This is a genomic window from Micromonospora sp. NPDC049374 (assembly GCF_040677165.1).
Classification (GTDB): domain Bacteria; phylum Actinomycetota; class Actinomycetes; order Mycobacteriales; family Micromonosporaceae; genus Micromonospora.
In genome coordinates this window covers 1-57671 of the sequence record NZ_JBFAQH010000022.1, presented here as the reverse complement: position 1 = coordinate 57671, position 57671 = coordinate 1, and the positions used below count along the sequence as shown (strand labels likewise).

Sequence of the window (57671 nt, the reverse complement as noted above, 5' to 3'; positions counted from 1 at the left end):
CTCGTAGGTGAAACGCCCGCCCGCGCCGATCGGATCCTGGGTGACCCCGGGAACGCCGTCCATGTCGTTGCGCAGCGCGATGCCGTGCCAGTGCACGCTGGTGTCCGCAGGCAGGTCGTTGACCACGTCGACGTGGAGCAGGTCGCCGGCCGTCGCCCTGATCAGCGGGCCGGGCGCGGTCTCGGCGTACCCCCAGGTGTCGACCGTCGCTCCGCCCAGGTCCAGGGTCACCGGGCGGGGGTTGAGGGTGGCGCGGACGGTGGCGGCACCGGGGCGGTGCCGGGCCAGTTCGGCGCGGCGGACGGCCTCGGCGTGAGGGGCGACCAGTTTCGGGGTGTTGCGGTCGGCTACGGCGGCGACGACCCCGGCGGTGCCGGCGAGACCGGCGGCCCCGGCGATCCCGGCGATCAGGTGCCGGCGGGTGAGCGGCGGTGACATGGCGACTCCTTCGGTCTGCGTCTCCAGCGTGATCAACCGCCGGCCCGGCGAGTAGGGACCGGGCCTCTTCTTCAGAGAATCTTCATGGCCCTCGAAGGGGCGTTCCGGCGGCTTCGAGTCATGGTTGGTAGGGACGAGAGGTCACCCTGAACCCGCACCGGGGACTCCTCACCGGGCAGGTCGATCGACGACGAGGAAGTGGACGTAGCCGATGAGCAGGACGTCGCAGCCGACGCGACCGCGCAGCAGGTCCGGATCGGGGCGCAAGACGCAGGGCCGCGGTGCGCCGGCCGCACCGACGCGGAAGGGCGTTATCGCGGCGCTGGCCGCGCTGGCCCTCATCGCCGCCGTGGTGGTGGTGTTCGCCCTGCGCGCTCAGGGATCTTCGGACGACCACACCACGGCTGGTGCCGGGCACGCGGGATTCGGGCACGTCCACGGGATCGCGGTCGACCCCGGCAGCGGCGCCCTGCACGTCGCCACGCACGTCGGGCTGTTCCGCATCGACGACCCGCACACCGCCGTACGCGTCTCGACGGACGACCTGGACCTGATGGGCTTCACCGTGGTCGGCCCCGGGCACTTCCTGGCCTCCGGCCACTCCGCGCACGGCCCGGCCAACGTGGGCCTGATCGAGTCGACCGACGGTGGGGCGACCTGGCGGGAGAAGTCGCTCTCCGGTGCGGCGGACTTCCACGGACTCCAGGTCGCCCACGGCTCGGTCTACGGCCACAATTCGACCGACGGCGCGTTCATGGTCAGCTCCGACCAGCGGACCTGGGAGCAACGTTCCCGGACTGCGATCGGCGGGTTCGCGGTCAGCCCGTCCGACGGCGAGACCGTTCTCGCCGTCGGACGCGACGGCCTGCAGCGCTCCACCGACGGCGGCCGCAGCTGGCAGCCGGTGCCCGGCGCCCCCGCCGTCGGCCTGCTGACCTGGGACCGCACCGGCGTGTGGGCGGTCGCCCCGGACGGCGCGGTCTGGTCGTCGACTGACGGCGGGCAACAGTGGCAGCGGCGCGCGGCGGTACCGGGTGAGCCGCAGAGCATCGCCGTGCAGGACGGCACCCTCTTCGCCGCGCTCGCCGGTGACCGGGTCGTCGCCAGCACCGACGGCGGTGCCACCTGGACCGACCGGTATGTGCCGGAGTGAGGAGCACGTCCGGTAGGAATCAGGACATGAGTGCACGGGTGCTGGTCGTCGATGACGAACGGAGCCTCGCCAAGGTCGTGGCGAGCTACCTCGAGCGCGACGGCTACCAGGTGCGCTGCGTCTTCGACGGCCCGACGGCGCTGGACGCCGCTCGGGAGGACGAGCCCGACGTCGTCGTACTGGACCTGATGCTGCCCGGCCTCGACGGCGTGGAGGTGTGCCGGCGGCTGCGGACGTTCAGCGACTGCTACGTCATCATGTTGACCGCCCGGACCGAGGAGGCCGACAAGCTGACCGGACTCGGAGTCGGGGCGGACGACTACCTCACGAAGCCGTTCAGCCCCCGCGAACTCGTCGCCCGCGTCGCAGCGATGCAGCGTCGCCCGCGGGAGCGGCACACCCGGCCGGAGACCCCGCCGCGCCGGTTCGGTCCGCTGGAAGTCGACGTACCCGCCCGGGAGGCTCGCCTGGACGGTGCGGCGGTGCCACTCACCCGCACCGAGTTCGACCTGCTGGCGGTCCTGTCCGCCCGACCGAACGTCGCGCTGAGCCGCGCCCAGCTGATCACCGCGGTGTGGGGTGACGGGTGGGTGGGCGACGAGCACCTGGTCGACGTGCACATCGGGCATCTGCGCCGCAAACTCGACGACGACCCCGCTCACCCCCGGTTCATCCGCACGGTGAGGGGCATCGGCTACCGAATGGGACCGCAGTCGTGAACCTCCGGCGCGTCAACCTCGCGGTGCGGCTCTTCATCGCGCAGGTGCTCGTGCTCGCCGTGGGCGGGCTGACCCTGGCGCTGGTCGCCGGCGCGGTGGGCCCGCGGATCTTCCACGAGCACCTCGGGCGGGTCGGCGGGGAGGTCAGCGCCGAGGCCCGCTGGCACGTCGAGCAGGCGTACGCCTCGGCGAACGCGCTCGCGCTCGGTGTCGGCCTGCTCGCCGCGCTGGTCGCGGCGCTGGCGGCCAGCGTGTACGCGACGCGCCGGATCGCCAGCCCGGTCACTCACTTCGCGCACGCGTCGGCCAGCCTCGCCGACGGGCACTACGACGTCCGCATGGCCGACCCCGGCCTCGGCAACGAGCTCAAGACCCTCACCGACTCCTTCAACACCCTCGCTGGACGCCTGGAGACCGTCGAGGCGACCCGGCGACGGCTGCTCGCCGACCTCGGCCACGAACTGCGGACGCCGCTCGCCACCATCGAGGCTTACCTGGAGGCCGCTGAGGACGGCGTCGCCGTCGATGACGAGGACCTCCAGTCGGTGCTGCGGACGCAGACCGCGCGGCTGCACCGCCTCGCCGACGACATCGCCGCGGTCTCCCGCGCCGAGACGCACCAGTTCGACCTGCACCCGGTACGGACCGCCCCGACGGACCTGGTCCGGGACGCCCTGGCTGCGGCACGGCCCCGCTACGCCGGCAAGGGTGTGCTGCTGCGCAGCGACGTCCGCCCGGCGGCACACGTCGACGTCGACCCGCAGCGGATGGGGCAGGTGCTCGGCAACCTGCTGGACAACGCGCTACGGCACACGCCCACGGGCGGGACCGTCACGGTACGCGTTACGGGCGGTGCCAATAACGTGGAGCTGGCGGTGGTCGACACCGGTCCCGGCATCCCGGCGGAGCATCTCCCGCACGTCTTCGAACGTTTCTACCGGGTTGACACCGCCCGGGACCGGGACAACGGCGGGTCCGGAATCGGGCTCGCCATTGTGCGCGCCGTGGTCAGCGCCCATGGCGGACGGGTACGGGCGGAGAACGTCCCGGGCGGTGGTGCGATGTTCAGGGTGATGCTGCCACCGGTGGGACAGGCGCAGGTCTGACCGGTCGGGTCAGGCGGAGTAACCGCGCGAAGCGGCCCAGTTCGCCAACGCCTCGACGTCCATCCAGTAGGTACCGTCACCCACCGGCTGCCACGGGTCAGCGATCTTCACCTTCTCGCCGGCACCCTCGTAGGCGACCACGGTCAGGTAGTGACCCGGGAACGACCGCTCGACACCGTCGAGGTCCGTGCCGGCGCCGATGACGTTGACCACCGCGACCCGCCCGTTGTCGACGGCGGCCTTCAGGTCGGCCTTCATCCGCTGCACCTGATCCGGCGTGACCGAATCGGCCGACAGCTCACCGGCCTGGTAGACCTCGGACCCGAGCTCCGCCGTTACGGTCACGTCCCATCTCCAGCCGGAACCCATACAACCCGGACTTCGAGTCACGAACGATCACACCACCATCGACCACGACGACCTCCTCACCGCCTAGCAATCACCTCCAGCACTGGAGGCCCACCCCAGCCATGGGAACCCCGCCGCACGCTGACACGACGGACCAACTGCCCGCCGCAGAACACAAGCTGCCACCCATCCAATACGGGGTCGATCGTGACCGGGCGGAGTGAAGCACCGACGTCACCGGTACGGACATCCGTGTCGGAGGTGTGTCAGGATAATCCACAAGGGACGACGTCGATACCTGAGGCAAGCCCTTCCGGGCCGCGGTGCCCAAGACGCAGGAAGCCTCCGGGCCACATGGCAGAGCACAAGGCCGTTACGCCTGCTCAAGCGGCGTGCACCGTCATCGCGATCTCTACCGAACTCCGCACAACATCGGATGCCGCCGAGCCACGTGCACTCATCGCCCGAACGCAGGCAGGACGGCGATCGCCCCCAGACCGTACGCTCGTACGGGCAAAATCACGTGTCGAAACCCGATCACTACATCCATGGGCGCAAATAAAAAAGGCCAGCTGATCTGGCCTTTTCAAAGTCGGGACGGCCGGATTCGAACCGACGACCCCTTGACCCCCAGGGGGGAGAACCAGCAGGACTGCCGGGGTCTGCCGAACGGTACCGGCTCCTGCCGGACATGCAGGTCAACGGGCAGGTGGCGGTCCGGGACAGGTCGGGCTCTATCGAGCTTTCCCGGAGCATCCGTGAGACGGGCGTGAGATATCACGGCAGTCCAGTAGGGAGTGGCGCTGGCGCAATCGCCAGCGCCACTCCCTCGATCACGACAACGCCGTAGGCCGTCGCCACTTCCGGCCGCCGCGTCCCCTCCGATCGATTCAGCGCGTCCCAGCCACGCTTCTTTCGTCCGGCAATATCCCGGCATCGGGAGCCTCGAGCTCGGCGAGCATCTGTCTCCTGGCACTGGGCAGCACGGTGGAGGCGCTCGCCGCCGACCAGCGCCGGGCAGCCATCGCGGCGCTGATCGAGGAGAATCCGTACCTGCTAGCGACGGTGCGCGCCGGCTAACTCGGGAGATCCTCGGTTAGCGCCCAACCCAGGCAGCCCGTCTCCCCTTGCCCGACGACCGGGGCGATAGAACCGCCAGGCCGAACCGAGCGCGTGCAGTAGCCGCGGACGAAGTTCTGCATCTGCGCCGGCAGCCGGCGCAGATGGTCGATGAGCCGGCACGTCGACTCTGCGTCGGCCTTCCGTCTTCAAAACCAGTGCCCAGCCGGCGGCTTTACCCGGGGGCGAGGTATCTGCCCATGACGCCCGCCTCCGCCGGAGGTAAGCGGTCATCACGCGCCGGTCAGAGCGCCGCGTGACCTCCCGGCGGGACGTCAAGGCATGTGTCATCAATCCTTCTGACTGCTTGACGCTCGGATTTTGGGTCTGCGATTCTGACCGGCTCTGCGCCATTGCGAGGTTCGTCAATGTTGGGCGCAGGGACGTCGTTTGACGACTGGTAGAGGAGTGAACTTCGTGGTGGAACCCGCGATGGTACAGCCGGACACGCTGGCGTCCCGGTCCCGCAGGGCGCCCCGGCCGATGCCGGTGATCGTGTTGGCGGACGTCAGCGGCAGCATGGAGGGTGACAAGATCATCCAGCTCAACCGGAGCATCGCGGGGATGTTCGACGCCTTCGGCGCGGAGGACTCCGTCCGTGGTGAGATCCACGTGGCTGTGGTCGCCTTCGGCGGCGATGAGGCCGTGCTGCACCAGGCGATGGTCCCTGCGTCGCGAGCTGTCTGGGTCGACCTGACCCCTCGCGGTCGCACGCCAATGGGCAGCGCGTTCACCCGCGTTCGCGAGCTGCTCGACGACGCCGAGGCGGTACCGGAGCGGGCGTTCCCGCCGGCCCTCGTGCTGGTCTCGGACGGCATGCCGACCGACGACTGGGAAGCGCCGTTGGACGACCTGTTGTCCTCGCGCTGGGGGAGCCGCGCGCTGCGGGTGGCCGTCGGCATCGGCACCGACCGGACGGCCGAGGCTGACGAGGTATTGCGCACGTTCAGCACGCCCGGCGTGGGCGTCCTGCGGACCGACCAGATTCACGACATCAACGGACTGTTCCGGTGGGTGACGGCCACCGTCACGACCACTCTGCACGAGCGCACGGGTCAACAGGCGGTGCGGCTGGAGGAGTTCGACTGATGGCCGGTCAGCCGGCGGCAGACTGGCCATCGAGCGTGCGGACGGCGCGCAGCGGTCGACATCTTGAACTGGTCCTCGATCCACCGCTCGGCCAAGGCGGCGAGGGCGTTGTGTTCCGCACCCACCACGGCGGGCTGGCGGTGAAGATCTGCACCGGCGGCTCGGCGATGCGCCTGGAGGACCGCCTGGGTCGGCTGCGCTGGCTGCCACTTCACGGTGTCCCGATCTGCCGCCCGTTGGAGCCACTGGCCGCACCCCACGTCGGTTACGTGATGGAGCTTCTGCAGGACATGGTCGCGCTCAGCGCGGTCTGCGGGCCTACAAGCGACGACGTCGCGGGCTGGTACGCGCAGGGTGGCGGGCTGCGCCGTCGGCTGCGGCTGCTCGCCCGGTGTGCCGCGATCCTCGGGACGCTGCATGACCGGGGCATTGTCTACGGCGACGTCTCACCCGGCAACGTGCTCGTCTCCGCCCAACCGGAGCACGACGAGGTGTGGCTCGTCGATGCGGACAACCTTCAGACGGAGAGCGCTCCTGGCCCACACCGCCTCATCACCGCCTACTACGCAGCGCCGGAGGTGCTGCGGGGCACATCCGGCAACACCGTGTTCAGCGACGTTTACTCGTTCGCGGTCCTGGCTTACGAGACCCTCACCACGAATCACCCGCTCATCGGGGACTACGTCGACCAGGGACCGGCGGAGCTGGAGGATGACGCCCAGCGCGGCCTCCTGCCTTGGATCGAGCACAGCACAGACGACCGGAACCGGACCCCGTACGGCTACCCGGCTGAGCGGGTCCTGACCCGGCAGCTGCTGGCTCTGTTTCGGCGGACCTTCGAAGATGGCATGCACGACCCTCGCGCCCGGCCGGGCGCTGGCGAATGGGCCGCCGCCCTCGACGGCGCGGCAGACCGGTGTGTGCAGTGTTCGAAGTGTCCGCACAGCTTTGTCGTCGCAAAGGACCGTTGCCCGTGGTGCGGCACGATCCGACCGGCGGTCGTCCCGGTGCTGGTACGAGAGCAGTTCCCGTGGCTCGGTGACCGGCGTCCGCTGACGCTGGAGGAGAAAGGCCTGACTTTGTTTGTCCAGGCTGACCGGCCGTTGCTCATCACCGCCCGTACCGTGCATCGCGGGGCCGAGGATCCTCTTGCGGTGGTCGCCGAGGTTGGCTGGGACGGTGGCGACACCCTGGTCGTACGGAACCGGGGCACTGGTGTGATCCGCCGAGTGCCGCCGAAGGGCGGCCTGGGCCGGTCGCTGTTGCCGGGCGGCCGTGCCGACGAGCCGCTGTCCGCAGCGTGGACGTGGCACTTCGGCAACGACAGCCGACCGCACCGAATGCTGGTGCCGCAGCCGGCGGAGGTCACGTGTTCGCTGAGCAGTTGAGGCCGGGCGAGATTCGCATCGTGTCGTTGCCCACTGGCCCGGCCACTTCGGTCCCGCGGTGGCTAACTAAGCTCGCCGACAAGTACGCCAAGAACCGGGAGGTCGTCCTCCGTCAGCGGACCGGCCGCGCGGAGTTCGAGGTGGCGCCCGCAATCGGCGGCGGCCAGCCGATCCGGCTTCCGGTCACGGACCAGGAAACGGTGGACTGGCTCACTGCAGGTGGGCGCACGGTCGTGTCGTGGGTCGTCGACGTCACCGCGCAACAGATCGGCCTGCAGTGCCACGCGTTCGCCACCGCGGATATCGGAGCGAGCATGACCGTCGGCATTGATGACGGCGTGGCCGAGCAGGTGCGGATCGCCACTCAGCGGGCGGTGACGGGTTTCGACCCGATCCGGGACTGGCTGCGCGAGGAGTTCGCGCTTCCGGCGCTGCCGGGCCAGACCGCGGAGCGATTCGTCCATAGCGGAGGTCCGGGCAGCGAGGTGGGGTCCGGCGTCCGCGCCCTTACCTTGCACGGTCGGCGATGGGTCGCCGACATCGCCCTCGCCGACGATGCCCTGCGCCTCGTGCGCCTCACCGACGCGTCCTCTCGGCAGCACGCTCGCTGGTTTCGGCTCAGCCCAATCGACCTGCGGTTCGTCGACCGGGGCGACGAGGCCGCCGCCAGTGAGGTCATTCGGGCCGCGTTGCAGGGGCTCACCTCGGACGGGCGGACATACCTCGACCTTTGGCAGGCGTACAACGAGATCGAGCGCGAGTCGCTGGTCGACGAAGCCCGGCGTATGGGTTCTGCCCGGTACCGGTCGTGTCAGGTCACCGCGGATGGGCTCTGGCGCTTCGAGCTGCAGCCCGACGACCGCGCCGCAGCCTTCCTCCGGACGGTGGCCTCGTTCAGCGGAAGGCTCCAGCTAGAGGCGTCCGTCAACATCCCGCCCGAGCTACACGGGGGACGCGGCCGGCCGGGTGCCGGTGTGCACGGCGAGGTGCGGTACGTAGTCAGGAACAACTGGACCGTCGACCTCGCTGTTGGCGGAGACGACGCGCCCCCGCCGACCGGCCACCTGTTCCGGTCGCTCTCCGGGGACCGGGTCCGCCTGCGCCGCCGAGACCTGGCTCGCGAACGGATTGAGACTGACCAGGCCGAGATGCCCGGACTGCGGCTGCTTATCGAGGGGGTGCCGCGGCCGGGAGCGCATCCGCGCGCTGAGAGGGCTCACGAGAAGGCCATCGCCACGGCTATCAATGGCTCTGACGGCCCGGCCCCCACCGACGTCCAGCGGGCCGCGCTGCGCATGGCGCTGCGAACCCCGGACGTCTTGCTCGTGCAGGGACCGCCAGGCACCGGCAAGACCCGTTTCATCGCGGACCTGCTGCGCTGCCTGGACGAGCTGGGCGAGCGCACGGTGTCGATGCAGCGGATCCTGCTTTCAAGCGTGCAGCACGACGCGGTCGATAACGTCGCCCGCAAGGCACGCCGGCACGGCCTGCCACCGACGCGGGTCGGGGCGCGGCCGGGCCGCGACTGGGAAAGCTCCCGCGAATGGCGCGACGGCGTGGTCGCGACGGTCGAGCGGTACCTAAAGGAGCACCGGCCTGCGTCCGCCCGCCACGACGCTGCGCGAAAGCTGCGGGAGCTCGCGTCGGCCTACGAGCGGCACCCGATGAGCGGTCCCGACCTGGTCGCGCTCCTCGGCACCGTCAAGGAGCTGGCGGGTACCCGCTTGCCCGGCGTGCTGCGGGACGAGCTCGACCACCTGCTGGCTGACCGGGCCGTGGTCGACCGGGTCGCCGTAACGCTGGCCGGCGACGAGCGGGAACGGCTGGCGCGGGAGGCGCGGTCGCTGCGCATCACTGCGGTCGCGTTCGCCGACGATGGTCCGCAGCGCGCCGTCCGGGCGTTGCGCGAGCTGGACCGGCTGCTCGACAAGCCAGACCGACGATTGCTGGAGGCCGCTGCGGAGGTCGGCGACAGCGGTGACGGCCTGCTGGCCGAACTTGCCGCGCTACGCGTCGAGCTGCTCGGTCGGCTCGCCGCCGACACCGCCTTGCTCCACGCGCCGATGCACGATCCCGATGTGGAGGCGCTGCTGCACCTCGTCGCGGACGCGGTGGCGGAGGAGGCCGCCGAGACTGCCGACAGCGCGGACGAGGTCCTGCTGGCCTACCGCGACGATCTGCGGGAGGACTTGGCGCTCGTGGAGTCGACGCTGGCCCGGTACAACGCCGTGCTCGCCTCGACCGTCCAGCAGTCGAACTCGGAGGAGATGTCGCGGCTGCTCGACGCGCCGCTGCCCGTGTTCGATACCGTCGTCGTTGACGAGGCGGCGCGGGCGAATCCGCTCGACCTGATGATCCCGATGGCGTTCGCTCGTCGGCGCATCGTCCTCGTCGGCGACCACAAGCAGCTGCCGCACGTCTTGGAGCAGAAGGTCGAGCGTGAGCTGCGCCGCAACCGCTCCCTCGACGGCTCGGAGCTGTCGCAAAGCCTTTTCGAGCGCTGGTTTGGCCTGTTCGCCGACGAGAAGCCGGCGGCGCGAACGATCGTGCTGGACACGCAGTTCCGCATGCATCCCGCACTCGGTCGGTTCGTGAGCGAGGTCTTTTACGGCGGCCCCGACGTGATCAAGCCCGATGCGTCGACAGCGCGGCTGACCCACGAGCTGTCGACCTACGCCGGCAAGGTGGCGGCCTGGATCGATGTGCCGCGACGGGACGGAGACGAAAAGCGGTCCGGGACGAGCTGGACCCGGCCCGCCGAGGCCCGTCGGCTAGTCCGGGAGCTGGCCGAGTTGGCCGAGCTGGACCGGGAGCGGCGACTGTCGTTCGGTGTAATCACGTTCTACAAGGCCCAGCAGGAGCTGCTGGAGGCCGAGTTGCAGCAGGCCGGGCTGGCCGTGGTCGACGACGACGACACCTTCATGCCCGTGCCAGCGATGCAGTTCACGGATGAGGAGCAGCCGAGGCCGAGGCTGCGGGTCGGCACTGTGGATGCGTTCCAGGGCATGGAATTCGACGTCGTGCTGCTGTCGGTGACACGCAGCAGTCAGGTCCCGCGGCCCGTCGGCGGTCCCGCCGAGGCCGTGCAGAGGTACGGGCACCTGCTCAGCGACAGCCGCATGTGCGTGGCGATGAGCCGACAACGCCGGTTGCTTATCGCCGTCGGGGACGTCGCCATGGCCGACCGGGCGGCCACGCCGGAGCTGCCAGGCCGGCCGGGCCGGTCCGTCGCCGAGGGCATTGTCGCGTTTCGCGAGTTCTGCGAGGGGGTGCATGGTGCGGGGATTCGGACCTGAGTGCCCGGTCGTTCGGCCCGAGTTCGCCGATTTCCGGGGACGGCAGCGGTGGCTGCTCTGGCCGGCGCTGCGGTACCGCGTCGTGTCGCCGCTGGTGCACGAGGACCGCCTCAATGTGTTCCAGGCAGCGGTGCTGGGCCTGGCCCGCGCTGGCTTGCGTGAGGCGGCCGACATCGGCCGGCTCCTCGGACTCCAGGACGACCTCGTGGAGTTGGTCCGCTCCGACCTGCGCGCGCTGAAGTACCTCGACCGGTACGGCGTCATCACGACAAGCGGCCGCCACGTTCTGCAGGGCGGGTTCCCCGACCCCACGCGGGTCATCACGACCTACGTTTACCAGGACGTGACGACCGGCACGCTCTGGCCGGCCTCGACCGTCGAACCGGGTCACTGCCAATGCGACTGGCAGAGTCGGACGGCGGCGACGCTGCAACTGCGCACCGCAGGCGCGCCGCTGCGGGTGCATGCGTTCGCCGTTTATGCCGGCGGCTGGAACAGTACCGAGCCGCCGGCTCACGAGCAGGTCGTTGAAGCTGTCTCCCGCGGTGAGACCGCCAAACGGCAGGGCGGCGGACGGACGCGGCGTTGGCAGGCCGGTCCGCCCGAGCGGGTAGTTTCGCGCGTGTCGGTGATGACCGATGGGCAGCCGGTGTGGATTCCACTGCCACTGCTCGCCCGGACGCGCGACGAGGGTGGCGAAACCACGGTGACGTGGGACGCGATGAGCCCGTTCGGCGGGCGCGCCAGCCCCTACCTTCGGCGGCTGGTGGCGACCCAGATCCAGCGGTCGGCCCGACTGCGCGACCACATCCAACAGTTCATCGGCCGCCGGACTGAGGGCCTTCTGGCCGAGTCCGACCTCATCGAGGTCAAGCTGCGGCGCAGCATCGCCGAGACGCTCGAGCACCGGTTCACCGCCCGGGTGCGCGACCACGATGCGGTGTTCGAGCTGCTCACGCTGCTTGAGCGAGAGATCGACCGGGCCCGTCGGCATGGCGACGGCAGTCCTGAGGTGGGCGACGTCGCTCGGTACTCCTGGCGGCTGCACGAGCTTGTGCTACGCGATCTCGTGGCTCAATATCGGCCAGCGTCGCGGGTCGTCGAACAGCTGCGGAATCCACTCGCCCGGCAGCTCGGCACCTACTGCCGGCAGCTCGGGATGCCGTTTGGCGAACACCTGCGGCTTGGCGTGGTGGAGGCGGATCAGCTCCGGCGGGGAATCCGACAACCTGAGCGGGCGACGACCCCCGTGCTGCTGGCCGCCTCACTTGTCAGCGCCGCCAACAGCACCCCCGACCATCCGTTGCGCCAGGTGGCCGCGGCCTGGCCGACGCTGCTCAGCGACCTCACGAATGTATCGAAGGACCGGAACACCGGGGGTGCGCACGCCGCCGCGGTGCCGCTGAACCTCGACTACGGCGAGACCGCTTGGCGGCTTGCGCAAGACACCGCGGCGGCCTACATCGGCGTGCCGCTGCCCGATCTCCGGACGCCTAGCGAAAGGGACCGCTCCACCAATGGGTAGGCGAAACAAGAGGCCGAACTGGCCACCGAATCAGCGCCGCTCGGCTCAGCAGACGGCCGCCGACAAGAATGCCGACTTGGCGGCGGCCACCAAGCGGGCCGAGGACGACACGGAGGTCACCGCTGCCCTCGCTGAGCAGGGGCTGGAGCCGACCATGAACGACGACGCGGTGCTGTCCGCGTACGACGCCCTGCTGCGCCAAGCCGCCGACTACGAACGCACGGCGAAAGCGGCTCGGGAACGGATGCAGGCGGCAGCGGACGCCGAGGCCGCTGCGCACACCGCACGCCAGCGCCTCGACGTGGATCTCGCTGAGGCCGCCGCGGCCCGCGACGCCGCCGAGGCGCTCCGGGCCGAGGCCACCACCGAACTGGCGCAGCTGCGTCTCCGGAGCGAGCAGGTGAGCGCCCGCGAGCAGGAGGCCCGGGACGGATTCACCGCACAGGCCCAGGCGGCCCACGCCGAGCTCGATGCCGAGCTGGAACGCCGCCGACAGGCGGCCCAAATCGAAGAGGAGGAGCGGCGGCGCGGGTTCGCCGAGGAGCACGCGGAACAGATGGCCCGGCTGCAGGAGGACCGAACGGCGCTCCGTCGCTCCGAGGAGGAGCTGAATGACCAACGCAGGGCGTTGCTGGGACAGCAGTTCCAGTTGCAACGCAAGCTCGACGACTTGGAGGCAGAGATTCAGGCGCGCGCCGCGGCCGACGTCGCCGCTCTCGACCGCGAGCTGCAAGTCCTGCAGATCCAGTCTGACGCTCGGATCAAGACAATTGACGAGCTGCGCAAGCAGTTGGCCGACCGGGAGCAGCAACTGCTGCGGATCGGTGGCACTGATCCGCAGTATCTCATCGACGAACGCGACCGGCTGGCCGCGCACAACGCCGAGCTGCGCGGCAAGCTCGCCGAACGGCTGGCCGACGACGACCTGCACCGGCTGCGCTGGCTGGATCAGCAGCACCGGGAGGTTACCGGCGAGCGCGACCGCCTCGCCTACCGCGTGCAGGAGCTGGAGGGTGCTGCCCTCGCCAGCCGCATCAACAACCTGCAGTTGAAGCAGCTCAGCGACGCTGAACGGCACTTCGAGGTGGTCGCCCGCGGCTACGAGAGTCGGATCGCCGAGCTGCACGGCACCGTCGAGCAACTGACCCGAGACAGCCCCGACCCCGGCACGCCGCTCTTCCCCCGCTGCGTCGCAATGGACGACGACCCGCAGCTGAGCGAACCCGGAGCGATCAGCGCCGAGCGGCCCAACCTCTCGCAGCTGGCCCGGTCGCTGCAGACGGTCATGTTCGCCGACAGCCAGCGGGCCTACCGGCTCAACGACGTCTGCGTCCTCCTCGGCGGACTGGCGATGAGCCGGCTGCACCTGTTGGAGGGCATGAGCGGCATCGGCAAGACATCGCTGCCGGTCGCCCTCGCCAAGGCGCTCGGCACCGAGTGCACTGTCGTCGAAGTGCAAGCCGGCTGGCGCGACCGGACGGACCTCTTCGGACACCACAACACCTTCGAGCGCCGCTTCGAGGAGTCCGAATTCCTCCAAGCTCTGTACCTGGCGCAGACGCCGAGGTACCGGGAACGGCCGTTCTTCATCGTTCTCGACGAAATGAACCTGGCCCGACCGGAACAGTACTTCTCGGTCCTACTGTCGAAGCTCGAGCACGAGGGCGAGCCGATCCAGCTGGTCACTCGCGGCACCGGCCGCGCACCCCAGTGGTTCGTGGACGGCTGGCGGATCCGCCTCCCCAGCAACGTCTGGTTCATCGGCACCGCAAACCAGGACGAGTCGACGCTGGAGTTCGCCGACAAAACCTACAATCGCGCGCACCTGATGGAGCTGCCAGCCCAGCGTCCCCGGCTGCTCCATCCGGCAACGGTCCCGGAGATCGAGCCGTACGGCGCTGTCGCGCTGCGCAAGTCGTTCCAGCAGGCCAAGCAGACGCACCGGACAGACGCGACCGAGGTGCGCGAGTTCTTGGAAGAGATAGCCGACGACCTGCGCGAACATGGCCGGGCGGTCATGGGCCCGCGGCTCGAGCGTCAGCTGGAGGCGTTCGTACCTGTCGTCGTCGCGGCCCACGCTGGCGACCCGGTCGCCGAACGGCCGGAGGGCGAAGACAGCGGACAGGACGGCCGGTCGCTCGCCGCCGACCACTTCCTGGCCCGGAAGGTCCTTCGCTCCCTGCGCGGTCGGTACGACGTCACCCCCGGCGGCCTCAACAAGATTCGGGACACCATCTGCACCGCTTGGGAGCTGCGCGGATTGCGCGGTGCCCCGGTGCGGTGCGTGCGCCTCCTCGACGACGAGCAGCGGCGCAGGGAAGGGTGATGGCCGACCGGCCCGGCGCACCGGACCCGCTCGTCGTCAGCACCGTCATCGACGTCGCCCGCGCGCTAACCAGGAACATGACCCTCGGCACGTGGCTAGCTGACAACATGTTCGTGCCCGACGCGTCGCACCACGCCGAGCTGAGCCCGTTCGAGCGCGCCGTTCTCGACGGGCTCGACGTCCTCGCCGACGTCTGCCTCCGACCCCACGACCGGCTCGACCGGGTGAACGAGCTGGTGCGAGCGGACCTGGCGCGCCGGGTGCCGCCTGCCGGCCTCGCCCACCTAGCCGGGCACACCGAGGACTGGGCGGGCGTGGAGCACGGGCGCATTATGCCGCTGCGCGTGCTGTCGCAGCGGTTCGCCGAAGACGTCGACTTCTACGAAAACCGGGTGGCCGCGCAGCTCGTGGACCGGCTCGGCGAGCACCTAACCCGACGCATCCGCGAGCTGACCACGCTCGCCGACGGCCTAGCCGACCTCGACGAGTACAACCGGGCGCTGCGATACGCGCGGTCGTGGCGGCGGCTCGACCGGGTCGCCCGCCTCGTCGCCAAGGCGGTCTCGGACACCACCGCGTCGGCGCTGGCGATCACCGAAACCCTGGACGTGTTCCGCCGCGCCCGCGCAAGGCTCGCGGCGCTGCAACGATCGCCGGTCCTACGGCGGGCCAACCGCCGGGTGCCCGTGCCGATCCGGCTCATGCGCACCAACCTGTTCCTAGGCGACGGGCGATACCGGCAGGTCGGTGCGCTGTGGGAGCTGTGGGCGGTTCACGAGTCCTCCGTTTTGGCGGGCGTGAAGTCGGCGGAGCGTGCGTTCCCCGAGGCGTACACGCACTACATCGCCGCGCTCTCCCTGCGTGCCTTGGCAATCCTCGGTTACCGGCCGGACGATCCGGCCGAGGCGCTGCCGGTCGTCGGCTCCACCGTGCTCCTGAGCGGTCCGGCCGGCAGTGTCACGTGGTCGATGGCGGAGGACGGAACCCTGCGTGTCGCCGCCGACGGACGGCACCTGGCCAGGCTGGCGCCGGTCGACGACGACCTCGGCCAGCCCGCCGCCGGCCAGGCGCGCGCCGCCGCGCTCGGTATGCAGGCCAACCCCACGATCGTGGTGTATCCGGGCATCCGCGCCGCCCGGGCGGCATTGCCATCCGCCACAGGGCGCCTCGTGCACCCGGCCGGCTTCGGCGCGCTGCCCTGTCTGGTTCCTGTGACACCGCTAGAGATCGAGGGAGAGGAGCGACTCGCCCGGGCGCTGCGGTGGGTCCTGCAAGGCCGCCGGTTCGTCGCCGAGTATCCGCCCGCTGCGGAGCTGACCGCGAGTGTGCCGAAGAGCAGCGATGGCTGGTGGTACCCGGCTGGTCCGAGGCGCATCGCGGTGACTCGCCGGCCGTCGATGGACGAGGTGGAAGCGCTAGTCCACGCAACAACCGGACGTGAGCGGGACCCGCGGTCCACGGCATCGTCGCTGCCACGGGCGATGGCTGCGGTCGAGAGGGCGGCCCAGTCGTTCGATCTGTTCGAGACGTGCCCTGTCTGTCACAGCAATCTGACCGAGTTCGAGCCTCGAGACCGGAACACATTCCAATGCCGCTGTGAAGTTTGCTCGACGGGCTGGGGTACGCGGATCTGCGGATCGTGCGGCAAGGCCTATCCCGTCTTGTGGCTGCGCAACGTCCTGCCCGATGGGACCAGCGGCGATCGTCTCGACGTGACAGCGGGCGCGGACCTACTAGCCGTGCCCTGCGTTGACGGCAGCCGCGCGCCGGGTGCCCGGTTCCGGTGTTTCTGGTGTCACGCCTGCCCAGGCCATCCCGGATGCGGTTGCCCTGATGTTCCTGCCGCTGACTAAGAGCTCCTAACGAAATGAAGGTTGGCGTGTCCTCGGGACGTGAGGGTCGTTCTGTCTGAACGTGAGGAGGGGTGAGCAGCCGCCGTGGATTGTCTCGGACGAGCTGTGGGCCGAGATCGTGCCGCTGCTGCCACCCCGACCACCGCGGCGGCACAGGTTTCCCGGCCGTAAGCCCTTGGATGATCGCAAGGTGTTGTGCGGGATCCTGTTTGTGCTCTACACCGCGATCCCGTGGGAGTACCTGCCCCAAGAGCTCGGGTTCGGTTCGGGGATGACCTGCTGGCGCAGGTTGCGGGACTGGAACGACGCCGGCGTGTGGCAGCAACTGCACGAAGTCCTGCTGGGCAAACTCCGGGCGACCGGGCAACTCGATCTGTCGCGGGCGGTGATCGACGGCTCCCATGTCCGGGCGCTCAAGGGTGGCCCAAAACCGGTCCGAGCCCGGTCGACCGCCGCAAGCCAGGCTCGAAACACCACGTCATCACCGACGCGGGCGGCATCCCCCTCGCCGCTAGTCTGACCGGCGGCAACCGCCACGACGTCACCCAGCTCATGCCCCTGGTCGACAAGGTCCCCCGGATCAAGGGCATCCGCGGCCGGCCCCGGCAACGACCCGACCAGCTCTACGCCGACCGCGGCTACGACTACGACTGCTACCGCCGCGACCTACGGACCAAGGGCATCACCCCGGTCATCGCCCGACGCGGAACCGGTCACGGCTCCGGACTCGGCACCCGACGGTGGGTCGTCGAGCAGACCATCGCCCTGCTGCACTGGTTCCGCCGCCTGCGGATCCGCTGGGAGATCCGCGACGACATCCACGAAGCCTTCCTCACCCTCGCCTGCGCCATCATCTGCTGGCGCCGACTCCAACACTCAAAGAGTTAGGAGCTCTAAGGCAGGCAGCAGTCAATGCCCATTCGTATATTTAGTGCCGTGACCACGAACGTTCACCGTGTTGGATGACCCGCCGTCTGGCCTGTCGGCCGGGCGGCGTCGTGCCGGTCAGGCTGTGCCGGTGGCAGATCCTGTAGGCGGCTGAGTGATCAGGAAGGTCAGCAGCTGCTGCGAATCACCCGCCGGGGCACCGGCTCACCGATCCGACTACGTCGGGCCATGGTCGTGCTCGCGTCCGCTGGCGGGAACACGGTGCTGGCCATCGCCCGCCTGGTCCAAGCCGATGAGAACACGATCCGGCAGGTCATCCACCGGTTCAACGAGATGGGGATGGCCAGCCTGGACCCTGCGTGGGCGGGTGGTCGTCCCCGCCAGATCGGTAGCGACGAGGAACAGTTCATCACCGAGACGGCCAACACCCGCCCCGAGAAACTGGGGCGGCCGTTCACCCGGTGGAGCATTCGCAAGCTCACCGACCACCTGCGGGTGCATGCCACCCGCCAGGTTCGGGTAAGTCGGGAACGGCTGCGCCAGATCCTGCACAAGCACCGGATCACCTTTGAACGGACCAAGACGTGGAAGGAGTCCACCGACCCGCACCGCGATGCCCAACTCGCCCGGGTCGATTACGTCAGCGCCCACTTCCCGCAGCGGGTGTTCGCGTCCGACGAGTTCGGGCCCCTCGTGATCCGCCCGCAGTCTCGCACCGGCTGGGCGCCCGCGGGCCATCCGCGTCGGCTGCCCGCGAACTACTACAAGCTGCACGGGGTCCGGCAGCTACTCAGCAAGTCTGGGGCGTCGTCCGGCGCCGTAAGAGCGCCGCGAACACCCTCACCGCCTTGAAGTCGATCCGGGCCGCCCGTGCGGACAGGGCACCGATCTAACGTCATCCTGGACAACCTGTCCGCCCACAAGGGCCGCAAGATCCGCACGTGGGCGGCCGCAACAAGGTCGAACTGTGCTTCACCCCGACCTACGCCTCCTGGGCCAACCCGATCGACGCTGCGCTGGGTTCCCCTGCGCGCCACCGGCCGCCTGGCCCTGGGACTCCTTGCAGCCGCAGCAACCGGTTGAAACGAGAGTACGTCGGGGGCAGGTGAGGCGCTCGGCATCGCCTCCTGGAATGTGTTTCTGCCTCACATCGCGCCTTTGGCCTGAAAGTTCGAACACCAGTACAGCAAGTCAGGAAACTCGACTGCGCGTCTAGCTGGCATGGAGGGTGGAATGCGCGATATGTTGTGCGGCTCGCTGCTGGGCCGATCATGGGGCCCTCGTTTTTGTTGTCCGGCATGAGGCAAACGCGGCGACTGCCCACGGCCGGTAATCCGAAAGGGCCTCTTCGTGGTCGCCGAAAACTCTCCACAGCGCGTCCTACTCACGTGGGCCGACATCGCCGCCGCCGCAGCGGACCTCGAGCCGGATATGCGGGAGCTGCTGTTGGAACTAATTCGGACCAAGAACCCGAATTTCGAGACGAGCATCACCACGGCCGAGGGACCGTGGTACGTACGGACCGTGCACGTACGTGGCCATATCGGAGTCGCCGAGGAAGCCGTCGACCTGCACCTGAAGCCTACGGCAGGTCTCACAATCGTTACGGCGCGCAACGGTACCGGAAAGACGAGCATCGCCGACGGCGCCCGGCACACACTCAGCGGCGGAATCAAGCGCCCCTATCAAGTATTAGCAAGTAACATTCACTATCCGCATCGCGAAATCGTCGTTACGGTCAGCAATGGGTGCCGTGACATGGAGATTGTCTGTGGAGCAGACGAGATCGTTCAATGGAGCGAGGCGGACGGCTCTCTCAGCACGCCGCCCAGCGAGTGGACCGAAGCATTCGCGCGCTACATGCCGGTGCTGCTGTATCCCGAGATGTCCCAGGTCATTCAGGATCCGAGTAATCTGCACGCGTTTCTGAAAGACGCGCTGGAGTTGACCGCACTTGAAGAACTGCAGGCTCTCCTAAAAACCGACCGGGAGAAGGGCACTGCCGCGCGGCGCACGGTGGAGGCCGCCCACACGAGCGCGCTAAGCGGCATCCTCAAGGCCGGTCACGAGGAACTGGCCAGGATCGTACGGGGCTGTGGTGCGTTCCCGGACCATGAGGTCCGAGCACGGATCGAGGCGCTGACCGAGACTTTGCCGGAATCGGCGCCGGCCCCCTTGGGCCTGCCCGACGTCTGGGCGGTAGATGACGCGTTATGTGACCGGGCCGTCGGCACCCTCACTCGGGTGGACGACGCCCTCCATTCGGATGCGGCCGGAGGAAATGCGCTCCTCGCGGTGCTCCAGAAGGCGCTCGCCCTCGGTGACGCGCGGCTCAACGACCTGCGTGACCGGGATGTGTGCCCGGTCTGCCAGACGGCTGGGCACAAGTGGGTGCGCCGCGCCTCCGAGGACGCCGACCGACTGAGAACGGCCACCAGGGAACTCCGCACTGCGACCGCCGCCGCGACTACAGCACTCCGGAATCTGGGCAAATGCTTCCCGGCGCCGTTGACCGACTCCCTGCGCCAGGCACTGACCCAACTCACGGATCCGGCCGTCGAGCTACGGATAAGACAATGGGACCGGCTCGTCCGCCTGGCAACCGACTTCGCCACGAAAGTGCCGTCCGTCGCGTCGCTGACTGAAGCACTCGATGAGAGCGCCGACCTAGCCAACTGGTACCGGAAGATGCGTTATGACCTACTTGCCCGACGCGACGACGTAATCGCCGCGCAGGCAACGGTCCGCGCACATATCGGATCGTGGATGGATGTTCGCAGCCAGGAGCAGCCCGCACTGACCAGGCTCGCCGTGGCCGAGCGGCTGGACCGTAGGGTCGACCGGTGGATACGGACCGCACGCGCAGACATCTTCACCCCTATCGCTAAGGAGGTGATGGAGTTGTGGTCCGTGCTCAATCCAGACGCAGACCTGAAGCTGACCGGCATCGCGTTGACCGGCGGGACGAAGATGCGACGGAGTGTGGCCCTGGACCTCGCCGACGGCGAGGTGGCACTGCCAACCGGAAAAAACAACTCCGCGGTCCTGAGCACCGGTCAGCGCAACGCACTCTCATTGGCCACGTATCTGCCCCGCGCTACCCAGCCAGAGAGCCCGTTCGGATTCCTCATCCTCGACGACCCGATCCACGCGTTCGACACCTGGCGGGTGCGGTATTTGGCTCGGCACCTGATGACCCTCGCTGAGCGCTTCCAGGTCGTCGTGTTCACCCACGACGACCGCCTCTGGCGCGAGCTCCGTGGCTTGGGCGCGATGCCAACACACATCCGAATGGACCGGCACGGCCACGGTCGACGGCAGGTGCGGGTGAGCCATGTGGCCAGCCCTGGAATTCAGCGGCTTGACGAGATCCAGCGAATCCTGGGCGCCGAGCGGGCGGCGCCCATCGGCACCCCCGACGCGGTCATCGCGATGTCCCTCGCCGTGTGCCGGCAGGCCGTCGACACCGAGGTTGTCGCGCAAATCGAGATGCTGGGACGACGAATTGGGTTGCCGGAGGCCTCAATCGTCGCCGATCTCAGGAAAGCGCGGAAGACTCTCGATCAGTTGGCACTTCTCAACGGGTATGCACGCCGGGCGGGCATGAGAGCCATCGACGTCAACGGCTTCACCCCAACGGTCTACGCACTCAACGGAGCAGCCCACGGCCGCGCCCCCGACGGAGATCCGCGGCTCTGGATACGCCAGACCCGGAAGATCATCAAAGCCGTCCAGGAGATCGGTAGTTGAGATGGCGACGTATCCGGACGTCCAAATAGCCGACCTGCAAGCCGCCTACCAGGGCTGGCCCGGCAGCCAGGCTGAGAAGGCCGCACTCGCGGCACTGGTGCTTCGCGTCCGAATCGAGCGCATGGCAGCCAGTCTGCCCAGCACGGTGATAGCCGCGAAGCCTGACATCTCCATGATTGAGCGACGGTTGTATCTCAGCATCGGCGAGCCCGGCTTGTCACCGGAGGGCCAGACACGGCGGATGCGGGTGATCGCCGGTGCGCTCGAGGCATACGTCGCCATCTGCGAGATCCTGCATGGCCGAAATCCGGATCCGGCGCCTCCTCTGGAGGACGTGGCCTCGTGGACCGTCGCTGTTGACGCGCTTGAGGAGGACCTTTGCCAGGCACCGGCTACCGTGCGAGCCAAAGCGCCGCAGGGCGCGACCGCAGGAGTATGAGCCACGGTGACAGGTGGCCGTGCTTGCGCCGACGAAGGGCGGACACGGCCACCCACGTGGTGCAGTCCCTTGTCGTACGAGCCGCGTGAACCTACTCCGGGATCTGCGGTGGTTCGGTGAGCAGTTTGGGCGATGTGTTCGGTGGCTTGTTGGCGGCGGGTGGCATTGATGCGGGTGTAGTAGCGCATGAGGGTGCCTGGGTCGTGGCCGAGTCGTTCGGCGACTTCGTGGATGCCGTATCCGGCGTCGAGGTAGGTGGAGGCGAGCAGGTGCCGGATCTGGTGGGGTCCGATGGGGCGGACTCCGGCGCGGGTGGCGAGGTGGTTGAAGCGGCTGGTGACATTGTCGGGCCGCAGGGGATGGCCGGTGCGGCCGGTGAACATGTACCGCGAACCAGCGGTGACTTTCGTGGCGGTGAGGGTCTTGAGGGTCGCCGGGTCGAGGATGAGGGTTCGGGTGCTGTTGTGGGACTTGGGTGGCTTGTCGCGGACTCGGCTGGCCGGGTCTTCGACGACGCGTTGCCGGCGGACGGTGAGGGTGGCCAGGTCCGGTTCCAGGTCGCGCCACTGCAGGCCGCACAGTTCGCCGCGTCGTAGGCCGGTGACCAGCAGCAGCCGCCACAGCGGGTAGAGCCGGTCCTGGTGGGCGTGGTCGAGGAAGCGGCGCGCTTCGGTGAGGGTCCAGACAGGCCGCAGGGTGTCGCTTTCGCGTGGCCGGTGCGCGCCGAGGGTCAAGCCGGTCTGTTCGCCGTATGCCTTGGTCAACACGAGGTCGAGGGTGCGCAGGGTGGTGCGGGAGTAGCCGGCCGCTTCCAGGTGGCGGTAGGCGCGCTCGGTCATCCGGGCGCTGAGCCGCGAGGCTCGTACGGTGCCCAGGTAGGGGTAGATCAGGCTGAGCAGCCACGTGTAGTTGTAGACAGTGTTCGGCTGTAGTTCCTGCTCACGGGCACGAAGCCAGTCCCGGCAGAGGGTTTCGACGGTGTCGGTGAGCCTCGGCCGGACCGTCCGCGCGTCACGTTGGCGGCTGAGCCGACGGTACTCGGCCAACGCCGTCTTCTCCGTCACGAACCCCGTCCGACGGGCCTGCATCCGCGCCCCGTTACGGTCACGTCCCATCTCCAACCGGAACCCGTACAACCCGGTGACCGGATCCCGAACGATCACACCATCATCGACCACGACGACCTCCTCACCGCCCGGCAATCACCTCCAGCACTGGAGGCCCACCCCGCCATGGGAACCCCGCCACCCGCCGACACGACGGACCGGCTGCCCGCCGCAGAACACGCGCAGCCGCCCATCCGGTTCGGGGTCGATCGTGACGGGCGGCGGGAAGCACCGACGTCACCGTACGGACATCCGTGTCGGAGGTGTGTCGTGATCATCCACAAGGGACGAATGTCGATACCTTAGGCAAGCCCTTCCGGGGCGGGGTGCCCAAGACGCAGGAAGCCTCCGGGCCACATGGCAGAGAACAAGGCCGTTACGCCTGCTCAAGCGGCCTGCACCGTCATCGCGATCTCTACCGAACTCCGCACAACATCGGATGCCGCCGCGCCACGCGCACTCGTCGCCCGAACGCAGGCAGGACGGCGATCGACCCCAGACCGTACGCTCATACGGGCAGAATCACGTGTCGAAACCCGATCTACACATCCATAGAAATAACTGAAAAGGGCCAGCTGAGCTGGCCTTTTTCAAGTCGGGACGGCCGGATTCGAACCGACGACCCCTTGACCCCCAGTCAAGTGCGCTACCAAGCTGCGCCACGTCCCGATTGCCTCCACAGGGAACTCCCCGCGACAGCCGGTACAGCTTAGCGCAGGCCCTGCTCCGCTCGCACCGGCCCCTCCTGCCGCCCCCGGTACCACCGGTGTCGCGTCCGCGCTGGCTCCTCGTGTGGGATGCCGCACCACCCCTAGAGCATCCTAGGAAACTGGATGCCCCGGGCGGCCTGGGGCAGCGGTGATCCGAGGGTCAGCCGTGGGCCTTGCCGCGGCCGCCGGGGCCGAGCTTCTTGCGGGGGCGTACCGAAATCTCGATCGGGCTGCCCTCGAAGCCGAACTCCTCACGCAGCTTGCGCTCGACGAAGCGCTGGTAGCCGGCGTCCAGCGGACCTGTGGTGAAGAGCACGAAGCGGGGCGGTGCCACCCCCGCCTGGGTGGCGAAGAGGATCCGGGGTGCCCGACCGCCCCGCACCGGGTGTGGGGTCGCCTGGACCAGCGCGGTCAGCCAGGCGTTGAGCTGTGCGGTGGGGATCCGGGTCTCCCAGCTGTCCAGCGCCCGGTGCAGGGCGGCGGCGAGCTTGTCGACCGCCCGGCCGGTTTTCGCCGACAGGTTCAGCCGGATCGCCCACGGGATGCGGCGCAGTTCCCGTTCGATCTCCTTGTCCAGGTAGTACCGGCGGTCGCCATCGACCAGGTCCCACTTGTTGAAGGCGATCACCAGCGCCCGGCCGGACTCGGTGACCATGGACAGGATCCGCTGGTCCTGCTCGCTGATCGGCTCGCTGGAGTCGAGCAGCACCACCGCCACCTCGGCCGCCTCGATCGCCGAGGCGGTACGCAGGCTGGCGTAGTACTCGGTGCCGCTGGCCCGGCCGACCCGCTTGCGCAACCCGGCCGTGTCCACCAGGTGCCAGGTGTCACCACCGATGGCGACCAGGCTGTCCACCGGGTCGACGGTGGTTCCGGCAACCGCGTCGACGACCGCCCGTTCCTCGCCGGAGAAGCGGTTCAGCAGGCTGGACTTACCGACGTTCGGCCGTCCCACCAACGCCACCCGACGCGGACCCCGGGGGCGGTACTCCGCCACCTTCGGTGCCTCCGGCAGCGCCGCCAGGATGGCGTCGAGCAGGTCTCCGGAGCCGCGCCCGTGCAGTGCCGACACCGGGTGCGGTTCGCCGAGGCCGAGTGACCACAGCGAGGTGGCCTCCAGCTCGATGTTGGCGTTGTCGGCCTTGTTGGCCACCAGGATCACCGGCTTGGCGCTGCGGCGCAGCATCTTCACGGCCGCCTCGTCGACGTCGGTGGAGCCCACCGTCGCGTCGACCACGAAGACCACCACGTCGGCGGTCAGCACGGCGGTCTCGGCCTGCGCGGCGATCGCTGCGGCGCGATCCTTCGCGTCCGGTTCCCAACCGCCGGTGTCCACCACGGTGAACGCCCGCCCGGACCACTGCGCGTCGTAGGGCACCCGGTCGCGGGTGACCCCCGGCACGTCCTCGACGACCGCCTGGCGGCGGCCGATGATGCGGTTCACCAGCGTGGACTTGCCCACGTTGGGGCGGCCGACCACGGCCACCACCGGCTGTGGACCGGTCTGCTCCTCGGTGTCCAGGTCCGGCTCACGCAGCTCGACCCAGCCGTCGTCACTCACGCCACTGACCGTTCGGCCAGCAGTGCCCGCAGCCGCGCCACGACCTCGTCGATGCCCAGCTCGGTGGTGTCGAGCACCACCGCGTCCGGCGCCTGGGCCAGTGGGTCGGCCTTGCGGGTCGAGTCCAGCTGGTCACGCCGGGCCAGGTCGGCGGCGGTGGCCGCGACGTCGGAGGCGTCCTCGGCGCTACGCCGCGCGGCACGCGCCGCCGCCGACGCGGTCAGGTACACCTTCAGGTCGGCGTCGGGCGCCACCACGGAGCCGATGTCCCGTCCCTCGACCACGATCCGTCCCGCCTTGCTGATCATGTCCCGCTGGCGGGCCACCAGTAGCGCCCGGACCGCCGGCACGGCAGCCACCGCCGAGACGGCGGCCGTCACCTCGGGGCCGCGGATGTCGGTCTCGACGTTCACCCCGTCGACCGTCACGCCGTACCCCGCGGGGTCGGTGCCGATGCGCAGGTCCGCCTCGCCGGCGACCTTCGCCACCGCCTGCGCGTCGGTCAGGTCGACGCCGGAGCGCAGCACCGCCCAGGTGATCGCCCGGTACATCGCACCCGTGTCGAGGTAACGCCCGCCGAGGCTCGTGGCGAGCCGCCGGGAGACGGTGGACTTACCCGAACCGGACGGCCCGTCCACAGCGACCACGCAGCGCCCGGCCGGCACGTTTTCCTCCACCGTCGTCCTCCTCAGCCCGTACCTCACGATCCGTCAGCGACGACCGCGAGCGGTTGACCACACAATTCCAATGATGCCCGGCGCCGCGGAGCGCCACCGGCCGGGCCGTCAGGCAGCCTACCCGCAGCCGTACCCGCGACTGCCGCCTCAGTCACCCACGGCCTTGAACAGGGCGGCGACCTCCGCGTTGGTCAGCCTCCGGGTACGCCCGGCACGAAGGTCGCCGAGCCGGATCGGCCCGATGGAGGTACGCACCAGTCGGCTCACCGGGTGGCCGACCTCCGCGAGCAGCCGTCGTACGATGTGTTTGCGGCCTTCGTGCAGGGTCAGCTCGACCTGAGCGGTACGCCCCAGACTGTCCACCACCCGGAAGGCGTCGACGGTCACCGGGCCGTCCTCCAGCTCCACCCCGGCCGCCAACCGCTTGCCGAGGTTGCGCGGGATCGGGCCGGAAACCTCACACAGGTAGGTCTTCGGCACCCCGTAGGAGGGGTGCATCAGCCGGTGCGCCAGGTTGCCGTCGTTGGTGAGCAGCAGCAGGCCCTCGCTGTCCGCGTCGAGCCGCCCGACGTGGTAAACGCGCTGCTCGACCCGGTTGCCGAGAAAATCGGCAAGCGCGGTACGCCCCTTCTCGTCCGCCATGGTGGAGACCACCCCGCGCGGCTTGTTCATGGCCAGGTACACCAGCCGGGTGTCGGCCGCCAGCCGCTCACCGTCGACGTGGATGACCGCCGTGGTCGGGTCGACCTTGTCGCCGAGCTGCGCCACCCGCCCGTCGACCGTCACCCGCCGACGGAAGATCAGATCCTCGCAGGCACGCCGGGAGCCGACACCGGCGGCGGCGAGCACCTTCTGCAGGCGTTCCGGGCCGGTGTAGACAGGGGCGTCGGGGCGGGGGGTGCGGTCATCGCGCGGCATCGGCAAGCTCTTCTACGTCGTCGGGGAGGAAGGGGGCCAGGGGCGGCAGGTCGTCGAGGCTGTTCAGGCCGAGCTTCTCCAGGAACAGGGTGCTCGTCCGGTACAGGTAGGCCCCGCTGTCGGACTCGGTGCCGCACTCCTCGACCAGGCCGCGAGAGACCAGGGTACGGATCACCCCGTCACAGTTGACACCGCGGATGGCGGAAATGCGCGACCGGGTCACCGGCTGCTTGTACGCCACCACGGCCAAGGTCTCCAGCGCGGCCTGGGTCAGCCGAACCGACTGCCCGTCGAGGATGAACCGCTCGACATGAGTGGCGTATTCCGCTCGGGTGTACAGCCGCCACCCGCCCGCTGCCCGGCGCAGCTCGAATCCGTGGCCAGCCGCGGTGAAGCCGGCGGCGATCTCGTCCAGCATCGGGCCGATCCGCTCGGCGGGCTGCTCCAACACCTGGGCGAGGACCAGCTCACTCACCGGTTCATCCACCACCAGCAGAATCGCCTCCAACGCGCCGCGCAACTCGGCGTCGTCGAGCTCCGGCACCGGTTCCGGTGCCGGCCGTACCCGCGCCACCGACCGCTTCCGCCCCGAACCCGGTGCGCCCTCCCCCGAGTCGCTGCGCCCCAGGTCCCCTCCCGAGGCACTCACTCCCCCAACGCTCTCCCCCGCAGCGCCCTCCCCTCCCCCGGTACCTTTCTCGACCCGCGTGATCTTGGACGGAAACGGCCCCTGGAGGGGCACTTGCGCACCAAGATCCGCAGCGCCTACCGCAGCGGAGAGCGGGGCAGGGGTGGAAGGTGGGGTGGGGGCGGTGGCTGGGGCCGGATCGGCCGGTGCGAACCCGTCGGTAGATGGGGACGCATCCGTCGGCGCGGACGTATCGGCGGGTGGGGCGGCGTCCTCCGGTGGCGCTGAGGCGGGGCGCTGCCAGGGCGGTACCCAGGCCGCGGCCTGCTCGGCCAGGGAATCCGGCCGCTCTTCGTTGCTCATCCAGCTCGCTCCTCGGTCGTTCCCTTCGGATCAGCCTCGCCGACCTCGACACCCCCGCCACCATCGGCAGCATCAGCCCCGCCGACCTCGACACCGCCGGCACCAGCCCGCTCAGCGTCGGCACCAGCCCCGCCGGGGTCGGCCCTGTGCGCGTCGGTACCGCCCCCGGGCGGAACGGACAGGCCGCCGGGCGGCTCGGTGGCAGGCTCGGGTGGTGTGCCGGCGTACTCGTCGATGGTCAGCGCCGTGCCGCCGTCGGCGGGACCTGTCCAGCGCACGGTCAACTCCTCCAGCGCCTGCTCCTGGACGAAGGCCACCACACCCTGCCGGTACAACTCGAGCAGGGCGAGGAATCGGGCAACCACCTCCAGGGTGGCCTCGCAGTCGGCGCAGAGCAGCGAGAAGCTGGCGGTGCCGGCCCGACGCAGCCGTTCGGCGATGATGCCGGCGTGTTCCCGGACGCTGACCCGGACCATGTGCACGTGGGCGACGGACACCTCGGGTACCGGTTTCGGGGTCATCGCCCGCACCGCCAGCTTGAGCAGCCGTTGCGGGCCGATCCCCAGCACCAGGTCGGGCAGCGCCTCGGCGTACCGGGCTTCGAGGGTGACGGCCCGCGGGTAGCGCCGACCGCCGACCTCCTCCAGTGCGGCGATGTGCGCCGCCGCCTCCTTGTAGGCCTTGTACTGCAACAGCCGGGCGAAGAGGAGGTCCCGCGCCTCCAGCAGGGCCAGGTCCTCCGGGTCCTCGACCTCGGCGGCGGGCAGCAGCCGGGCGGCCTTCAGATCGAGCAGGGTCGCGGCGACCAGGAGGAACTCGCTCGCCTCGTCCAGATCCCAGTCGTCACCCATGGCCCGGATGTAGGCGATGAACTCGTCGGTCACCTGGTGCAGGGCGACCTCGGTGACGTCGAGCTTGTGCTTGCCGATCAGTTGCAGCAACAGGTCGAACGGGCCGGTGAAGTTGGCCAGCCGCACAGTGAACCCGGCGCCCTCCGCCGGCTCAGCGCCCTCCGGGAGCCCAGCAGCCTCCGCCGGCTCAGCAACGATCCTCGGCTCCCCGGTGCTGTCCGGGGCCGGTGCGTCAGCCGCCACGGGCAGCGGTTCCGCTGCGGCGGTCGGGTCGAGGGACGGGGCGCTCACGTCGACGACGGTAGTCCACGGTCGGGACACCTCGGTTCAGCGCCTCCTACCGCTCGGCCTGCGCGGCGATCACCTCGCGGGCCAGCTGACGGTAGTTGCGGGCACCCGAGGAGGCCGGGTCGAGCGTGGTGATGGGTGAGCCGGCGACGGTGGACTCGGGGAACTTGACGGTCTTGGTGATCACCGTCTGGTAGACCTTGTCGCCGAACGCCTCCACCACCCGTTGGAGCACCTGCCGACAGTGCGTGGTACGGCTGTCGTACATGGTGGCGAGGATGCCCTCGAGCTCCAGGTCGAAGTTCAGCCGCTCGCGCACCTTGTCGATGGTGTCCAGCAGCAGCGCCACGCCGCGCAGGCTGAAGAATTCGCACTCCAGCGGGATAAGCACGCCGTGTGCGACGGTCAGCGCGTTGATCGCCAGCAGACCGAGTGACGGCTGGCAGTCGATCAGGATGTAGTCGTACTCCTTGCGGATGCTCTTGAGCACCCGGGCCAGAGCCATCTCGCGGGCGACCTCGTTGACCAGCTGGATCTCGGCGGCGGAGAGGTCGATGTTCGCCGGCAGCAGGTGCAGCCCGGCCACGTCCGTCTTGATGAGCACGTCATCGGCGGTGACGTCGTCCTGCATGAGCAGGTTGTAGACCGACAGATCCAGGTTGTGCGGGTTGACGCCCAGCCCGACCGAGAGGGCGCCCTGCGGGTCGAAGTCGACAAGCAGCACCTTACGGCCGTACTCGGCGAGTGCGGCTCCGAGGTTGATGGTCGTGGTGGTCTTGCCGACCCCGCCCTTCTGGTTGGCCATCGCGATGATGCGGGCCGGCCCGTGCCGGTCGGTGGGCATGGGCTCCGGGATCGGCTTGCGCATGGTGTAGGCGGCCGGGTCCGCCGGGCCCAGATCCGAGCCGAGGGCGTTTTGCTGCTCGCGGAGCTCCGACGTCCAGGTCTCGGCACGGTCACCGTTGCCAGCCATGCTCGTTGCCCCCTCCCGACGACCGTGCGGCGTCGGAGCCGCCCGACGTCCTTCGCGGCGCCGCTGCGCACCCCGGTCCACTCGCCGCGAGGGCCGCGCCATGCCGACTGTACGCCACCGGCCAGCAGGGCGTTCGGCACCCGCTCGGCGTGTCGGCCGGCGGCACCGGCCACCAGCAGGTCACGCCGTCATCACGCCGCCGACAGCGGCCGGATCGGGCGGCGACCGTACCGTCGGTCACCGGCCGATCCGGCACGACAGACCACCGTCGACGGTCAGTTCAGGGCGCGGGGATGTGCGGTGGCGTAGACCTCACGCAACCGCTCGACGGTGACCAGGGTGTAGACCTGGGTGGTGGTGACCGAGGCGTGGCCGAGCAGTTCCTGCACCACCCGCACGTCGGCACCACCGTCGAGCAGGTGGGTGGCGTACGAGTGGCGCAACGTGTGCGGCGACACGGCGCGGGGGCCGTCGACGGTCAGCCCGGCCCGTTCGGCGGCGCGGCGCAGGATGGTCCATGCGCCCTGCCGGGTCAGCGGGCCACCCCGGGCGTTGAGGAAGATCGCCGGGGTGCCCCGGCCGGCGGCGGCCAGCCCTGGTCGGGCGCGCACCAGGTACGCACCGAGCGCCCGCAGCGCGTACCCGCCGATCGGCACCAGGCGGGTCCGTCCGCCCTTGCCACGCAGCACTGTCACCCCGTCGTCGAGGTCCACGTCGTCCACGGCGGCGCCGACGGCCTCGGAGATCCGCGCCCCGGTGCCGTACAGGAACTCCAGCAGCGCCCGGTCGCGCAGCGCCAACGGCGCGGTGTCCCCGGCCGCGTCGACCGGTCCGGCGGTCTCCAGCAGGGCGACCACGGCGTCGACCGGCAGCGCCCGGGGCAGTCGTCGCGGTGAAGCGGGAGGCCGCACGTCGCGGCTCGGGTCGGCGCCGGCCAGGCCCTCACGCAGCGCGAACCGGTGCAGTCCGCGTACCGCGCTGGCGGCCCGGGCCGCCGAGGAGACCGCGAGCGGCGGGTGCCCGTCGGCGCCGGAGCGCAGCCGGGCCAGATGGCGTTCGATCTCCCCTGCGGAGACGGCCGACAGGTCGGTCACCCCGGCGGTGGTCAGCGACCCGAGGTAACGGTCCAGGTCCCGGCGGTACGAGGCGAGCGTGTTCGCGGCCAGTCCACGTTCGACGGTGAGGTGGTCCAGGTAGCCGCGGACGGCACGGCGCAGGGCCGGCGCGGGTTGCTGGCCCTCGCCGGCCTCGTCCGAGGTGAACGGCTCGTCGGTCAGGCCAGCACCTCGGTCAACGGCAGGGTGGGCAGGCCGTGCGACTCGGCGACCGGACCGTAGACGACCTGTCCGTCGTGGGTGTTCAGGCCCAGCGCCAGCGCCGGGTCGCGACGTGCGGCCTCGCGCCAGCCGTGGTTGGCCAGTTCGAGGGCGTACGGGAGGGTGACGTTGGTCAGCGCGTAGGTGCTCGTGTTCGGCACCGCGCCGGGCATGTTCGCCACGCAGTAGAAGATCGAGTCGTGTACCCGGTAGACCGGGTCGGCGTGGGTGGTGGGCCGCGAGTCCTCGAAGCAGCCGCCCTGGTCGATGGCGATGTCAACGAGCACGCTGCCCGGCTTCATCCGGGAGACCAGCTCGTTGGGGATCAGCTTCGGCGCCTTCGCGCCGGGCACCAGCACCGCGCCGATGACCAGGTCCGCGTCCAGCACCGCCCGCTCGATCTCGTACGCGTTGGAGGCCACGGTCTGCAGGTGCCCCCGGTAAATGGCGTCGGCCTGGCGCAACCGGCCGACGTTCTTGTCGAGCAGCAGCACCTCCGACTGTAGGCCCAGGGCGATCGCGGCGGCGTTCATGCCCGACACACCGGCACCGATGACCACGGTCTTGGCCGCGTACACGCCCGACACGCCACCGGGCAGCACCCCCCGGCCACCACCGGTACGCATCAGGTAGAAGGCGCCGACCTGCGGGGCGAGCCGTCCGGCCACCTCGGACATCGGGGCGAGCAGCGGCAGCGACCGGTCCGGCAGCTCGACGGTCTCGTACGCGATGCCGGTCACCTTGCGGTCGATCAGCGCGTCGGTGCACTCCCGGGAGGCGGCCAGGTGCAGGTAGGTGAAGAGCACCTGCCCCTCGCGCATCCGGTGGTATTCCTCGGCCACCGGCTCCTTGACCTTCAGCACCAGGTCGGCGGCGTCCCAGACCTCGTCGGCGCTCTCCAGGATCTTGGCACCGGCGGCGGCGAACTCCTCGTCCGTGATGCTCGACCCGAGACCGGCGCCGGCTTCGACGAAGACCTGGTGACCGCCGCGAGTGAACTCGTTGACGCCTGCGGGCGTGATCGCCACCCGGTACTCGTGGTTCTTGACCTCGCGTGGGATGCCGACCTTCACGATGCTGACACCTCTCCTCGGGGCACGTTCACCCCGCTGCGCGGCGCCGCAGCGGCCCCATTGCCGCCCCGGTCAACCGGTCCCGCCGGCGGCAGTCTAGGCGTGACCGCAGGTCAGCGGAGCCTGCACTGTGACACCTGCTCGCCGTGGCCGTTGACGATGTGTCAGGTGTGAGTACCCAGGCCGTCGGTGGACGTCACATCAGCCGTCAGGACAGTCTTCGGCACCATCGTCCCATCTGGTGCACACCGGTGCGGACAGCACACGAGTGGATCACTATTGTGTCGCCCCATGACCACTCCTCCAATGCAGCCCGGGTACCCCCAGGGCGTTTCTGACAAGAGCAAGGTCGTCGCGGGCGTCCTCGGCATCGTGCTCGGCTTCTTCGGCGCCGGCCGCTTCTACATCGGCGACGTCAAGATCGGCGTACTGCAGCTCGTCGTGAGTGTCTGCACCCTCGGTATCGGCAGCATCTGGGGCCTCGTCGACGGCATCCTGATTCTGGTGAACGGCGGCGTCGACGCACAGGGCCGGCCGCTGCGCGACTGACCCACGGAACCACGCAGGGGCCGGGCGGTGTACCGCCCGGCCCCTGCGCCGCGTTCTCCACAAGACCGCACCCCAGCGCGAGCCTCTTGACGTCGCGTACCCGCTCAGCGGGGCAGCGGGGCGTCCGCCCGGCGCAACCCCGACCAGCCCGCCTCGCGGGCGCGGGCGGCGGCGAGCAGCCCGGCCACGCACGGTCCGTTACTGATCTCCCCCGCCAGCACCATGCCGACCGCCTCGTCCAGGTCGATCCGGACGATCTGCAGGTCGGCCTCCTCGTCGTGGCGGTCGTGTCGCTGCTCCACCGGCACCTCGCCGAGATCCCGGGCCAGGAAGACCCGGACCAACTCGTCGGTGAACCCGGGCGAGCTGTGCACGTCGACAAGCACGTCGAGCCGGCCGGCGGTGAGATCGACCTCCTCGGCCAGCTCACGCGTTGCCGTCACCGCCGGGTCCTCCCCGGAGACGTCGGTCAACCCGGCCGGCAACTCCCACAACCGCCGGCCCACCGGCTGACGGTACTGCCGGATCAACACCACCTGACCGGCGTCGTCCAGCGCCACCACCGCCACCGCGCCGACGTGCCGGACGAGGTCACGCGCGGCGGTGCCACCGCCGGGCATGGTGACCTCCTCGGTGACCACCTCGAAGATTCGGCCGCGGTAGCGCAGTTCCCGCGAGCGCACCTCGTAGCGGTGCTCAACGGCGCTCACGCCACCGCCTCGCTTCGCTCAACGGCGGCGCGAGACGCCGCGCTACCGCACCCCATGGCCCGCTCACTCCGGTCACTCACGAGGCCGAGGCCGCCTTCGTCGCGGCGCCGTTGCGGGTGGCCCGCTCGGCAGCGGCGGTGTCCAGGTCGACCGGAAGCTGATCGGCCTGCGAGTACATCACCGCGGCGTGAACGAAGGCGGCGAACAGCGGGTGCGGCCGGGTAGGGCGGCTCTTGAGTTCCGGATGCGCCTGGGTGGCCACGAAGAACGGGTGCAGATCCCGGTCCAGCTCGACGAACTCGACCAGCCGCCCATCCGGCGAGGTGCCCGAGATGTGCAGCCCGGCCTTGACGAGCTGGTCGCGGTAGGCGTTGTTCACCTCGTACCGGTGCCGGTGCCGCTCGCTGACCTGGGTGCTGCCGTACGCCTCGGCGACGATCGACCCCTCGGTGAGCGTCGCCGGGTACGCGCCCAGCCGCATCGTGCCGCCCAGGTCGCCCCTGCCGGCGACGATGTCCTGCTGGTCGGCCATGGTGGCGATGACCGGGTGCACCGCCTCGGCGTCGAACTCCACGGAGTTGGCGCCGTCCAGGCCGGCCAGGTGCCGGGCCACCTCGATGGTCATGCACTGCAGGCCCAGGCAGAGCCCGAGCAGCGGAATGCCGTTCTCCCGGGCGTACCGGGCGGTGCCGATCTTGCCTTCGATGCCCCGGACGCCGAAGCCGCCGGGGATGACGATGCCGTCGACCCCGGCCAGGGCCGCCGCCGCACCGGTCGGGGTGACGCAGTCGTCGCTGGGCACCCACCGCAGCTGTACCCGGGCGCGGTGGCCGAAGCCGGCCGCCCGGATCGCCTCGCTGACCGACAGGTACGCGTCAGGCAGGTCCACGTACTTGCCGACCAGGGCGACGGTGATGGTGTGCCGGGGCTGGTGCACCCGCTCCAGCAGGTCGTCCCAGCCTTCCCAGTCCACGTCCCGGAAGGAGAGGTTCAGCCGGCGCACCACGTACGCGTCGAGCCCCTCCCGGTGCAGCACCTTCGGGATGTCGTAGATGCTTGGCGCGTCCGGCGCGGCGATCACCGCCTCGGCGTCGACGTCGCAGTAGAGGGAGAGCTTGTGCTGGAGCTTCTCCGGGATGTCCCGGTCGGAACGGCAGACGATGGCGTCGGGCTGGATACCGATGCTGCGTAGCTGGGCCACCGAGTGCTGGGTGGGCTTCGTCTTGAGCTCCCCGGAGGGGGCGAGGTAGGGCACCAGCGAGACGTGCAGATAGAAGCAGTTGTCCCGGCCCAGGTCGTGGCGCACCTGGCGGATCGCCTCCAGGAACGGCAGCGACTCGATGTCACCGACCGTGCCGCCGACCTCGGTGATCACCACGTCCGGGGTGCGGCCGTCGTCGTCCGGGTCGGCCATGGCCAGGATCCGGGACTTTATCTCGTTGGTGATGTGTGGGATCACCTGGACGGTGTCTCCGAGGTACTCACCGCGCCGCTCCTTGGCGATCACTTCGGAGTAGATCTGGCCGGTGGTGACGTTGGCCTTGCCGGACAGCGCCCGGTCCAGGAAACGCTCGTAGTGACCGACGTCGAGATCCGTCTCGGCACCGTCCTCGGTCACGAAGACCTCACCGTGCTGGAACGGGTTCATCGTGCCCGGGTCGACGTTGAGGTACGGGTCGAGCTTCTGCATCACCACGCGAAGCCCCCGCGCGGTCAGCAGGTTGCCGAGACTGGAGGCGGTGAGCCCCTTACCCAGCGAGGAGGCGACGCCTCCGGTGACGAATATGTGCCTGGTCGTCCGTGCTGAAGGGGCCAAGGCCTGCTCCCGTGTCGTCCGTCGCGGTCGTGCAGACCGCCGAGCCGATCAGCGAAGTGATCACGCGATCCACGGGATTCCACGGTAACACCTCCCCAACGGCCGGCCGGTGCCGCACCCGGTACCGCCGCCGAGTCACCCGGTCGCGACCTCGGCCGACGACCGTGCGTCCGACCCACCGTCACCCGACCCGCCGCCAGCCGGCCCACCGTCACCCGACCCGCCGCCAGCCGGCCCACCGTCACCCGGCCCACCGTCACCCGACCCGCCGCCAGCCGGCCCACCGTCACCCGACCCGCCGCCAGCCGGCCCACCGTCTCCCGGCCCACCGCCGGCCGGACCGCCATCAGCCGACCCGCCATCGCCCGGCCCGCCGCCGGCCGGGCGGTCCGCCCCCGGCCGGGTCCGGTCCGCCGAGTGGTCGAGCACCCGCAGCGCCGACAGCGCCGCCAACGGCACCACCACGGCCGCCGCAGCCCCGGCCACGTCCAGCGCCGCGGCGCTCAGCAGGCCACCGATCACCGCCGCCACCGCGGTGCCCGCCATCGCCGCGCGGATCGCCGGGTAGATGCCGAACAGCCGCATGAGCCCGCCCCAGGGTTGCAGCAGCGCGAACCAGACCAGCAACGCACCGACCAGCGCCAGCACCGTCAGCGGACTGTTGACAAGCGTGTCGAAGCTGGCGGCACTGGACCGCTGCACGGTCAGCCCGCCGGTACCGTCGCCGAGCGCGGCCAGGAACCGGCCGAGACTGCCCCGCTCCGCCGGGGCCCGACCCAGATCCACCACCGCGAACCCGACCGTCACGGCCAACCCGGCCATGGCCGCCCAGGCGAGCCGGGTCAGCGTCAGCCAGCCACCCGCGCTGATCGCCGCCGCCACGCTCACCCCGGCGGTCAGGGCGATCGCACCGATCGAGTCGGCACCCAGATACGCGCTGCCGACGATCACGACGGCGGCCCCGCCCACGATCACCATGACCGTCGGCCGCCAACCACGGCGTACCCGTTGGGCGAGCCAGCCGGCGCTGAGCAGGGCGGCGGCGACGAACACCCCGAGACCGACGGTACCGAGGCCGGCATAGCGGCCACCCTCCAGCGCGGAGTAGCCCACCACCCCGTTGAGCTGCAACCGGGCACCGGTGACGACGTCCAGGCCGACAGCCAACGTGGTCAACCCGGCCACCGCGCCGAGCGGGCCGAGGGTGGTGCGGTAACCGGGGGCGAGCCGTACCAGCAGCGTCGCCGCAGCCAGCAACACGGCGGTCAGCCCGGCGAACGAGGCCGCCGGATGAGCGAAACGCCACCACGGCGCGGCCTCGGCGACCAGCGCCGCCGGTATCGCCAGCGCGGCGGCGACCAGCAGCACCTCCACCGTCGCCACCACCGGACGCGGCACCGGTTTCGGTCCGTACGGCCCGGCGTGCCGGCGGGCCCGGCGCAGCAGCGGTAGCACCGCCACCGCGAGCGCCACCTGCACGACGGCCAACAGGGTGAAGAACCCGCCGGCCACCTCCCGCTGGGCGGCGGCCTCCCGGTCCGCGTCCGCCGGCTCGGCGATCGCGGCGGACAGATCGGCCGGCCGGCCACCGACGGACTCGGCGGGTCGACCCAGAAACGGCCGGTCCGGCATCGGGCGCCCCAGGGCGGACAGCGCGGTCGGGGCCAGGTCGATCAGTTGCAGGTAGCCGCGGCGGTCCGTGCTGGGCGAGGTCAGCCAGCCCTCCTCCCAACCCGGTCCGTGGGCGACGGCCACGTGCAGCCGGGACGGCAACTGAGTGTCGGAGACCCCGGCGACGATCACCAGCGATCGTGGCGGCCGGCCGTCGAGCACCCGGGCCAGTTGCGCGTCGGCGGCACGAGCCGCCGACGCCCGTACCGCCGGGTCGTCGCCCTCAACCGTGCCGAGGTCGACGATGCTGAGCACGCAGGAGCCGAGCAGCCCGGCCGGTTCCTCGGGCAGCGTCGGCGCGTACCGGTCGACCCGGCCGAACGGGCGGGCCGCAGCCACCGCCGCGCCCGGTCCGACCGCCACCGAACACCGCACCGACTCCGACAACGCACCGGGTACCGTGCCCCACGGCAGCCGCTCCTGGTTGTGCAGGGCGACGCTCTCCTGATCCGGCAGGTTCGCACCGATGCCGTCCGGCTGCTCCACCGTCACGTCGACGGGCGGACACTTCCCGTCCCCGCCGCGGCTGCCGGGCCAGGCGGCGAAGCTGCCCGCGCCGAGAGTCAGCCAGCCGTCCACGGGGCAGGTGGGTCGGCGTGCGGAACGCACCGACAGCGACCCGATGGAGCCTTCGCGGGCCAGCCGCCACAGCGTCGGCGTACGCTCCGCGTCCACGTCGTCCCAGCGCAGCCCGGCCACGCCGACGAGGACCACGTAGTCGGCGCTCTGGCGGGCCGGCGGACTCTGCGGGCGGGCGGCCAGCGCGGTGACCCCGAGCGTCACCACCACCAGGGTGAGCAGGATCGGAGCGATACGGCGCAGCATCACCGGCGTCCCGTCGACGGTGCGCCGGCGTCCGGTGTTGCCGGCCCGGCCGGCCCGGGCGTCAGCTCGGCGTAGAGCGCCAGCAGTTGGGCGCGGGTCTGCGCCTCGGTCGGCCAGGTCAACGCCCGCGCCACACCGCGCCGCGCCAGTTCGGCGCGGCCAGCCTCGTCGTCGAGCAGGCCACGCACCGCCGCGTCGACCGCGTCCACATCGCCGGGCGACACCAGCACTGCCGCGTCACCGACCAGCTCCGGCAGCCCACCCACCGCGGTCGCCACCAGCGGTACGCCGGCCCGCAACGCCTCCTGCGCGAACAGCTGGCGGGCCTCCCAGTCGCTGGTCACCACCGCGAGGTCGGCGCCGGTGAGCAGGTCGGCCACGTCGGTGCGGTGCCCCAGCAGGGTGACCGGTGCGCGGGCGGCGCTGACCCGGGCGGCCAGCGGCAGGTAGGCCGGTCCGCTGCCGGCGATCACGACAATCGGCGGCGGGGTGCGCTCCCGCCATCGGGCGGCGGCGTCCACCAGCACGTCGTACCGCTTCTGCGGATGCAGCCGGCCCACCGACAGGATCAACGGCTGGTCGGCGGCGACCGCGAACTCGGCCCGCACCGCAGCCCGGCGACGGCGCGGCGCGGGCAGTTCCGGAGCGGCCACCGGGGCGAGCCGGGCATCCCCCGCGCCCAACGCGACGGCCCGCGCCACCAGGTCGGCGGAGGCACCGAGGGTCACCCGGGCACCCCGCGCCACGATCCGCTCCACCAGCCGGGACAGGGCACCGCGTACCCCGCCGGCCAGCACCGCGTTGTGCCAGGTGACCACGACCGGGGCCGCCGGCCGGGCCAGCACCGCCACCAGCCCGGCGCGCAGCCCGTGCGCGTGCACCACGCTGACCTGCTCGGTGGCGAGCAGCCGGCGCAGTACGCCGACCGCGCGGGCGTCGGCCGGAGTGGGACCCGCCGGGATCTCCACCGGCCGGAACCGGGCACCGGCGGCCACGAAGTCGAACTGGTCCTGGGTCGCCGCCGGCCCGCAGACCAACACCGGCTGCCCGGCCGCGGCCAACCCCCGCGCCACCGACCGGACATGCTGGCCGACACCGCCGGTGCTGGAGGCCAACAGCAGCACCACCGTCCCCGGCCGGTCCGGAACAGCCGCCGACCCATTCGTCGCGCTCACCGGACCAACTCTCCGTTCGCGACTGCGGGGCTCGCAAGCTCACTCCTCGCGCTCACCGGACCGACTCTCCGTTCGCGACTGCGGGGCTCGCAAGCTCACTCCTCGCGCTCACCGGGACCCCTCCTCCTTCCGGTCGCCTGGCCGGGCCCGGCGCAGGCGTCGACCCAGGCCGGTCAGCAGTGGCCGCAGATCCTGCCGGTCGACCAGCCACACCACGGCGAGGAACACGACAGCGACCAGGACTCCGGACAGCATGCCCTGCATCAGTGCCGTCCACCGCGCCGGGGGGTCGCCCTCGGCGCCCAGCAGCCGCAGCATCGCCACCGCGACGACGGCGGCCGTACCGCCGGCCAGCAGACCGGCACCGCCGGCCCGCCCGGCACCGGCCAACGCTTCCCGGCCAGCCGACCGGGCGACCGCGACCAGCAGCAGCACGCCGAGCAGCAGCATTCCCGCCGAGTTGGCCAACGCCACCGCCAGCACCCGATCGGCCACCGGGAGCAGCGCCGACAGCGGCAGCAACACCAGCGGCACCGCCAGCCAACCGGCGGTGATGGTGGCGGTCGCCGCCCGCGTCGCGCCCCGCGCGTACAACGCGCGCGACAGCACCGCGAACAGCCCGTAACCGATCAGCCCGGGGGCGTAGCCGGCGATCGCGTCGGCGGTCGCGTCGCTGTCGAGCGGGAAGAACCGGCCGATCGGGCCGGCCGCACCGACAAGCACCGCGGCGCCGAGGAAGCTGCACAACAGCACCCCGCGCAGGGTCGCCGACAGCACCTTCCGGTAGGTCCGCTCGTCCGTGCCCGCCGCCGTGGCCAGGGTCGGGTACGCGGCGGTGGCCAGCGGCACCGCCAGCACCGCCCAGGGCAGCAGGTAGAACGTCTGTGCCAGGTTGAACACCTGGAACGCCTCGGTCCGGCCGCTGGCGAGCCGGTAGAGGATCACCGCCAGCGCGACCTGCTGGGCGGTGACCGTCACCACACCGGCCACCGCCAGCCCGCCCACCCGGACCCGCGCGTCGGCTGGGAACGCGTACCCGGGACGCAGCGTCAGCCGCAGCCGACGCAGCGGGATCAGCAGCGACAGCGACAACACGACCACGCCGAGGGTGGTGCCGACCGACAGGATCAACTCACCGCCGTGGCCGGCCTGCGCGACGCTGGCTCCCGTGCCGGCGACCCCGGCGAAGACCAGGTAGACGACGACCACCGTGAGGCTGGACAGCAGCGGGGCGATCACCGGCCAGGCGAACCGCCGGTGCGCCTGGAGCACGCCGGTGAGCACGATGCCGATGCCGTACAGCGGCAGTTGCGGCGCGAAGACCCGCAGCATCCGGGCGCCGGCCGCCAGTTCCTCCGGTGACCGGCCGTCGCCGAGCGCGGCGATGATCGGCCCAGCGCCCAGGGCCACCAGCACCGCCAGCGGCACGAGCAGCGTCACCGTCCAGGTGAGCAGGGCGCCGGTGGTGGCCGCGACCGCCCGCCGGTCCCCCGCCGCGACCGCTCCGGCGAGCAGCGGTACGACCAGGCTGGCCAACGCCCCACCCGCGACGATCTCGAAGATGATGTTCGGGATGGTGTTCGCGAGGACGTACATCGCGCCCAGGTCGCTGTCCTGCACCACCCAGGTGAACACAGCGGTACGCCCGAACCCGGCCAGCCTGCTGAGCACGGTGAGTACGGCGATGAGGGCCGCCGCTCCGGCCAACCGGCCGGCGCCGGCGAGGGGGGCCGGTCTGGTCACGTCAGTCGGCGCGTCGGCCCAGCGCGTCGAGTTCACGCAGCCCCGGCGTGCTCGCGATGACCTTCGTGAAGCTCACCTTCTCGCTGGCGGCGGTGAGCCCGGCGAGGACGGCGAGCAGCCCGGCCCGGCCGACCGGGCCGGTGCGGGCGGCCAGCGCCACGCCGAGCACCGCGCCGAGGGCGTTCGCGCCGCTGTCGCCGAGCATCACGTCCTCGGCGAGGTCGGCGGGGAGCAGCCCGGCGGCGGCTCCGGCCGCACCCGCGGCGATCCCGCCGTGCCGGCCACCGCTCAGCGGCGCACCGAGCAGCAGGCCGGACTTCAGGGCCCGTCCGGGGCGCAGGTCGAGCAGGTTGACCAGGTTCGCCGTGCCGGCCACCACCCCCGCGCCGAGCAGCACGTCGACGCCCCGCGTCAACGTGCCCTGCCGGCGTCGGCGAGGATGCCCGGCCACGCCACGGTCGGCGGTGAGCAGGACGACCGCCCCCAGTCCGGCCGCACCCACCCCGACGATCTTGACTAGGCCGGCGGTGACCCGGCCCTGCCGCAACGCGGCCAGATGTCCGGCGAAACCCTTGGCCGCCTTCTGCTCCGGGCGGGCACCGACGACGTCGTCGTAGAGGCCCACGGCACCGGCACCGAGCCCGGCCACCAGGGTCGCCGCCCCGGCCGGCACGCTCGCCGCCCCGCAGGCCGCGGCACCCGAGGCCCCCAGCGCGAGGGCCGGGCCGGCGGCCAGGGTCACGCTGCGTCCCCGGAAGTTCGTCCGTTCCAGGGCCGACGCGGGTGCTGAGGTACGGATCTCGCGCAGCGCGTACCGGGCGGCGACCGCACCGATCCCGGCCACCAGGAGTCGACCGAAGACCGTCACGTCACCGTCCCGCTCACTCACGCCATCCCCTCCCGCCGGCCGGCGGAGATCGTCGGAATCGGGCACCCGGTGCCCCGTCACTGAACCTTGTCAACCTGTACCGCGCGGCGCGTGCGCACCTCCTCCGACCCGGCGACGGGTCGGACCGTGCGGGGAGGGTGAAACGGGTTCACTGGGGCAGTCTAGGCACCAGCGAGGCGGCGCTGTCACCGACGCCGAAGTGGCCGGCCTTGCGCTCGGCGAGCTGCTGCACCAGCGCCAGGGTGGTGACCAGTTGGCCCTGGACCGTGTTGGCGTTGTCGATGGTCGAGACGGTTTGGGCGAGCACCGCGTCGCCCCGGACGAAGGCCACCAGATTGCCGCCGGCCGAGCCGTTGCCGGCCACCACAATTCCCCCGGTCCGGTCGAACTGCTCGGCGATCTTGACCACGGATTCGTCCTTCTTGGCGGAGTCCTTGTCCACGTACGGCTGCCCACTGATCACCACGACGGCCTCGGCCGGCGCGGTGATCCGGTCCGAGGTGGTCAGGTAGTTGGCGTTGCCGTACGCGGCCAGCACCGCCCGCCGGTCGGCCTCGGTGACCGGCTCGGCGCCGGCGGGCTGGTCCAGCAGCACGGTGGCCAACAGGGCGCTGGAGGTCTCGACGCCGTGGCCGTTGCCGGGCAGCCCCGCGGTCGGCGCGTCGGTCGGTCGGGCCGCGGTGACCGCCAGTTCGAGCAGGTCGTTGTTGTTCTCCGGGTTGATGAACTTGTCCTGCAGGTCGATCCGCCCGGTGACGTCGGCACCGGCCAGCTGGAGCATGTTGAGCACACCCTCGGTGTGATCGCGACCGGTGGGCAGGCTGAGCACCAGCACCCGCTTGCCGCTGAGCGTGCCCGGCAGCATCACCTGGGCCATCTCGGCAGCGAACTCCTCCTCCAGCTCCAGTTCCCGCTGCATGTTCTGCACCGCCTGGCGCATCTGCTGGTTGTCCTTGCGCAGCTCGTTGACGGTCTCCCGGAGCGAGTCCGCGACCGGACCGTTCAGCGCGGCGGTGCCGACCACCAGGCCGATCGCGAGGGCGAGGAAGACCGCGGTCAGGGACACCACGTGGTACCGGAAGTTGATCACGCTTGAAGCCTCTTGATCGGTCGGGAGCTAGAAGAGCTGGCCGAGCTGGAACACGAAATTGTCCCACCACTCGGAGACCACGCCCAGGTACGCCTTGCCGACGGTGGAGACGGCCACCGCCGAGGCCATGGCGGCGAGTGCCGAGAGGACCAGCAGCAACAGGGACGACCCCGAGATGCTCTGCCGGTACAACCGGCTGACCCCCTTGGCGTCGACCAGCTTGCCACCGACCTTGAGCCGGGTGAGGAACGTCGACGCCATGCCACCGCGCCCCTTGTCGAGGAACTCGACGAGCGTCGCGTGGGTACCCACCGCGACGATAAGCGAGGCGCCCTTCTCGTCGGCCAGCAGCATGGCGAGGTCCTCGCTGGTGGCGGCGGCGGGGAAGGTCACCGCCGGTACCCCCAGGCCGTTGACGCGCGGCAGCCCCGGCGCCCGCCCGTCCGGGTACGCGTGCACGATCACCTCGGCGCCGCAGCGCAGCACGTCGTCGGTGACCGAATCCATATCACCGATGATCATATCTGGGGTGTAGCCCGCCTCGACCAGAGCGTCGGCGCCCCCGTCGACGCCGATCAGCACCGGCTTGAACTCCCGGATGTACGGGCGCAGCACGTCCAGGTCGGCCTTGTAGTCATAGCCCCGGACCACGATCAGACAGTGCCGGCCCTGCACCTCGGTGGCGATCTCGGGCACGCCGACACCGTCGAGCAGCAGGTCCCGCTCCTGCTTGAGGTAGTCCATGGTGTTGGCGGCGAACGCCTCCAACTGCACCGACAGGCCCTCCCGGGCGTCGGTCATCGCCTTGGCCACGCTCTCGGGGTCCTGGAGGCTGCCGTGCGCCACCGGATCGTCGTCCAGGTAGACGGTGTTGCCCTCGATGCGCACCGTGTCGCCCTCACGGATCCGCTCGAAGATGCCCTCGCCGAGGTCGTCGAGCAGCGGGATGCCCGCCGAGATCAACACCTCCGGCCCGAGGTTGGGGTAACGGCCGGAAACCGACGGTTTGGCGTTGAGCACTGCGCCGACACCGACCGCGACCAGCGAGTCGGCAGCGACCCGGTCCAGGTCGACGTGGTCGATGACCGCGATGTCGCCGGGGCGGAGCCGGCCGACCAGCCGCTTCGTACGGCGGTCGAGGCGCGCGGTGCCGAGGATCTGTCCCGGTTCCGCGTTCCGGGCCCGGCGCAACGTGGGTAGACGCATCGTGACCATCCTGGCATGTGAGGCAGGCGAATCTGTCGCGACATGCCTGAGCAGGGCCGCCTACCCAGGGAAGCACACATGGGCGAAGGCCGGTGTGCCTCCGCTCACAATCGCGGTCTCAGGACCGCCGTTCCCTGGCCGCCACGGCCAGGAGTTCCTCGGCGTGAGCGATACCCAGATCCGAATCCGGCAAACCCGCAAGCATCCGGGCGAGCTCCCGGGCCCGCTCGGTGTCCTCCACCACCCGCACCCCGCTGGTGGTGACCGCGCCGCCGGTGTCCTTGGCGACCACCAGGTGCCGGTCGGCGAAGGCGGCGACCTGGGGCAGGTGGGTCACCACCAGGACCTGGTGGCTACGGGCCAGCCGGGCCAGCCGCCGGCCGATCTCCACCGCCGCCTGACCACCCACACCCGCGTCGACCTCGTCGAAGACCAGCGTCGGCGGGCCGCCGGAACCGGCGAAGACCACCTCGATGGCGAGCATCACCCGGGACAGCTCACCGCCGGAGGCACCCCGTTGCAGCGGCAGGGACGGCGCACCGGGGTGCGCCAGCAGCCGCAACTCGACCTCGTCGCCGCCGTCCGGCCCGACACCGACGTCGACGCCGTTGACCGGCAACGTCGGTTCGGCCCGCCCGGCGGGTCGGGGCAGCACCGCCACCTCGATCCGGGCGTGTGGCATCGCCAGCCCGGCCAGCTCGACGGTGACCTGCTCGGCGAACCGCGCCGCCGCCTCCTGCCGGGACACCGACAGTCGGCCGGCCAGCTCGGCCACCTCGCCGGCCAGCCGGGACGCCTCCCGATCCAGCTCGTCGAGCAGCTCGTCGGAGTTGTCCAGCTCGGACAGTCGGGTCCGGGCCCGCTCCGCCCAGGCGATCACACCGTCGACGTCGTCGGCGTACTTGCGGGTCAACGCGCGCAACGCGGCCCGCCGCTCGTAGAGCGCCTGCAACCGGGCCGGATCGGCGTCCAGGCTGGTGAGGTATGTGGACAGCTCCACCGACACGTCGGCGACAAGCGTGGCCGCCTCCTCCAGGCGGGCGGCCAGTTCGCCGAGCGCCGGATCGGTGCCGGCCTGCGCCTCCAGCGTGCGCCGGGCGGTGCCCAACAGCGTCGAGGCATCGGGGGTGTCGTCGGTGGCCTCCAAGCCGCCGGCCACGCACTGATGGGCCAACTGGGCCGCGGTACGCAGACCCTCCGCGTGCTCCAGTCGCTGCGTCTCCGCCTTCAACTCGTCGTCCTCACCCGGCTGCGGATCCACCCGGGTGATCTCGTCGAGGCCCAACCGGAGCAGGTCGGTCTCCTGATGGCGTTCCCGCGCGTTGCGCCGCCGGTCGGCCAGGTCGTCGACCACCCGACGCCACCGGGTGAACGCGTCCCGTGTCGCGTCGAGCAACTTCTCGTGCTCGGGGCCGGCGAACCGGTCCAGCGCGGCCCGCTGTTCGGCCGGGCGCAGCAGCCGCAGCTGGTCGGACTGACCGTGTACGGCGACCACCTGCTCGCCGACCTCGCCGAGCATCGACACCGGCATGCCGCGACCACCCAGGTGGGCCCGGGACCGACCCTCCACGGTGACGGTACGGCTCAGCAGCACGCAGCCGTCCTCGTCGGGATCACCTCCGGCGTCGCTGATCCGGGCGTGCACCGTCTCCGCCACCCGGCCACCGAGGCGCAGCCGGCCCTCGACGACGGCACGGCCAGGTTCGGCGCGCACCCGACCGGCGTCGGCCCGGCCACCGAAGAGCAGGCCGAGCCCGGTCACCACCATCGTCTTGCCGGCACCGGTCTCGCCGGTGATGACGTTCATGCCGCCGGTGAGCGGCAGCGTCGTGTCCTCGATGACGCCCAGTCCGGTGATGCGTAGCTCCTCCAGCACAGCAACCGACAGTAGACGCGGTCCCCGACACTTGACCAGCCGGCACGGGCCCCGGCGTGCCCCGACCGGCGTCGTCGTACAGTTCTGCCTCATGTTGCGGGTGATCGGCCTGACCTCGGCGGAGGAGGAGCTCTACCGCTGTCTGGTGCAGCTCACCAGGGCGCGGGTCGAGGAGTTGGCCGAGCGGCTGCGCCGCCCCCGCACGGACATCCTCACCCACCTCGACGCCCTGCGCGCCAAGGGGCTGGTGCAGCCGGTCGGCCCGGAACCGGACGCTCCGCTGCGCCCACTCGCGCCGGACGTGCCGCTCGGCGGGGTGCTGCTGCGCCAGCAGGAGGCGCTCGAGACGGCCCGCGCCTCGGTCACCCAACTCGCCGAGGAATACCGGGCCGCGATGCGGCGGCACGACGCCGAGCACCTGGTGGAAGTGATCACCGGAGCGCGGATGCTCCGCGAACGCCTGCGCGACCTGCAGAACGCCGCCCGGGACGAGGTGCTCTGGTTCTGCCGGGCCAACCCGCTGGCGATGCCCGGCCAGGACAACGTCGAGGAGTTCCACGCCCTCGCTCGGGGGGTGCGCTACCGGGCCATCTACGAACGCGAGATGCTCCTCGAACCGGACGCGTTGCAGGACGTCGAGCAGGGCGTACGCGCCGGCGAGCAGGCCCGGGTCCTCGACCGGCTGCCGGTACGCCTGGCCATCGTGGACGCCCGGACGGCGGTCTGCCCGCTGGTGCCGGATCGCAGCAGCGGCGAACCGAGCGCCGCGGTGATCGGCCGCAGTCAGCTGCTCGACGCGCTGCTGGCCCTCTTCGAGAGCCACTGGCGGATCGCCACGCCGCTGCGCGCCACCGCACCATCAGAGGACCCGGAAGACCCGACCGCCGAGGGCTACCGGCCGGACGCCGACGAGGTGCGGCTGCTGTCACTGTTCGTGGCCGGCGTACCGGACAAGTCCATCGCCTCGCAGCTCGGCGTCAGCCGGCGGACCGTGCAGCGCCGGCTCGCCGACCTGATGGCCGTCGCCGGCGTGGACACCCGACCGGGACTGGCGTTCCAGGTCGCCCGCCGAGGCTGGATCTGAACCGGACGGGCGGAGCGGGGCAGCCGGCCGGCCACCCCGCCCCGCCCGGCCGCGTCAGCGCAGCCCGTACGCGTCGATCACGGTCTGCTCGACGGTGTTTCCGGCCCGGTCGCTGGCGTACACCCGCAGCGACACGGCGCCCTGGCCGGCCGGCACCGTGGCGGTGTGGCGAGTGCCGTGCGCCCGCACCGAGGCCTTGCGCCAGGTCCGCCCGCCGTCGAAGGACACCTCGACCCGCAGGCTGGTGCCGGTCGGCGCGGCCACCCCGGCCGGCTGGCGCAGGGTCAGCCCGAGCTTGTGCGACCGCCTGCCGGGCACCGCACCGTGCAGGTCGGCGGGAACCTGGTAGTCGATCTGGAGCAGGGGCAGCGGGATCGGCTTGCTCCCGGCCGGGCGCGCCGAGGTGAACTGCCAGGCCGTCTCGGTGCGGGTGGCGTAGCGCCACGTGGCGGAGGAGCGTCGGGTGGACACGTCCAGCCGGTAGCGGGCCGGACCGGCGGTGGTGGGCACCGGCACCCAGCCGCCGGAGAGGTCCGCGATCTGCCGCCCGTCTCGGCTGAGGCGGGCCTCGACCGTCGCCGGCTCCTCGCCGGAGCCAGCCCCGCCGACGTGGCCGTCGGCGTCGACGAACTCGGCCACCCGCAGGTTCAGGGTGTCACCGGTCCGTCGGGGTACCGGGCCAGCGGTGCCGGCCGGCACCGCTGGGCGGATCACCGGGGCGTGCCAGCTCTCGGTCACCCGGTCGGTGGCGGCGTACCGCCGGGGCTCCTGGGTCAGGCCGTCCTCCAGCGGCCCCCAGGCGAACATCATCTTGTGCAGCACACGATGCTGCCACCAGTTGTCCCCGGCGCTGACGAACTCCTTGCGGATGGTGCCGTTGCGCACCATGCGCTGGTCGTCGTTCCAGGAGTACTCCTGCCACGGACGCCAGCCGAACCGCTGCTCGGTGGCCCAGTCCGCGCCGGTGCCGCCGTAGCTCGCGGTCACCTCGGCGGTGTTATTCGCCGTCACGGTGTGCACGACCCGCTCCGGCACCCGCTCCTTCGCCACCTGCCACACGTCGTAGAGATAGGGGCTGCTGACGGTCAACGTGAGGTCCAGCGTCGCCCGGCCCTTGCGCGCCGCCGCGATCAGCCGCTGCCCGTCGTCATGGGCCACCACCAGCGACGGAATCGGCAACCGGTCTCCGTCCGGGCGCCACACCGTCCAGGCGCTGAAGTCCGCCGGCCGGACGATCAGCACCGCGGCGGCGCCAGCGGCCGCGGCAGCGGCGACCTGTTCCTCCTCCGGGCGGTCCGGATCGGCGCCGAGCAGCACGGCGGCGTCCCGCGCCCCGGTCAACTCGCCGGGCTTGCCGGTGCCGGCCCAGACCAGCGGCAGTTTCCGCCGGCCGGTCGGGGCCGGCGACGTACCCAGCAGGTTGATGTCCGCCGGGCCGGACACACCGCTGATCTTCGCGTCCACCATCGGCGCGACGAGCTGCCAGCGGGAGGCGAACTCGAACTCTCCCATCCGCACCGGCCGGGTCGGCGTGACGTTGACCTGCTGCACGGTGCTGAACGCCAGCACGCCGTGGTCGATCTGCCGGCCGTTGCCCAGCACCCGGTGTACGTAGTAACTGAGCGACGCCCGCTGTTCGGCCGGTTTCGGCGTCTCGATCCGCACCGGGGTGCTTCTGCGCGCGTCCAGCACCACGGTCAGATCCCGGTCGACGGTCAGCTCCGGCTCGATGAGGGAGGTCAGCTGCTCGTCCAGGGGCGCGCCGTGCTCGACCAACGCGGTCAGCAGGTACGTGCCCTCCTCGACCTGGAGGGTGCCCTCGCCCGGCCAGAAACCCCAGAAGTCCGACTCGGGTTGCTCGCCGAAGAACGTCAGTCCCGGTGAGAGGGTCGGCTCACCCTGCCGGTCCAGCACCTTGATCGTGACGTTGCGGATCGGGCGGCTGAGGGTGAACGCCACCGGCGTACGCACCGCGACGCCGTCCGCGCCGGTCGCCACCAGCCAGCCACCGTGTGGTCCGTGGGCCAGCTTCGCCGGGTCGGCCCGCAGCGACACCGGCACACTGCCGCCCGCCGGCACGGTGACCTGCCCGGCTCCGACCGCGACACCGTCGGTCTCGGGCACGCCGGTGTCCGTGTTGCGCAGGTCCAGGGTGAGCCGCAGGGTCTGCGGGGTCGTCGTGGCGTTTGTGTACGTGACGTGCCGCTCGACCGCGCCGCCATCGTCGACCACCCGACCGAAGTCGGCGGTGGCCGAGGCGTACACCCGCTGGCCGAGCGCCCGGGCCACGTCGACCCGGCCGCCGCCCTGCTCGAAGACGGTCAGCTGCGGATTCGCCTTCGTGGTGCTGACCAGTGCGTCCTTGAGCTTCCCGGCGGTCCAGTCGGGGTGCTCCTGAGCGAGGATCGCCGCCGCGCCCGCCACGTGCGGAGTGGCCATCGAGGTGCCGGAGGCGGTCGTGTACGCCTCGCCCACCGGCGTCCCCATGCTGGTGCCGGCGGACCGGGCGGCGACGATACCGACGCCCGGCGCGGTGATCTCCGGCTTCAGACCGTTGTCACCGAGGCGCGGCCCTCGGCTGGAGAACGCCGCCAGATTGTCGTCCCGGTCCACCGCCCCGACGGTCAGGGCCGAGGTGGCCGCGCCGGGCGAGCCGACGGTACGCGGAGCGCCGGAGTTGCCGGCGGCGACCACGAAGAGCGCCCCGGTCTGTGCGGTCAGATCATTGAGCGCCTGACTCATCGGATCGGTGCCGTCGGTCGGGCCGCCACCGAGGCTCATGTTTACCACTCTCGCGCCGGCATGGGCGGCCCACTCCATCGCCGCGATGATGTCCGACTCGAAGCCGGCACCGCTGTCACTGAGAACCTTGCCGACCAACAGCCGCGCGCCGGGGGCGACACCCTTGCGCAGGCCACCCGAGGCGGCTCCGCTGCCGGCGACGGTCGCGGCGACGTGCGTGCCGTGGCCGTGCCCGTCGCGCGCGCTGCCGCTGCCGGAGAAGTCCCGTGCCTCGGCGATCCGACCGACCAGGTCCGGGTGGGTGGCGTCGACGCCGGTGTCGAGCACCGCCACCGTGACACCGCTGCCGTCGCGGCCGGCCGCCCAGGCGGCGGGCGCGCCGATCTGCGGCACGCTGTGTTCCAGGGTCGGACGGACCCGTCCGTCCAGCCAGATGCTGGCGATGCCGGCACCCAGCCGCGGGGTGGTGACGGCGGTGGACTGACGGGGTGCCGGCGCGCCGGCCAACTGTGTCCACAGGTCACCGACCTCGCCCTTGCCGACCCGTACGGCGGCGCCGTTGATGCTCGCCAGGGGGCGGGCCTCGGCGGCGGCGGCCAGCGGGCGAACGCGGCCGGACGCCGGCTCCCGGTAGCGGACGATAAGCGGCAGGACGCCCTGCGCGGCGTCGCCGTAGCCGTCCTCGGCCAGTTCCTGCACGTCGAACAGGTTGGCGTCGAGCACGCCACTGGAGACGTACGGCAGGACGTCGCTGGGCAGCACCCGCAGTCCGCCGTCGACCTCGATGGTCTGGAAGATGACCCGTTCCCGGCCGGGGCCGGGGCGGACGGTGGCGGCGACCCGGCCGGGCGCCGCCGGAGCGAGGTCGACCTGGTCACCGGTGATCAAGGTGATCCGGACGGGTCCGGTACCGGGTGCGGTCGGCCCTGGTACCGGGCCGGTGGGCTGAGCGGGCGGGTCGGCGGACACGGGGGTGGCGAGTCCGATGGCCAACGCGCCGGCCGCGCCGGCGATCAGCCAGCGTGGGGGCCTGTGCATGCGATGCGCTCCTCTGCTCCGGGGCCGATCCATCAAAGATCGACCGCTCGGAGTCTGCGACGCGGTTCACCGCACGGTCACTAGCCCGGGTCCGCCGCACCGGCGACATGTCGCCAGGTGGACACCGCACGGACAGCTGACCGGCGGGTAGGTGTCCGTGCGGTTACCGCCGACGCGTCACGAGGCGGTTGGTCAACGGCGGTTGCCCCGCCAGCCGTGCACCGGAAGGTCGAACTTGGCCACCAGGCGCGCGGTGAACGACCGGTCCCGCAGCCGGACGATCCGCACCGGCAGGGTGCCCCGCCGCACGGTGACCCGGGCGCCCGGCGGCAGGTCGTAGACCCGCCGCCCGTCGCAGCAGAGCACGGCCAGGGTGGTGAACGGGTCGACGGTGATCGTCATGGTGGAGGTGGGGGCGGTCACCAGCGGCCGACTGAACAACGCGTGCGCGCTGATCGGCACCAGCAGCAACGCCTCCACCTCGGGCCAGACCACCGGCCCGCCGCCGGAGAAGGCGTACGCCGTGGAACCGGTGGGCGTGGCACAGACCACGCCGTCGCAGCCGTACCGGGACAGCGGCCGCCCGTCGACGTCGACGAGCAGTTCCAGCATCTGGGCCCGCTCGCCCTTCTCGACGCTGATCTCGTTGAGGGCCCACGACTCGATGGTCGGCCCACCGTCGAACTCCGCCGTCACGTCGAGGGTGAGCCGCTCGTCGACGCTGTAGTTGCGGCTGACCACGTCACGGACCGCCACGTCGAGGTCGTCGATCTCCGCCTCGGCGAGAAAGCCGACCTTGCCGAGGTTGATGCCGAGCAGCGGCACCTTCGCCGGCCGGGCCAGCTCCGCGGCGCGCAGGAACGTGCCGTCCCCACCGAGCGCGAAGACGATCTCGGCGCCTTCGGCCGTCTCCGGCCCGGTCACCGGCACCACACCCGGCAGGTCGAGGTCCTCGGCCTCCTCCGCCACCACCCGCACCTCGAACCCGGCGGCGATCAGGTCCGCAGCGACCGTACGGGCATGCTCGGTGCTGCGCCGACGGCCGGTGTGCGTCACCAACAGGGCCGTGCGGGTCACCGCGACGACCGCCCGTGCACACCGCGCTGATGGTTCGCTCGCCGAGACCAGCTCACGCCGCTGTGCCAAACGGTTCGCTCGCTCACGTGGCCACCTCCTCCGTCGCCTCGTCCGGCCTGTCGCCGGACGTCACCGGGCCGCCTGGCCCGGCCGCCACCACGGCCCGCACCCGGTGCGGGTCGGCCGGTGGCGCGTCCCGGCGTAACCATACGAAGAACTCGACGTTGCCGCTCGGCCCGGGCAGCGGGCTGGCCGCGAGATCCGCCAGTCCCAGCCGCAGCGTCGCGGCCGCCGTGGCGACGTCCAGCACCGCCTGCGCCCGGAGTTCCGGATCGCGCACCACCCCACCGGAGCCGACCCGCTCCCGGCCCACCTCGAACTGCGGTTTGACCATCAGCGCCAGGTCACCGTCGGCCCGGGTGCAGGCCGCCAGTGCCGGCAGCACCAGCCGCAGCGAGATGAACGACAGGTCGGCGACGGTCAGGTCGACCGGGCCGCCGATCGTCTCCGGGGTCAGCGTCCGAACGTTCGTGCGTTCCAGGACCCGTACCCGGGGGTCGTTTCTCAACGACCAGGCCAGCTGGCCGTAGCCGACGTCCACCGCGACCACCTCGGCGGCGTCGGCGCGCAGCAGCACGTCGGTGAAACCACCGGTGGACGCGCCCGCGTCGAGGCAGCGTCGACCACGCACCACCAGCCCGGCGGGGGTGAACGCGGCGAGTGCGCCAGCCAGCTTGTGCCCGCCCCGGGAGACGTACTCCGAGGTGGGGTCGGCACCGCTGACCAGCAACGGATCGGCGGGATCGACCATCGCGGCGGCCTTGCGGGCCGGCACCCCACGCAGCTGCACGCGGCCGGCCTCCACCAACGCGACCGCCTGCTCGCGGGAGCGGGCCAGACCGCGACGGACGAGTTCGGCGTCCAACCGGTTACGCCGTGCCATGGATGGACGCGCCTCCTCAGGCCTGGTCGATGGTGGCCAGCGTCTCCCGCAGCGTCTGGTACGCGGCTTCGTACTGGGCGATCTGGTCGGCGGGGCCGAGCGCCGCGGCGTTGGCGATCGCCTGCACCGCGGCGTCCACCGCCGGATGACCGTCGTCCTGCCCGCCCTCACCGGTCCAGCGCTGCGGCGGTGGACCGGGACGCGGGCCCGGCGGCGGACCGGGCCGCGGCGCGGTCATGCCGTCACCTCCCGCACCGCCGGACCGGCGCCGTGGCCGGCCGTCGTGCCGCCCCGTGCGGTGGCGGAGCGCCGCCGGGTCACGCGACACCGTCCGGGCGCGGCCGGCGCGCCGGTGCGGCCTTCGTCGGTCGCGGCGTCGGTTCACCATCGGCGGTACGCACAACCGTCCCGCCTGCCTTCTCGGCGACCGTCTTCTTCGCCACGGCCTTCTTCGCAACCGCCTTCTTCGCGATCGCCTTCTTCGCGATCGCCTTCTTCGCGACCGCCTTCTTCGCCACCGCCTTCTCGGCCACCGCCTTCTTCGCGACCGCCTTCGTGGGTGGGGCTGCGGCGGCGGTCGACGGCGTGCCGACGGACGGGGTGTCGACGGACCCGGGGGCCGTCGCGGTGCCGCTGGCGGGCGTACCGGAGGCGGCCCGGAGTTGGCGTTCCAACTCGCGCACCCGGCGGTCCAGTTCGGTGACCTCCTCGGCGGTGGCCAGGCCCACCGCGCCGAGCGCCCGCTCGACCTCGAACCGCACGAGCTTGGTCAGGGCCTCGCGGTTGGCCGCGCCGGTCGACCGCAACTCCTCGGCGAGGGTCTGCAACTGGGCGGCGGTCGCTCCGGTCGATCCCATCGCCCGGCGCACCGCGTCCTGTGCCTTCTTCCGGGGCGCCTCCGTCAGGCCCATGGCCAGTTCGAGGTAGGCGCGCCACGCGTCCTGCATGCCTGAGTCCTTTCGCCCGACGGCTGTGCAGGTGTCACGCTACCGGGCCGCCGGAACCGTCCTGTGCGGTACGGTGCCGGGAGACGACGTGGTGTGGCGAGGAGGCGATTGGTGGCCACGGTGGACGAGTGTCGGCAGGCGTTGCAGGATCTGGCCGCCCGGCTCGAACGCAACGCGGAGACCGTCCGCGATCGCGTGGACCTGGATCGCACCCTGGCCTGCCGGATCACTGATCTGGAGACCGCCTTCCACGGCCGGCTCACCGGCGGAAGGCTGGTGGAGCTCGCCGACGGTGACGATCCGAAAGCGAAGATCGCCATGAGCACCACCAGCGACGACCTGCTGGCCCTGGTGCGCGGCGATCTCGACGTCACCCGCGCAGTCGCCAACCGCCGCGTGTCGATCAAGGCGAACCCGTTCGACCTGATGAAGCTCCGCAAGCTGCTCTGACCCGGTCAGGGGGCCAGGCCGAGCCGCTCCAGCACCTGCACCGCCTGCGGGGACGCCGGCCGGACCGGGCCGGCGGGGTGGCTGCGCCAGGCCACCGCGCAGAGCGCGGCGAGCGCGTCCAGCGCACGTCCAGAGCCGGACAGCTGCCAGCCGTCGGCCCCGGTGGTCACCTGCCAGCCGCCGTGGTCGGCGTCCGACGCCGGCACCCGCACCACGCCGTCGGGGTCGAAGAGCCCGGTCAGGTCCCACGAGACGTACGTCGGCCGTCGCTCGGCGGGCGCGGCGAGCAGCTCGGCGGCGTCGCTGACACCAGTGAGGACCAGCAGGCTGTCCAGGCCGGCCCGGTTGGCACCCTCGATGTCGGTGTCCAGCCGGTCACCGACGACCACCGTACGGCCGTTGTCCGCCCGCCGGGCGGCGGTGGCGAACAGCTCCGGTGCCGGCTTGCCGACGATCTCGTCCGGGTCCCGGCCGAGCGCGGTGGCCAGCGCGGCCACCAATGCGCCGTTGCCCGGCAACGGGCCACGCCCACTGGGCAGGGTCCGATCGGTGTTCGTGGCCACCCAGGTCGCGCCGGCCCGTACCGCCACCGCCGCCTCGGCCAGATCGGTCCAGCCCACCTGGGGGCCGTACCCCTGGATCACCGCGACCGGTGCCTCGTCGGCCGTGGCGACCGGCTTGAGCCCGGCCTCGCTGATCTCGGTCCGGAGCGCCTCGGCTCCCACCACGAGCACCGGCGCGCCGGCCGGCAGCCGCTCGCCCAGCAGTTGAGCGGCCGCAGCGGCGCTGGTGAGCACCTCCTCCGGTAGCGCCGGCACACCCATCCCGGTGAGCAGGTCGGCAACGTCGGCGGCGCGGCGCGAGGCGTTGTTCGTCGCGTACGCGACGGCTCGGCCCTCACCGTGCAGTCGGGCGACCGTCTCGACCGCGCCGGGGATCGGCTGGTCGATCAGGTAGATCACCCCGTCCAGGTCGAAGACGACCAGGGCGTAGCCGTCCACCAGCCGGTCCCCGCTCATCGCTGCCGTGCCTCCGGTTCCTCGGTCCCGTCCGCCTCGCGACGGTCCGCACCGAGCTCGGTGCTCTCCGGGGTGGCCCCGGAGGCCGTCTCGGTGTCCGATGCCCCGTCGCCGTCCGCGTCCCGCTCAACGTCGGCGCCCGGCGGGTCGGCCGCCAGGTTCTGGGCCGTGGGGTCCGCGACGACCGGGTGATCGTCGGCGGGCTGATCGTCGATCGGGTGGACGGCTGCCTGCTCCTCGATCGTCACGTCGCCGTCGTTCGGCTCTCCGACGACCGTCGCATCGGAGCCCTGCTCCGTGACGGCCGTCGCCTCGGCCGCAGGCTCGTCGGACGTGAGGTCGTCCCCGGCCGGGTCGTCCTGGTCGCTGTCCCCGGCGATGGTCGACGGGCCGGCGTCCGGATGGGCCGGCACGGCACCAGGGGCACCCGGACCAGCGGCCAGTTCCTCGGTCACCTCGTCCTCGTCGTCACCCTCGATGACCACACCGTCGAGTTCGAGCAGCCGCTCGGCGGCGTCGGTCTCAGCCTCGGTGTCCACCTCCGCCGCGCGGGAGAACCACTCCCGCGCCTCGGCCCGCCGTCCCACGGCCAGCAACGCGTCGGCGTACGCGTACCGCAGCCGTGCCGTCCACGGCTGCACGGCATCGGTGGTCAGCTCGGGGACCTGGAGCATCGCCACGGCCGCGTCCCGCTGGCCGAGGTCGCCACGAGCGCCGGCGGCCACGATCAGCAGTTCGATGGCGACGGCCCGGTCCAGCTTCTCCTGGTCCGCGCCGCGGAAGAGGTCGATGGCGCGCTCGGGCCGGCCCAGTGCCCGCTCGCTGTCCGCGATCACCGCGAGGTGGCTCTGCGCACCGCTCATCCGGTGGTACGTCCGCAGCTCGGCGATGGCCGACTGCCACTCCCCGGCGTGGTAGGCGGCCAGGCCCACAGCTTCTCGAACCGAGGAGATCCGCGACGCGAGCCGACGAGCGGCCAGTGCGTGCGCGAGCGCCTCCGCCGGGTCCTCGTCGATCAGTTGACCGGTCGCCACGAGATGCCGGGCAACGGTCTCCGCGACCGGCTTCGCCAACGACAGCAGTTCGGCGCGGACCTCCTTGTCCAGGTCGGTCGCGACGATCTCGTCAGGAAGTGCCGGCGCCTGCGTACGCCCGTCCTCGGTCGAACCGGGTCCGACCCGATCGTCACGTCGTCCGAAGCGACGCTCACCATCCCGGTCGTCCCGATCCCGGAAGCCACCGCCACGGCGCTCGCCGCCACGCTCATCCGCCCCACGGCGGAAGCCACCGTCCCGGCGATCGCCGAAGCCGCCGGCTCCACGAGCGCCGTCCCGATCCCGGAAGCCACCCTCGCGACGGTCGCCACCCCGGAACCCACCGTCCCGGCGCTCACCGTCTCGGCGGTCGCTCCCACCGAAGCCGCCCTCACGGCGGTCGCCCCCGCGGAAGCCACCCTCGCGGCGCTCACCGCTCCGGAAGCCACCGTCCCGGCGCTCACCCCCGCGGAAACCGCCCTCGCGGCGCTCACCGCCGGAGCTGTCGCCATCGCGGCGGTCCCGGAACCCGCCTTCGCGGCGCTCACCACGGAAGCCGCCGTCCCGACGGTCACCGTCCCTGCGGTCGCCCCCACGGAACCCGCCCTCACGGCGCTCACCGCCACGGAAGCCGCCCTCGCGGCGGTCACCTCCACGGAACCCGCCGCCCTCGCGGTCGCCCCCACGGAACCCGCCCTCACGACGCTCACCCCCGCGGAAGCCGCCCTCGCGACGCTCACCATCGCGGGAACCACCCTCACGGCGGTCACCACCACGGAAACCACCTTCACGGCGCTCACCGTCGCGGGAACCACCCTCACGACGGTCACCACCACGGAAACCACCTTCACGGCGCTCACCGCCACGGAACCCGCCCTCACGACGCTCACCGCCACGGAAGCCGCCCTCGCGACGCTCACCGCTCCGGAAGCCACCCTCACGGCGGTCACCGTCGCGGAAACCACCCTCGCGACGCTCACCGCCACGGAAGCCACCTTCACGGCGGTCACCGTCGCGGAACCCAACCTCGCGGCGCTCACCGCCACGGAAGCCGCCCTCACGGCGGTCACCACCACGGAACCCGCCGCCCTCGCGGTCTCCCCCACGGAACCCGCCCTCACGACGGTCACCACCACGGAAACCACTGTCGCGGCGCTCGCTACCGTCACGGCGATCATTGCCACGGAACCCGCCCTCACGGCGGTCACCCTCGCGGAAGCCGCCCTCGCGACGCTCACCACCATGGAAGCCACCCTCACGGCGGTCGCCACGGAACCCGCCGGTTGCCCGGTCGCCGCCACGGAATCCGCCGGAACGCTCGCCATTGTCGCGCCGGAAGCCGCCCTCACGGCGGTCGCCGTCGCGGCGGTCGGCACCGCGGAAGCCGCCAGTGCCGCGGTCCCGGTCGCTGGAGCCCTCACGGCCACCGAACCCACGGTCGCTACGCTCGCCCCTGAACCCACCGCCCGAGCGGCCGCTGTCGCGGAAGCCGCCTTCACGACGGTCACCTTCCCGGCGGAAGCCGCCGGACCGGGGACGGTCGCTGCCGTACCCGCCAGCGTCGCGTGCGCCGTCGCGGGAGCCCCGCTCCTCTCCCCGGTCATGGCGCGACGGGCGGTCACCGCGGCGGGGTCCGCCGTCACGATCCGCCGGCCGACCCTCGTAACCCCGGGGGCGGTCCCCGCCCTGAGGTGCTGAACTCACAGGTACATCCTTCCTGAGTACGCCGTATCAACGACGCAACGCAGTCGAGGGCCGACCCGATTCCGGGTGGCCCTCGACTGTGACGTGTGTCCGGCGGTGTCCTACTCTCCCACACCCTCCCGGGTGCAGTACCATCGGCGCTGGAGGGCTTAGCTTCCGGGTTCGGAATGAGACCGGGCGTT

The 57671-nt window shown here is 71.3% G+C and carries 43 protein-coding genes, 1 tRNA gene and 1 rRNA gene (1 of these 45 running past the window's edge); 16 read left to right on the top strand and 29 right to left on the bottom strand.

The window, feature by feature from the left end:
• Nucleotides 1–438, bottom strand: the 5' end (the start) of a protein-coding gene (locus AB0J93_RS27370) for a multicopper oxidase family protein (protein WP_363925189.1). The gene continues 1089 nt to the left of window position 1, outside the view; the window shows 438 of its 1527 coding nt (coding positions 1–438); the start codon lies at nt 436–438; the stop codon falls past the left edge of the window.
• Nucleotides 439–649: 211 nt separating this feature from the next.
• Between AB0J93_RS27370 and AB0J93_RS27365 the strand changes: the two genes are divergently transcribed.
• Genes AB0J93_RS27365 through AB0J93_RS27355 form a run of 3 tightly spaced genes read left to right on the top strand, consistent with a single transcriptional unit; the run spans nt 650 to nt 3416 of the window.
• Nucleotides 650–1591: a F510_1955 family glycosylhydrolase gene (locus tag AB0J93_RS27365; RefSeq protein ID WP_363925188.1), complete on the top strand. Its 942-nt coding sequence runs from the start codon at nt 650–652 to the stop codon at nt 1589–1591.
• Between the two features lie 26 nt (nt 1592–1617).
• A complete protein-coding gene (locus AB0J93_RS27360) occupies nt 1618–2310 on the top strand; it encodes a response regulator transcription factor (protein WP_363925187.1) in 693 nt (230 codons plus the stop codon).
• The gene (locus tag AB0J93_RS27355) at nt 2307–3416 is read left to right on the top strand and encodes a HAMP domain-containing sensor histidine kinase (protein WP_363925186.1); all 1110 of its coding nucleotides are present in this window, start codon (nt 2307–2309) and stop codon (nt 3414–3416) included. The genes AB0J93_RS27360 and AB0J93_RS27355 overlap by 4 nt, the downstream gene beginning before the upstream one ends.
• Before the next feature lie 9 nt (nt 3417–3425).
• On the opposite strand, the gene AB0J93_RS27350 is transcribed toward AB0J93_RS27355, so the two are convergent.
• A complete protein-coding gene (locus tag AB0J93_RS27350; RefSeq protein ID WP_363925185.1) occupies nt 3426–3761 on the bottom strand; it encodes a hypothetical protein in 336 nt (111 codons plus the stop codon).
• A gap of 1542 nt (nt 3762–5303) precedes the next feature.
• On the opposite strand from AB0J93_RS27350, the gene AB0J93_RS27345 reads away from it, so the two are divergent.
• From AB0J93_RS27345 to AB0J93_RS27305, 9 genes are all read left to right on the top strand, one after another.
• On the top strand, nt 5304–5972 hold the full coding sequence (locus AB0J93_RS27345; RefSeq protein WP_363925184.1) for a VWA domain-containing protein: 669 nt from the start codon (nt 5304–5306) through the stop codon (nt 5970–5972).
• On the top strand, nt 5972–7360 hold the full coding sequence (locus tag AB0J93_RS27340; protein WP_363925183.1) for a hypothetical protein: 1389 nt from the start codon (nt 5972–5974) through the stop codon (nt 7358–7360). Before AB0J93_RS27345 ends, AB0J93_RS27340 begins: the two co-directional genes overlap by 1 nt.
• Nucleotides 7342–10656 (top strand): AAA domain-containing protein, encoded by a 3315-nt coding sequence (locus tag AB0J93_RS27335; protein ID WP_363925182.1) that lies wholly within the window; start codon nt 7342–7344, stop codon nt 10654–10656. The genes AB0J93_RS27340 and AB0J93_RS27335 overlap by 19 nt, the downstream gene beginning before the upstream one ends.
• 82 nt (nt 10657–10738) lie before the next feature.
• The gene (locus tag AB0J93_RS27330; protein ID WP_363925181.1) at nt 10739–12181 is read left to right on the top strand and encodes a hypothetical protein; all 1443 of its coding nucleotides are present in this window, start codon (nt 10739–10741) and stop codon (nt 12179–12181) included.
• 76 nt (nt 12182–12257) lie between these two features.
• Nucleotides 12258–14507, top strand: a complete 2250-nt coding sequence (locus AB0J93_RS27325; RefSeq protein WP_363925180.1) for an AAA family ATPase — start codon at nt 12258–12260, stop codon at nt 14505–14507.
• Nucleotides 14507–16360, top strand: a complete 1854-nt coding sequence (locus AB0J93_RS27320; RefSeq protein WP_363925179.1) for a DUF2357 domain-containing protein — start codon at nt 14507–14509, stop codon at nt 16358–16360. Before AB0J93_RS27325 ends, AB0J93_RS27320 begins: the two co-directional genes overlap by 1 nt.
• An 88-nt stretch (nt 16361–16448) precedes the next feature.
• Nucleotides 16449–17248 (top strand): IS5 family transposase gene (locus AB0J93_RS27315; protein WP_363925215.1). Its coding sequence is split into 2 segments (ribosomal slippage): nt 16449–16785 and nt 16785–17248, totalling 801 coding nucleotides; the frame shifts between segments, so codons are not numbered across the junction.
• Nucleotides 17249–17476: 228 nt separating this feature from the next.
• The gene (locus AB0J93_RS27310) at nt 17477–18100 is read left to right on the top strand and encodes a helix-turn-helix domain-containing protein (RefSeq protein ID WP_363925178.1); all 624 of its coding nucleotides are present in this window, start codon (nt 17477–17479) and stop codon (nt 18098–18100) included.
• A 498-nt stretch (nt 18101–18598) separates the two neighbouring features.
• A complete protein-coding gene (locus AB0J93_RS27305; RefSeq protein WP_363925177.1) occupies nt 18599–20998 on the top strand; it encodes a hypothetical protein in 2400 nt (799 codons plus the stop codon).
• A 45-nt stretch (nt 20999–21043) separates the two neighbouring features.
• Here the strand turns inward: AB0J93_RS27305 and AB0J93_RS27300 are convergent, their stop codons facing one another.
• The 10 genes from AB0J93_RS27300 to ald form a co-directional block, all read right to left on the bottom strand.
• On the bottom strand, nt 21044–22276 hold the full coding sequence (locus AB0J93_RS27300; protein WP_363925176.1) for a site-specific integrase: 1233 nt from the start codon (nt 22274–22276) through the stop codon (nt 21044–21046).
• Nucleotides 22277–23138: 862 nt separating this feature from the next.
• Nucleotides 23139–23212, bottom strand: a tRNA-Pro gene (locus AB0J93_RS27295).
• Nucleotides 23213–23413: 201 nt separating this feature from the next.
• The gene (gene der / locus AB0J93_RS27290; RefSeq protein WP_363925175.1) at nt 23414–24814 is read right to left on the bottom strand and encodes a ribosome biogenesis GTPase Der; all 1401 of its coding nucleotides are present in this window, start codon (nt 24812–24814) and stop codon (nt 23414–23416) included.
• On the bottom strand, nt 24811–25491 hold the full coding sequence (gene cmk, locus AB0J93_RS27285) for a (d)CMP kinase (protein ID WP_363925174.1): 681 nt from the start codon (nt 25489–25491) through the stop codon (nt 24811–24813). The genes der and cmk overlap by 4 nt, the downstream gene beginning before the upstream one ends.
• Before the next feature lie 147 nt (nt 25492–25638).
• Nucleotides 25639–26409 carry a pseudouridine synthase gene (locus AB0J93_RS27280; RefSeq protein WP_093409729.1) on the bottom strand — a complete coding sequence of 257 codons (771 nt, stop codon included), beginning with the start codon at nt 26407–26409 and terminating at the stop codon, nt 25639–25641.
• Entirely contained in the window at nt 26396–27400 is a 1005-nt protein-coding gene (gene scpB, locus AB0J93_RS27275; protein ID WP_363925173.1) for an SMC-Scp complex subunit ScpB, read from the bottom strand. The genes AB0J93_RS27280 and scpB overlap by 14 nt, the downstream gene beginning before the upstream one ends.
• Entirely contained in the window at nt 27397–28449 is a 1053-nt protein-coding gene (locus AB0J93_RS27270) for a ScpA family protein (protein ID WP_363925214.1), read from the bottom strand. The genes scpB and AB0J93_RS27270 overlap by 4 nt, the downstream gene beginning before the upstream one ends.
• Before the next feature lie 139 nt (nt 28450–28588).
• Nucleotides 28589–29512 carry a ParA family protein gene (locus AB0J93_RS27265; RefSeq protein WP_164450082.1) on the bottom strand — a complete coding sequence of 308 codons (924 nt, stop codon included), beginning with the start codon at nt 29510–29512 and terminating at the stop codon, nt 28589–28591.
• A 275-nt stretch (nt 29513–29787) separates the two neighbouring features.
• On the bottom strand, nt 29788–30789 hold the full coding sequence (locus AB0J93_RS27260; RefSeq protein WP_363925213.1) for a site-specific tyrosine recombinase XerD: 1002 nt from the start codon (nt 30787–30789) through the stop codon (nt 29788–29790).
• Nucleotides 30786–31901 carry an alanine dehydrogenase gene (ald, locus tag AB0J93_RS27255; protein ID WP_363925172.1) on the bottom strand — a complete coding sequence of 372 codons (1116 nt, stop codon included), beginning with the start codon at nt 31899–31901 and terminating at the stop codon, nt 30786–30788. The genes AB0J93_RS27260 and ald overlap by 4 nt, the downstream gene beginning before the upstream one ends.
• 291 nt (nt 31902–32192) lie before the next feature.
• Here ald and AB0J93_RS27250 point away from each other — a divergent pair, with 291 nt between their 5' ends.
• Entirely contained in the window at nt 32193–32450 is a 258-nt protein-coding gene (locus AB0J93_RS27250; protein ID WP_363925171.1) for a TM2 domain-containing protein, read from the top strand.
• Nucleotides 32451–32554: 104 nt separating this feature from the next.
• On the opposite strand, the gene AB0J93_RS27245 is transcribed toward AB0J93_RS27250, so the two are convergent.
• From AB0J93_RS27245 to recN, 9 genes are all read right to left on the bottom strand, one after another.
• Nucleotides 32555–33160 carry an NUDIX hydrolase gene (locus AB0J93_RS27245; protein ID WP_363925170.1) on the bottom strand — a complete coding sequence of 202 codons (606 nt, stop codon included), beginning with the start codon at nt 33158–33160 and terminating at the stop codon, nt 32555–32557.
• A 76-nt stretch (nt 33161–33236) separates the two neighbouring features.
• Entirely contained in the window at nt 33237–34976 is a 1740-nt protein-coding gene (locus AB0J93_RS27240) for a CTP synthase (RefSeq protein WP_363925169.1), read from the bottom strand.
• 135 nt (nt 34977–35111) lie between these two features.
• Nucleotides 35112–37472: a hypothetical protein gene (locus tag AB0J93_RS27235; RefSeq protein WP_363925168.1), complete on the bottom strand. Its 2361-nt coding sequence runs from the start codon at nt 37470–37472 to the stop codon at nt 35112–35114.
• Entirely contained in the window at nt 37472–38647 is a 1176-nt protein-coding gene (locus AB0J93_RS27230; RefSeq protein WP_363925167.1) for a glycosyltransferase family 4 protein, read from the bottom strand. The genes AB0J93_RS27235 and AB0J93_RS27230 overlap by 1 nt, the downstream gene beginning before the upstream one ends.
• A 108-nt stretch (nt 38648–38755) precedes the next feature.
• Nucleotides 38756–40390: a lipid II flippase MurJ gene (locus AB0J93_RS27225; RefSeq protein ID WP_363925166.1), complete on the bottom strand. Its 1635-nt coding sequence runs from the start codon at nt 40388–40390 to the stop codon at nt 38756–38758.
• 1 nt (nt 40391) lies between these two features.
• Nucleotides 40392–41258 carry a hypothetical protein gene (locus AB0J93_RS27220; protein ID WP_363925212.1) on the bottom strand — a complete coding sequence of 289 codons (867 nt, stop codon included), beginning with the start codon at nt 41256–41258 and terminating at the stop codon, nt 40392–40394.
• Between the two features lie 169 nt (nt 41259–41427).
• A complete protein-coding gene (locus tag AB0J93_RS27215) occupies nt 41428–42369 on the bottom strand; it encodes a copper transporter (RefSeq protein ID WP_363925165.1) in 942 nt (313 codons plus the stop codon).
• Nucleotides 42370–42396: 27 nt separating this feature from the next.
• Entirely contained in the window at nt 42397–43575 is a 1179-nt protein-coding gene (gene steA, locus AB0J93_RS27210) for a putative cytokinetic ring protein SteA (RefSeq protein WP_363925164.1), read from the bottom strand.
• Between the two features lie 118 nt (nt 43576–43693).
• Nucleotides 43694–45451, bottom strand: a complete 1758-nt coding sequence (recN, locus tag AB0J93_RS27205; RefSeq protein ID WP_363925163.1) for a DNA repair protein RecN — start codon at nt 45449–45451, stop codon at nt 43694–43696.
• 91 nt (nt 45452–45542) lie between these two features.
• Here recN and AB0J93_RS27200 point away from each other — a divergent pair, with 91 nt between their 5' ends.
• Nucleotides 45543–46535, top strand: a complete 993-nt coding sequence (locus AB0J93_RS27200) for a helix-turn-helix domain-containing protein (RefSeq protein WP_363925162.1) — start codon at nt 45543–45545, stop codon at nt 46533–46535.
• A gap of 54 nt (nt 46536–46589) precedes the next feature.
• On the opposite strand, the gene AB0J93_RS27195 is transcribed toward AB0J93_RS27200, so the two are convergent.
• The 5 genes from AB0J93_RS27195 to AB0J93_RS27175 form a co-directional block, all read right to left on the bottom strand.
• The gene (locus tag AB0J93_RS27195) at nt 46590–50315 is read right to left on the bottom strand and encodes a S8 family serine peptidase (RefSeq protein ID WP_363925161.1); all 3726 of its coding nucleotides are present in this window, start codon (nt 50313–50315) and stop codon (nt 46590–46592) included.
• Nucleotides 50316–50507: 192 nt separating this feature from the next.
• Nucleotides 50508–51392, bottom strand: a complete 885-nt coding sequence (locus AB0J93_RS27190; RefSeq protein WP_363925160.1) for an NAD kinase — start codon at nt 51390–51392, stop codon at nt 50508–50510.
• 82 nt (nt 51393–51474) lie between these two features.
• Nucleotides 51475–52335, bottom strand: a complete 861-nt coding sequence (locus AB0J93_RS27185; protein WP_363925159.1) for a TlyA family RNA methyltransferase — start codon at nt 52333–52335, stop codon at nt 51475–51477.
• 16 nt (nt 52336–52351) lie between these two features.
• On the bottom strand, nt 52352–52573 hold the full coding sequence (locus tag AB0J93_RS27180) for a hypothetical protein (protein WP_363925158.1): 222 nt from the start codon (nt 52571–52573) through the stop codon (nt 52352–52354).
• 79 nt (nt 52574–52652) lie between these two features.
• Complete coding sequence (locus AB0J93_RS27175) at nt 52653–53282, bottom strand: histone H1-like repetitive region-containing protein (RefSeq protein WP_363925157.1); 630 nt, start codon at nt 53280–53282, stop codon at nt 52653–52655.
• A gap of 111 nt (nt 53283–53393) precedes the next feature.
• On the opposite strand from AB0J93_RS27175, the gene AB0J93_RS27170 reads away from it, so the two are divergent.
• On the top strand, nt 53394–53732 hold the full coding sequence (locus AB0J93_RS27170; protein WP_093409767.1) for an SCP2 sterol-binding domain-containing protein: 339 nt from the start codon (nt 53394–53396) through the stop codon (nt 53730–53732).
• Between the two features lie 5 nt (nt 53733–53737).
• Here AB0J93_RS27170 and AB0J93_RS27165 read toward each other — a convergent pair whose 3' ends face one another.
• Nucleotides 53738–54751 (bottom strand): HAD-IIA family hydrolase, encoded by a 1014-nt coding sequence (locus tag AB0J93_RS27165; protein ID WP_363925156.1) that lies wholly within the window; start codon nt 54749–54751, stop codon nt 53738–53740.
• The gene (locus AB0J93_RS27160; protein ID WP_363925155.1) at nt 54748–55785 is read right to left on the bottom strand and encodes a Replicase polyprotein 1ab; all 1038 of its coding nucleotides are present in this window, start codon (nt 55783–55785) and stop codon (nt 54748–54750) included. The genes AB0J93_RS27165 and AB0J93_RS27160 overlap by 4 nt, the downstream gene beginning before the upstream one ends.
• On the opposite strand from AB0J93_RS27160, the gene AB0J93_RS27155 reads away from it, so the two are divergent.
• Complete coding sequence (locus tag AB0J93_RS27155; protein ID WP_363925154.1) at nt 55735–57483, top strand: hypothetical protein; 1749 nt, start codon at nt 55735–55737, stop codon at nt 57481–57483. The genes AB0J93_RS27160 and AB0J93_RS27155 overlap by 51 nt on opposite strands.
• A 94-nt stretch (nt 57484–57577) precedes the next feature.
• Here the strand turns inward: AB0J93_RS27155 and rrf are convergent.
• Nucleotides 57578–57671 (bottom strand): 5S ribosomal RNA (rrf, locus tag AB0J93_RS27150); the annotation flags it as partial.

What these genes read in the sequence shown, in the direction of transcription:
- AB0J93_RS27365 (WP_363925188.1), top strand. Translation starts at nt 650, where the DNA reads ATGAGCAGGACGTCGCAGCCGACGCGACCGCGCAGCAGGTCCGGATCG.
- AB0J93_RS27360 (WP_363925187.1), top strand. Translation starts at nt 1,618, where the DNA reads ATGAGTGCACGGGTGCTGGTCGTCGATGACGAACGGAGCCTCGCCAAG.
- AB0J93_RS27340 (WP_363925183.1), top strand. Translation starts at nt 5,972, where the DNA reads ATGGCCGGTCAGCCGGCGGCAGACTGGCCATCGAGCGTGCGGACGGCG.
- AB0J93_RS27320 (WP_363925179.1), top strand. Translation starts at nt 14,507, where the DNA reads ATGGCCGACCGGCCCGGCGCACCGGACCCGCTCGTCGTCAGCACCGTC.
- AB0J93_RS27310 (WP_363925178.1), top strand. Translation starts at nt 17,477, where the DNA reads ATGGTCGTGCTCGCGTCCGCTGGCGGGAACACGGTGCTGGCCATCGCC.
- AB0J93_RS27300 (WP_363925176.1), bottom strand. Translation starts at nt 22,276, where the DNA reads ATGACCGAGCGCGCCTACCGCCACCTGGAAGCGGCCGGCTACTCCCGC.
- AB0J93_RS27280 (WP_093409729.1), bottom strand. Translation starts at nt 26,409, where the DNA reads ATGCCGCGCGATGACCGCACCCCCCGCCCCGACGCCCCTGTCTACACC.
- scpB (WP_363925173.1), bottom strand. Translation starts at nt 27,400, where the DNA reads ATGAGCAACGAAGAGCGGCCGGATTCCCTGGCCGAGCAGGCCGCGGCC.
- AB0J93_RS27265 (WP_164450082.1), bottom strand. Translation starts at nt 29,512, where the DNA reads ATGGCTGGCAACGGTGACCGTGCCGAGACCTGGACGTCGGAGCTCCGC.
- AB0J93_RS27250 (WP_363925171.1), top strand. Translation starts at nt 32,193, where the DNA reads ATGACCACTCCTCCAATGCAGCCCGGGTACCCCCAGGGCGTTTCTGAC.
- AB0J93_RS27235 (WP_363925168.1), bottom strand. Translation starts at nt 37,472, where the DNA reads ATGCTGCGCCGTATCGCTCCGATCCTGCTCACCCTGGTGGTGGTGACG.
- steA (WP_363925164.1), bottom strand. Translation starts at nt 43,575, where the DNA reads ATGCGTCTACCCACGTTGCGCCGGGCCCGGAACGCGGAACCGGGACAG.
- AB0J93_RS27200 (WP_363925162.1), top strand. Translation starts at nt 45,543, where the DNA reads ATGTTGCGGGTGATCGGCCTGACCTCGGCGGAGGAGGAGCTCTACCGC.
- AB0J93_RS27195 (WP_363925161.1), bottom strand. Translation starts at nt 50,315, where the DNA reads ATGCACAGGCCCCCACGCTGGCTGATCGCCGGCGCGGCCGGCGCGTTG.
- AB0J93_RS27185 (WP_363925159.1), bottom strand. Translation starts at nt 52,335, where the DNA reads ATGGCACGGCGTAACCGGTTGGACGCCGAACTCGTCCGTCGCGGTCTG.
- AB0J93_RS27180 (WP_363925158.1), bottom strand. Translation starts at nt 52,573, where the DNA reads ATGACCGCGCCGCGGCCCGGTCCGCCGCCGGGCCCGCGTCCCGGTCCA.
- AB0J93_RS27175 (WP_363925157.1), bottom strand. Translation starts at nt 53,282, where the DNA reads ATGCAGGACGCGTGGCGCGCCTACCTCGAACTGGCCATGGGCCTGACG.
- AB0J93_RS27165 (WP_363925156.1), bottom strand. Translation starts at nt 54,751, where the DNA reads ATGAGCGGGGACCGGCTGGTGGACGGCTACGCCCTGGTCGTCTTCGAC.